Origin of the sequence: Nocardia vaccinii NBRC 15922 (genome assembly GCF_001613305.1) — a bacterium.
Classification (GTDB): Bacteria; Actinomycetota; Actinomycetes; order Mycobacteriales; family Mycobacteriaceae; genus Nocardia; species Nocardia vaccinii.
This window is the reverse complement of the sequence record NZ_BDCC01000006.1, coordinates 1-45,775: the sequence shown is the minus strand read 5'-3', so window position 1 is coordinate 45,775 and position 45,775 is coordinate 1. Positions and strand designations below refer to the sequence as shown.

The 45,775-nt window shown below is 67.1% G+C and carries 29 protein-coding genes; 7 read left to right on the top strand and 22 right to left on the bottom strand.

The window, feature by feature from the left end:
* On the top strand, nucleotides 1-1,325 hold a 1,325-nt coding region (locus NV1_RS02795), incomplete at its 5' end, for a glycosyltransferase family protein (protein ID WP_218026907.1).
* A 202-nt stretch (nucleotides 1,326-1,527) separates the two neighbouring features.
* On the opposite strand, the gene NV1_RS02790 is transcribed toward NV1_RS02795, so the two are convergent.
* Nucleotides 1,528-1,965: a DUF4189 domain-containing protein gene (locus tag NV1_RS02790; RefSeq protein ID WP_169813274.1), complete on the bottom strand. Its 438-nt coding sequence runs from the start codon at nucleotides 1,963-1,965 to the stop codon at nucleotides 1,528-1,530.
* 220 nt (nucleotides 1,966-2,185) lie between these two features.
* Between NV1_RS02790 and NV1_RS02785 the strand changes: the two genes are divergently transcribed.
* The gene (locus NV1_RS02785; protein ID WP_067885169.1) at nucleotides 2,186-5,479 is read left to right on the top strand and encodes an arabinosyltransferase domain-containing protein; all 3,294 of its coding nucleotides are present in this window, start codon (nucleotides 2,186-2,188) and stop codon (nucleotides 5,477-5,479) included.
* Between the two features lie 526 nt (nucleotides 5,480-6,005).
* On the top strand, nucleotides 6,006-9,428 hold the full coding sequence (locus NV1_RS02780) for an arabinosyltransferase domain-containing protein (RefSeq protein ID WP_067885167.1): 3,423 nt from the start codon (nucleotides 6,006-6,008) through the stop codon (nucleotides 9,426-9,428).
* Between the two features lie 52 nt (nucleotides 9,429-9,480).
* Here NV1_RS02780 and NV1_RS02775 read toward each other — a convergent pair whose 3' ends face one another.
* The 7 genes from NV1_RS02775 to NV1_RS02745 form a co-directional block, all read right to left on the bottom strand.
* A complete protein-coding gene (locus NV1_RS02775) occupies nucleotides 9,481-9,681 on the bottom strand; it encodes a DUF5988 family protein (RefSeq protein ID WP_067885166.1) in 201 nt (66 codons plus the stop codon).
* 85 nt (nucleotides 9,682-9,766) lie between these two features.
* The gene (locus NV1_RS02770; protein WP_067885164.1) at nucleotides 9,767-11,311 is read right to left on the bottom strand and encodes an acyl-CoA carboxylase subunit beta; all 1,545 of its coding nucleotides are present in this window, start codon (nucleotides 11,309-11,311) and stop codon (nucleotides 9,767-9,769) included.
* On the bottom strand, nucleotides 11,308-16,533 hold the full coding sequence (gene pks13 / locus NV1_RS02765) for a polyketide synthase Pks13 (RefSeq protein WP_084525012.1): 5,226 nt from the start codon (nucleotides 16,531-16,533) through the stop codon (nucleotides 11,308-11,310). The genes NV1_RS02770 and pks13 overlap by 4 nt, the downstream gene beginning before the upstream one ends.
* A gap of 67 nt (nucleotides 16,534-16,600) precedes the next feature.
* Complete coding sequence (fadD32, locus tag NV1_RS02760) at nucleotides 16,601-18,523, bottom strand: long-chain-fatty-acid--AMP ligase FadD32 (RefSeq protein ID WP_218026906.1); 1,923 nt, start codon at nucleotides 18,521-18,523, stop codon at nucleotides 16,601-16,603.
* Between the two features lie 718 nt (nucleotides 18,524-19,241).
* On the bottom strand, nucleotides 19,242-20,207 hold the full coding sequence (locus NV1_RS02755) for a cutinase family protein (RefSeq protein WP_067885161.1): 966 nt from the start codon (nucleotides 20,205-20,207) through the stop codon (nucleotides 19,242-19,244).
* Between the two features lie 29 nt (nucleotides 20,208-20,236).
* Nucleotides 20,237-20,770 carry a DUF732 domain-containing protein gene (locus NV1_RS02750; RefSeq protein WP_067885158.1) on the bottom strand — a complete coding sequence of 178 codons (534 nt, stop codon included), beginning with the start codon at nucleotides 20,768-20,770 and terminating at the stop codon, nucleotides 20,237-20,239.
* Between the two features lie 304 nt (nucleotides 20,771-21,074).
* Entirely contained in the window at nucleotides 21,075-22,718 is a 1,644-nt protein-coding gene (locus tag NV1_RS02745; RefSeq protein ID WP_157116450.1) for an alpha/beta hydrolase-fold protein, read from the bottom strand.
* On the opposite strand from NV1_RS02745, the gene NV1_RS43155 reads away from it, so the two are divergent.
* Nucleotides 22,711-22,875, top strand: coding sequence for a hypothetical protein (locus NV1_RS43155; RefSeq protein WP_157116448.1), 165 nt, complete (start codon nucleotides 22,711-22,713; stop codon nucleotides 22,873-22,875). The genes NV1_RS02745 and NV1_RS43155 overlap by 8 nt on opposite strands.
* A gap of 723 nt (nucleotides 22,876-23,598) precedes the next feature.
* Here the strand turns inward: NV1_RS43155 and NV1_RS02735 are convergent.
* The 3 genes from NV1_RS02735 to NV1_RS02725 all read right to left on the bottom strand — a co-directional run bounded on the left by NV1_RS02735 (nucleotide 23,599) and on the right by NV1_RS02725 (nucleotide 27,836).
* Nucleotides 23,599-24,660, bottom strand: a complete 1,062-nt coding sequence (locus NV1_RS02735; RefSeq protein WP_084525010.1) for an alpha/beta hydrolase — start codon at nucleotides 24,658-24,660, stop codon at nucleotides 23,599-23,601.
* 533 nt (nucleotides 24,661-25,193) lie between these two features.
* Nucleotides 25,194-26,315, bottom strand: coding sequence for an alpha/beta hydrolase (locus tag NV1_RS02730; protein ID WP_084525009.1), 1,122 nt, complete (start codon nucleotides 26,313-26,315; stop codon nucleotides 25,194-25,196).
* Nucleotides 26,316-26,936: 621 nt separating this feature from the next.
* A complete protein-coding gene (locus tag NV1_RS02725; protein WP_245713530.1) occupies nucleotides 26,937-27,836 on the bottom strand; it encodes an alpha/beta hydrolase in 900 nt (299 codons plus the stop codon).
* Between NV1_RS02725 and NV1_RS45430 the strand changes: the two genes are divergently transcribed.
* Complete coding sequence (locus NV1_RS45430) at nucleotides 27,835-27,993, top strand: hypothetical protein (protein ID WP_245713529.1); 159 nt, start codon at nucleotides 27,835-27,837, stop codon at nucleotides 27,991-27,993. The two genes, NV1_RS02725 and NV1_RS45430, sit on opposite strands and share 2 nt — an antisense overlap.
* A 386-nt stretch (nucleotides 27,994-28,379) precedes the next feature.
* Here NV1_RS45430 and NV1_RS02720 read toward each other — a convergent pair whose 3' ends face one another.
* From NV1_RS02720 to NV1_RS46305, 9 genes are all read right to left on the bottom strand, one after another.
* Nucleotides 28,380-30,386, bottom strand: a complete 2,007-nt coding sequence (locus NV1_RS02720; RefSeq protein ID WP_067885151.1) for an arabinofuranosyltransferase AftB family protein — start codon at nucleotides 30,384-30,386, stop codon at nucleotides 28,380-28,382.
* A 4-nt stretch (nucleotides 30,387-30,390) separates the two neighbouring features.
* Nucleotides 30,391-31,335, bottom strand: a complete 945-nt coding sequence (locus NV1_RS02715) for a decaprenyl-phosphate phosphoribosyltransferase (protein WP_067885150.1) — start codon at nucleotides 31,333-31,335, stop codon at nucleotides 30,391-30,393.
* 1 nt (nucleotide 31,336) lies between these two features.
* Nucleotides 31,337-31,936, bottom strand: a complete 600-nt coding sequence (locus tag NV1_RS02710) for a phosphatase PAP2 family protein (protein WP_084525007.1) — start codon at nucleotides 31,934-31,936, stop codon at nucleotides 31,337-31,339.
* The gene (locus NV1_RS02705; protein WP_067885148.1) at nucleotides 31,933-33,936 is read right to left on the bottom strand and encodes a glycosyltransferase; all 2,004 of its coding nucleotides are present in this window, start codon (nucleotides 33,934-33,936) and stop codon (nucleotides 31,933-31,935) included. Before NV1_RS02705 ends, NV1_RS02710 begins: the two co-directional genes overlap by 4 nt.
* A 33-nt stretch (nucleotides 33,937-33,969) precedes the next feature.
* Entirely contained in the window at nucleotides 33,970-35,169 is a 1,200-nt protein-coding gene (gene glf, locus NV1_RS02700; protein ID WP_067885146.1) for a UDP-galactopyranose mutase, read from the bottom strand.
* A gap of 166 nt (nucleotides 35,170-35,335) precedes the next feature.
* Entirely contained in the window at nucleotides 35,336-35,950 is a 615-nt protein-coding gene (locus tag NV1_RS02695; protein ID WP_084525006.1) for a DUF2076 domain-containing protein, read from the bottom strand.
* A gap of 204 nt (nucleotides 35,951-36,154) precedes the next feature.
* Nucleotides 36,155-36,952 carry a hypothetical protein gene (locus tag NV1_RS45000; protein ID WP_176580850.1) on the bottom strand — a complete coding sequence of 266 codons (798 nt, stop codon included), beginning with the start codon at nucleotides 36,950-36,952 and terminating at the stop codon, nucleotides 36,155-36,157.
* 285 nt (nucleotides 36,953-37,237) lie between these two features.
* Nucleotides 37,238-38,008, bottom strand: coding sequence for a MerR family transcriptional regulator (locus tag NV1_RS02685; RefSeq protein WP_174557397.1), 771 nt, complete (start codon nucleotides 38,006-38,008; stop codon nucleotides 37,238-37,240).
* A 308-nt stretch (nucleotides 38,009-38,316) separates the two neighbouring features.
* Nucleotides 38,317-40,215 carry a SpoIID/LytB domain-containing protein gene (locus tag NV1_RS46305; RefSeq protein ID WP_084525005.1) on the bottom strand — a complete coding sequence of 633 codons (1,899 nt, stop codon included), beginning with the start codon at nucleotides 40,213-40,215 and terminating at the stop codon, nucleotides 38,317-38,319.
* A gap of 221 nt (nucleotides 40,216-40,436) precedes the next feature.
* Here NV1_RS46305 and NV1_RS41755 point away from each other — a divergent pair, with 221 nt between their 5' ends.
* Entirely contained in the window at nucleotides 40,437-42,605 is a 2,169-nt protein-coding gene (locus NV1_RS41755) for a peptidoglycan recognition protein family protein (protein ID WP_245713528.1), read from the top strand.
* Between the two features lie 343 nt (nucleotides 42,606-42,948).
* On the opposite strand, the gene NV1_RS02670 is transcribed toward NV1_RS41755, so the two are convergent.
* Both NV1_RS02670 and NV1_RS02665 read right to left on the bottom strand, forming a co-directional pair.
* On the bottom strand, nucleotides 42,949-43,782 hold the full coding sequence (locus tag NV1_RS02670; protein ID WP_084525003.1) for a Cof-type HAD-IIB family hydrolase: 834 nt from the start codon (nucleotides 43,780-43,782) through the stop codon (nucleotides 42,949-42,951).
* 37 nt (nucleotides 43,783-43,819) lie between these two features.
* Entirely contained in the window at nucleotides 43,820-44,635 is an 816-nt protein-coding gene (locus NV1_RS02665; protein WP_067885137.1) for an MFS transporter, read from the bottom strand.
* Between the two features lie 155 nt (nucleotides 44,636-44,790).
* On the opposite strand from NV1_RS02665, the gene NV1_RS02660 reads away from it, so the two are divergent.
* A complete protein-coding gene (locus tag NV1_RS02660; RefSeq protein WP_067885135.1) occupies nucleotides 44,791-45,771 on the top strand; it encodes an ABC transporter permease in 981 nt (326 codons plus the stop codon).
* The last annotated feature ends 4 nt before the right edge of the window (nucleotides 45,772-45,775 follow it).

Sequence of the window (45,775 nt, the reverse complement as noted above, 5' to 3'; positions counted from 1 at the left end):
CCCGCCTCGCCGTTCGGACGCGTGACGGGTGCGAGGAACGAGTACCCGGCACGAGGCCGAACGGCGAGACCTCCAGGGCCGCGAACCCACCGCAGCGAAGCGGAGGCAAATCGAACACCGTGCTGTTGGCCGCACTGCTGACACTGCAGATCGCGCTGGGTGAGGAACCGCTGCTGATCTTCTCGCTCGCGTTCGGGGTTTTCGCGATCGTGTACTACCTGCATCGGCCGCGAGCCGGGCTGCGCGTGCTGCGGGTGCTCACGCCCACGGTGCTGGGTGCGGCCCTGATCACGGTGGCGCTCACCGCGATTCCGCTGTGGTGGCAGTTCTGCGGACCGCAGAGTTACAGCTCCATCGATCATGGACCGATGGGCAACGACGTGAAGACGCTGACGCAGTTTCCGTCCGAATCGCTGGGCGGGGAATTCGCACCGGGACAGAACGTCGCGATCAATCCCACCGAACAGAACGCGTATTTCGGCTGGCCGCTGCTGATTCTCGTGGCGGTGGCCGCGATACTGCTGTGGCGCAAGCGCATTCGTTCGGCCGATGAGCTTGCGGGTTATCGCGTGGTGCGCGCGTGTGCGGCGGTGATCCTCGGCTTCGGCGTGCTGTCCCTGGGCACGCCGGCGATGTTCGGCACGCATTCGACCGGGATCACCCTCCCGTGGCATTGGCTGGAGAATCTGCCCCTGCTGGACACCATGCTCGAGACGCGGTTCACCATGGCCGCCGTCCCGGCGATCGCGGTGATACTGGCGCTGGCAACCGAACGCGCGCTGGGCTATTGGCGAATTTCGCTGACCGAACCGCGACCGCTGATCTGGTTCGCCGCCCTGGCCCTGGCGCTGGTCCCGCTGGCCCCGACGATCCTGCCGGTCACCCACCGCCCGGACGTACCGTCCTTCTTCACCGACGGCACGGTCGAGCGGTACGTCAGCGGCGGCTCGGTGGTCATCGCGCCACCGCCGACCCGCCTGGACGCCCGCCCGCTGCGCTGGCAGTACGCCGCGAACTTCGACTTCCCCATCGCCGGAGGCTATTTCGTCGGCCCCATGGCCGACAAGAAGGGCGGCTACGGCCCCATCGACCGGCCCACCGCGGGTCTGCTGATGGATGTCGAACGCACCGGCCGCATTCCGCGCATCGACGCCACCACCCGCGATCGGGCCCGAAAAGACCTGCGCTATTGGAACGCCGACATCGTCGTCCTCCCACCCACCCGCAACGGCGACGCCCTGCGCACCGTCCTCGACCAATTACTCGACGTCCCTGGGCAATACGTCGATGGCGTACGGCTCTGGGACGTGCGCGGCCGGACCTGATCCGGCACCTCGGACGGACCGGCAGACATGCGAGAGCGAACCACGCCGCCTGCGAGCGTTTCGCGAGCTGACAACTTTCCGCGCCGTGCGCGATGAGGATGTCGAGCGGGATCTCTCGGAGACTTGTTGTGCCGGAAGCCGGTCGGCTGGAGAGCACAGGAGATGGGTGGGTGCCGTACCGGCAGCCCAGCCGCCGACCGATTCACCCGGCGTTGGCGGTGCACACAGTATCCACGACGAACGCCGGTCTGATGACCCGCAGGATCAGCGGCTCATCGAGTTGGTTGTCGGGGGAGGCTTTCGCCTTCCGCTCGGCGGCAGCGCGCGTCGGACCGTTTCCCGTGTAGTAGAGGGGCATGACGGCCGACAAAGTGATGGGCCCCAGAACGTTTTGTGCGTCCTTCTCGACCAGTGAGCCGCATTCGTTGCGCATCCGGGTCAGCACAACGCACGCGCGTTCGCCCCCGCCCACCCGACGGCACGCGGCCAGAGCGGCTTCATCCGCGGCAGACTGGTTCGGATAGTCGACCGCCGAGCCGGCATGGCCCATTCCGGTAGCGATCGCGCCGTACAAATCTCCTGCCGCGTTCGCGGTCCCGGCCGCGCGCACTCCCAACACCCCGGTGGCCACGATCACCATGGCCAGCAAGGATTTTCCCACCAACGACATATCATCAACCCCGGATCGGAAGAGCGGTACCCGGCGATCATGACGGTAGGGATTCAGGTTGTCCAGCCGGTATTCGTCGCGTCCCGGGCTGCGGCATCTCGCCTGATCCCCAGCGACGTGTGGCGGGGATCACGGCGAGGTGGAGCCCGCGAGGGGGAATCGAACGGGTGGATGGCTAGCATCGGGGATCGTGCGCGCTGACTCCCCCGGGTTCTCCCGTGTCCGGCTGGTTGCTCTCGTTTCGGGGGTGCTGGCAGTCCTGTTGGCGGTGATCACGCCACTGCTGCCGGTGCGGCAGGATCGGGCGACGCTGGACTGGCCGCAGCCGCAGTCGGTGGACGTCGACGCGCCGCTGGTGTCGTATACACCGCTCGAACTGCGTCTTTCGCTGCCGTGCACGGTTCTGCGAGAGCTGTCCAGCGGGACCGTGCTGTCCACCGTGCCGGCCGAGGCGTCGAAGGCCTCGGCCAGGGGGCTGCTCGTGCGGGTGAGCGACGAGCCGGGCGCCGGGCGCACGTTCTCGGTGTTGCAGCGCGAAATCCCGGTGCTGTCCGCGCCGGTCGCCGAGGTCGCCGGATGTGCCGAGTTCACCCTCGAATCCACGGTCGCCGCGACGACAGCCACCCTGACCGGCGTGCACCGCAAGGACGCCACGCCGTTCACCAATACCGTCGCCGGGGATGTGCGGCCACAGGTGGTGGGCGTCTTCACCGATCTGACCCGCGCCCAGCTCGGTGACGCGCATCTGCACGCCGACATCGACGCGCGGTTCTCCTCCTCGCCGAGCGTGCTGAAGACCGCGGCGACCGTGGGCGCGGTGCTGTTCACCGTCATCGCGCTGATCGCGCTGCATCTGATCGATACCGCCGACGGCCGCCGCCCGCGCCGGTTCCTGCCCGCGCGGTGGTGGCGGTTCACCCTCGCCGACGCGGTCGTGCTGGGCACGCTGGTGCTGTGGCACATCATCGGCGCGAATACCTCCGATGACGGCTACATCCTGAATATGGCTCGCACAGCCAGACATTCGGGCTATATGTCCAATTACTACCGCTGGTTCGGCGTGGCCGAGGCGCCTTTCGGCTGGCCGTACGAGGTGCTGTCCTGGATGACCCGGATCAGCGATTCGAGTCTCTGGATGCGCCTGCCCGCCCTGCTGGCCGGAATCCTGTGCTGGTTGGTGATCAGCCGGGAAGTGTTGCCGCGCTTGGGTGCTCGGGTGCGCCGGGACCGGGTGGCACTGTGGACCGGCGGGCTGATCTTCCTGGCCGCCTGGCTGCCCTACGACAACGGCCTGCGCCCGGAACCGCTGATCGCGTTGGGCGCGTTGCTGACCTGGGCGTCGATCGAGCGGGCGATCGCCACCGGCCGACTGCTGCCGGCCGCGATCGGCATGCTCATCGCGGCGTTCTCCCTCGCCGCCGGGCCGACCGGGCTGATCTGCATCGCCGCCATGATCGCCGGATCTCGTCCGGTGCTGCAGATCATCATCAAACGCGCGCGGCACGGTTCGGGCCGCGAGGTGCCGGGGGCGGCGCGGGGCGGAATCGGTTCGATCATCCTGCGTTACGGTTCGGTGCTGGCTCCCGGCGTGGCCGCGGGAACGCTTGTTCTGGTGGTGGTCTTCGCCGATCAGACACTGGCCGCGGTGCTGGAGGCGACCCGCGTCCGCACCATCATCGGTCCCAATGCCGCCTGGTTCGACGAACGCACCCGCTGGGATGCGTTGCTGTCGTTGTCTCCCGACGGGTCGCTCTCGCGCCGCTTCGGAATCCTGGGCCTGCTGCTGTGCCTGGCGGTATGTGTTCTGGTGATGTTGCGCAAGAACGGCCGAATTCCGGGGACCTCGCGCGGGCCGTCCGCGCGTATCCAGGGCGTCGTCTTCATGTCGCTGCTGCTGATGATGTTCACGCCGACCAAGTGGACGCACCACTTCGGCGTCTACGCGGGCCTGGCCGGATCGGTGGCCGCGCTGACCGCGGTCGCGGTGGGCACCAACGGAATTCGCGCACGATACAACCGATCGATATTCGCCGCCGGGGTGTTCTTCCTGTTGGCGGTGACGTTCACCGGATCCAACGGCTGGTGGTACGTGTCGAGTTACGGGGTGTCCTGGTACGACAAGGCCCCGCTGCTCCTCGGCAAGGGCTTCTCCACGGCGTTCCTGGGCCTGGCGGTGCTGTGCCTGCTGCTCGCGGCCTGGCAGTACTACCGGGAACCGTACCGGCACAAGGACGCTCCGGGTTCGCGTCGACGGTTCGACCGATTCGCCGTACAACCGCTGACCATCGCCGCCGCGGTCATGGTGCTGTTCGAGGTCGCCTCGCTGGGCAAAGCCGCGATCACCCAGTACCCGGCGTACTCGATCGCGAAGTCGAATCTGCGTGCGCTGGCCGGGAACACGTGCGCCCTCGCCGACGACGTTCTGGTGGAAACGAATACCGCGGATTCGCTGCTCACCCCGTATTCCGGTCCGGCCGCGAACGGCCTGTCCGCGGACAGCACCGGATTCACCCCGAACGGCGTCGCCGAGGATCTGACCGCCGACGCCGAGGAGACCTCGACCGGCGGCGCGAACTCGGTCAACCAGGATTCGCAGAACAAGACCACCCGCACCACCGCGGCCGGAACCGGGGGCGGCACGACCGACCGCCCCGGCGTCAACGGCAGTACGGTCGCCCTCCCGTTCGGCCTGGACCCGGCCCGCACGCCGGTGATGGGCAGTTACACCGCCGGCGACAAACAGCAGGCCCATCTGACCTCGCAGTGGTATCGACTGGATCTGGCACGGGCGCAAAGCGATCCGGCCTATCGGATGCTGGTGGTGACCGCGGCGGGCCGGATCAAGTCGGTCGACAAGGACGGCGTGGTCACCTACGGCCAGGATCTGAGCGTCGAATTCGCCCATCGCGCACCGGACGGCACGGAAGCCGCGCTCGGCTCGTTCGTCCCGCTGGATATCGGCGGCGCACCGTCCTGGCGGAACATGCGAATTCCGCTGGACCGAATTCCCGCACAGGCCAACGCCGTTCGCATCGTGGCGGTCGCGAACGACCTGACCGCCAAGCAGTGGCTCGCGGTCACCCCACCCCGCCTGCCCCGGCTGGAGACGTTGAATTCGGTAGTGGGAAAACATGATCCGGTCCTGGAGGACTGGCACGTCGGCCTGGCGTTCCCCTGCCAGCGCCCCTTCGACCACCGTGACGGCGTCGCCGAGGTCCCGAAGTGGCGTATCCTGCCCGACCGCACCGGCTCGGACGCCTCCAACGCCTGGCAGGACGATATCGGCGGCGGCCCGCTCGGCTGGACCGGCCTACTCCTGAAGGCCGAAACCGTCCCCGCCTACCTCGACAACGACTGGGGCCGAGACTGGGGCTCCCTGGTCCGCTTCACCCCCTACACCCCGCGATCCACCCCCGCCACCATCGACGTCACGGTGCAGAACACCTGGGGCTGGAAGAAGCAACCCCCGATCAAGGAGAAGTGAGCAACGCGCCAGGTCCGGTCCGACAAGAAACACCGACCCCAGTCTGCGCCGCAGCTCACCGTCGGAACCTGAAACCCGCCGAAGCGGGGCGAAAGACCAATGCGCCGAGCGGAGCGTTGCGTCCCGCCGGAAATCGCCCACGAGCACATGACCGAAGCCCGAGGCTCGACCACACAACGACAAACCTCGAACACCGAAAACCCGCCGAAGCCAAGCCAGGCAAAGGCCGACGCGCCCAGCGGCGAAGCGTCTCCGTCCCGCCGGAAATCGCCCGCGAAGCGATAGGTTCAACAACGCCAACGCCAAGGTTTTCGGCGCGGGCTCATCGTTCAACCCTCGAAGCGCATGGCCGAAGGCCGAGTCTCGTGGGCTGAACGACGAGCCTTATAGCGCCGAAAACCCCGCCGGAGCGAAGCGAAGGCCAAAAACACAGGGCTGAACGACGAGCCTTACAGCGCCGAAAACCCCGCCGCAGCGAAGCGGACGCCATAGACACAGAGGCCAAAAACACAGTTACGATCACCCGGTGCCCGACGCCGCTACTGCTGTCTTGACAGACCCGAACCCCGCCGCTACACGAGCGAGGTCCCGAGACTTCCGCACGGCCCGGCTGATCGCCCTGATCGCCGGGATCCTGGGCGCGCTGTTCGCGGTGGCGACCCCGTTCCTGCCGGTGAACCAGACCACCTCGGAGGTGAACTGGCCGCAGCACGGCACGCTCGGCAACGTCGAGGCGCCGCTGATGTCGCAGGTCCCGGTGGATCTGGAGGCGAACATTCCGTGTTCGGCGGTGACCAAGCTCCCGGCCGGCGCGATGGTGCTCAACACCGCACCGGCCCAGGGCGATCGAGCGGCACTCGAGGCGCTGTTCGTCCGCGTAACCCCGGACACCGTCGACGTGGTGAATCGCAATGCCATCGTGGCCTCGGCCAAACGCGCCGAACTGCGCGGTTGCGGCACGATCCACATCGTCTCGGATATCGGCCACACCTATGCCGCATTCGAGGGCCTGACCACACAGGTCGATCAGGCGGGCCCGGACGGCACGACCACCAAGGTGACCGTCCCGGTCGAGGGCACCCAGGTTGGTGATCTGCGGCCGCAGGTGGTGGGCGTGTTCTCCGACCTGAAGGGTGCGGTTCCGGCGGGACTGTCCTTCCACATGACGGTCGACTCGCGATTCACCTCCACCCCGACGATCACCAAACTGACGGCCTCGATCGCGGCGCTGCTGTGCACGCTGATCGCCCTGGGCGCGCTGGCCCGGCTGGACTCCGGTGACGAGCGTGGCCATCGCCGCATCTTCCCGCGGCATTGGCTGAAGCCGACCTGGGCCGACGGCGCGGTGATCGGCACGCTGGTGGTGTGGCATTTCATCGGGGCGAACACCTCCGACGACGGCTACATCCTGACCATGGTGCGCGTCGCACCGCACGCGGGCTATCTGGCGAACTATTTCCGCTGGTACGGAGTCCCGGAGGCGCCGTTCGGCTGGTATTACGACGTCATTCAGGCGTTCGCGCACATCTCCACGGCCAGCCCGTGGGTCCGCATCCCCGCGACGCTCTGCGCTATCGCGTGCTGGATGGTGATCAGCCGCGAGGTGGTGCCGCGACTGGGGCGAGGATTGCGGAGCAATCAACAGACACCAGGATTGCGGAGCAATCAAAACACACAGGTTCGCTTCGGCTCGGTCCCGCTGTGGACCGGCGGGCTGGTGTTCCTGGCCTTCTGGCTGCCCTACGACAACGGCCTGCGTTCGGAACCAATTGTCGCCCTGGGTGTCCTGCTGACCTGGGTGTCCATCGAACGCGCCATCGCGACCGGACGCCTGATGCCCGCCGCGATAGCGGTGCTGGCCGCCGCGTTCACCTTGGCCGCCGCGCCGACCGGATTGAACTGTATCGCCGCTCTGCTCGCCGGAATTCGCCCGCTGGTGCGAATCGTCGTGCGCCGCAGGCGTGTTCTGGCCGACTCGGGACGCAACCGTTGGGACCGATCGTTCCTGGGGTCGACACTGCCGCTGCTGGCTCCGATCGCCGCGGCCGGATTGCTGGTGCTGACCGTCGTCTACAACGATCAGACCTTCGCCGGAATTCAGGAGGCCGACCGGCTGCGGCAGCAGACCGGGCCGAATCTGGCCTGGTACGAGGATTACCTGCGGTACTACTACCTGTTCGTGGAGACCGTGGACGGCTCGGTGTCGCGCCGATTCGCCTTCCTGGTGATGATCCTGTGCCTGGTCACCACGATGCTGGTGCTGCTGCGGCGGCGCCGGGTTCCGGGTATCGCGAGCGCACCGACGTGGCGGCTGATCGGCGTGGTGTTCGGGACGATCTTCCTGATGATGTTCAATCCCACCAAGTGGACCCACCACTTCGGCGCGTATGCCGGTATCGCCGGGTCACTGGCGGCGGTGACCGCCGTGGCGGTCTCGGCGACGGCGCTGCGGTCACGCAAGAACCGCTCGATTTTCCTTGCGGCACTGCTGTTCACGCTGGCGGTGTCGTTCTCGGGCATCAACGGCTACTGGTACGTGTCGAGCTACGGCGTGCCGTGGTTCGACAAAATGGTCGTGCTGCACGGCATCAAGTCGAACACCGTGATCCTGGTGCTGTTCGGGCTGGCGCTGATCCTGGTGGGCTGGCAGGCCTTGCGCGAGGGTTACGCGAAACCGCCCGCGTCCGCGAAATCCGTGCGCGGCAGACGGATTCGCAAATTCGCCGCGATCCCGCTGACGGTCGTCGCGGCCGCGATGGTGCTGTTCGAAGTGCTCTCGCTGGCGAAGGGCGCGTACTCGCAATACCCGGCATTCTCACTGGGCCGCTCGAATATCGACGCCCTCGGCGGTAATTCCTGCGGCCTGGCCAATGACGTTCTGGTGGAACCGAATCCGAACGAGGGACGGTTGCAGCCGATCATCGATCGGGCGAATCCGCCCGCCAAGGGCGATCCGCTCGCGGGCGCCGATCCGTCCGGCTTCACCCCCAACGGCGTGCCCTCGGATCTGAAAGCCGATGCGGTCGAGGTGAAACCCGGGACCGGCAACACGTCGAGCCAGTCGGTCGGCGCGAACTTCGCCGAGGGCCAGAACGCCGGAACCGGCGGCGGTTCGATCCAGCATCCGGGCGTCAACGGCAGCACCGTCGCCCTGCCGTTCGGCCTGGATCCGGCGAAGACGCCGATCATGGGCAGCTATCAGGAGGGTCTGCAGACCCCGGCGCATCTGACCTCGAGCTGGTATCAGCTGCCCCCGCGTTCGGCGCAATCCCCGCTGGTGGTGGTGACCGCGGCCGGCCGGATCCTGTCCTACGACCAGACCGGCGCGATGCAGTACGGCCAGAATCTGGTGCTCGAGTACGGCAAGCGCCGCGCCGACGGAACCGTGCAGTCGGAGGGCAGTTACGTACCGCGCGACGTGGGCCCGGCGCCGTCCTGGCGTAATCTGCGCATCCCGCTGGACAAGCTCGCTCCCGACACCGACGTGGTGCGCATCGTCGCCGATCGCCGGGTCCTGATCGGCGATCAGTGGCTGGCCTTCACCCCGCCGCGCGTGCCGAAACTGCGGACGCTCAACACGTTCCTGGGATCGAAGCAGCCGGTGCTGGAGGACTGGGCGGTCGGCCTGCAGTTCCCCTGCCAGCAGCCGTTCCTGCACCGCTACGGCGTGGCCGATATGCCGAACTACCGCATCCTGCCGGACCGTCCCCTCGCGGTCAGCTCGACCGACACCTGGCAGGCCGAGGAATTCGGCGGCCCGCTCGGTTTCACCCAGATGCTGGCGAGTTCCACCACCATCCCCACCTACTTGAAGGACAACTGGGCCCGCGACTGGGGTTCGCTCGAGCGCTACGACCGCTACGTCCCCGAGGCCACCCCCGCGACCATCACCACCGGCACGGCGACCCGCTCGGGCCTGTGGTCCCCGGGCCGCATGCGCTCCTACTGAATCGAATCGGCAGGTGGCGCGGATCTTTCCGCGCCACCTGCCGATGCGTTGGCTAGGGCTCGATGCGATCGCACCATTCGTAGACCGGAAGGTTGCCTTCGGGGGTGTCCTGGTGCCGGGGGGTTACCTTGAAGCGCTCGTAGCCGCCATGGAACTGCACCCGTAATTCGATGCCGGGCGGGGTGATCGGGACGATGCGTTGCGGCAGGTCGGCGGGCCCGCCTTCTAGTACGGCCTTCGGTGCGCTACCCATAGCTGAAGGCTCTCACATGTGAGCGGCCCGCCCGGCTGAATCCGGGAAAGACACTCCGTTCATCTGTCGTTCAGATGCCGGACCCCTACAGCGGCAACAGGTGGTGCTTGCGCGGGTTGCGGATGAGCTTCTTCTCGCGCAGCAGGCGCATGGCCCGACGGATCTCGAGGCGCGTCGACGAAGGCTCGATGACCGCGTCGACGTATCCGCGTTCGGCCGCCACCCAGGGGGTCGCGACGGTCGCGTTGTAGAAGTCGATCATCTGCTTGCGGATGCCCTCGCGCTGCTCCTCCGGCGCGGCGGCGATCTGCCGTCCGCCGATCAGGCTGACCGCGCTCTCCGCACCCATGACCGCGATGCGGGCCGTGGGCCAGGCCAGATTGATATCCGCCCCGAGCTGCTTGGAACCCATCGCCGCGTAACCGCCGCCATAGGACTTGCGGATCACCACGGTCACCTTCGGCACCGTGGCCTCGACGAACGCGAACAGCAACCGCCCGCCGCGCTTGATGACGCCGATCTTCTCCTGCTCCACACCGGGCATGAACCCGGGCGTATCGACGACGTACACCAGCGGAATGTCGTACGCGTCGCACATCCGCACGAAGTGCGAGGCCTTGTCCGAGGCGCGCGCATCCAGCGAACCCGCGTACACCATCGGCTGATTCGCCACCACGCCCACGGCATGTCCGTCCACGCGGGCGAATCCGGTGATGATGTTCTTCGCCGCCGCCGCGCCGACCTCGTGGAAGTCACCGTCGTCGAAGATGCGCAGCAGGATCTCGTGCATGTCGTACCCGGCGTTGTCCGAGTCCGGCACGATCGAATCCAGTTCCCGATCGGCGTCGGTGACCTCCGGCTCGAGCCCCGGATTGATCACCGGCGGAACGTCCTGGCAGCTCGACGGCATGAAGCTCAGATAGTGCCGCACCCAGTCGAACGCCGCCTGCTCGTCCTTGGCGATATGGTGCACGTTGCCGTATTCGGCCTGGCTGTACGCACCGCCGAGTTCCTCGAGGCTGATGTCCTCACCGGTCACCTCGCGCAGCACCTTCGGACCGGTGACGAACATGTGCGCACTCTCGGTGGCGACCACCACATCGGTATTGATCGGCTGGTACACCGCACCACCGGCGCAGTTGCCCAGAATGATCGAGATCTGCGGGACCATGCCCGACAGCGGTTCGGTCAGCAGCGCGAGATTGGCGTACCAGGCCAGCGAGACCACGGCCTCCTGCACGCGAGCGCCGCCGGAGTCCTGAATGCCGATGATCGGGCAGCCGACCTTGGCCGCGTACTGCATGATCATGCCGACCTTGCGGCCGAACATCTCGCCGACCGACCCGCCGTAGACGGTCTGATCATGGGAGAACACCGCCACCGGACGTCCCTCGACCTTGCCGTGGCCGACCACCACACCGTCGCCGTAGAGCGAATCCTTGACGTTCGGGTTGCGCATCAGCGCGCCGATCTCGACGAAGGTACCGCGATCGAGGAACATCTCTATCCGCTCGCGGGCGGACGGAATCCCCTTCTTGGCGCGCTTGGCCACACCGGCTTCGCCTGCCGGTTCCTGGGCAAGTTCGAGCTTCTTGCGCAGATCGGCAAGTTTCTCCGCCGTGGTGTTCACTGGGCTCCCTTCGCAATTTCCGCGAGTTTCAGGGTGAGGTCTGCCCCGATCGTTGCGATACGTGGTTCGTCGATGATCTGGAGATGATCACCCGGGATGTGGATGATTTCCAGATTCGGGATGAAATCGTCCCAGCCGCCGTTGGGAAGCCGGTCGGCGTAGCGGGGTTCGATCTCGATGATGCCGTCGTGATAGCGATCGGCGAGGTACAGCACGGTGTCGCCATCGTAGTGCGACGGGCGGGTCTTCTCCAGATCGCGGCCGTCCAGCCACGAGGTGCGCTGATGTTCGATGACGCCGCCGGGAATCTTGACGTCGGCGAACTTCATCAGCTCCATGATGATCTGGTACTGCTCCTCGTCGGAGGCGTCCGCGAGTTCCTGCAGCATGTCGTCGTCCAGTTCGCCCTTGATGCCGTAGGTCTTCTGGGCGAACGCCTGGAAACGTTCGACGCGCGCGCGTCGGCCCTTCGGGCTGTTGTCCTCGGGCTCGACCGGAATCGCGAGGTCGATCAGGCCTACCAGACGCACGTCGTCACCGGCGGCGCGCATCACCTGGCCGACGCCGAGGGCGAACACCGCGCCCAGCGACCAGCCGTACAGCACATACGGCCCGCCCGGATGCAGTGCGCGGATCTTGTCCGCGTACTCCTGGGAGCGATCCTCGATCGACCCCTCGATGCGCTCGAAACCGTACATCGGGGTGTCCTCGGGCAGGCGCTTGAGCAGCGGCTCGTACACCAGGGTATTGCCGCCCGAGGGGTGGAAGACGAAGACCGGCAACGCATCCGAGCCCTCGACGGGTGCGCGCAGGGTGCGCACATAACCGTCGACGTCGCCTTCCTGATGTTCGCGCACGATGTTCGCGAGCTTTTCGATGGTGTCGCCGGCGCGCACGTCGGCCGCGGTGACCTCCGAGCCCACCCGCTCGGTGAGCCGTTCGGCCAGCCGCTGCGCGGTGGACTCGTCCAGCTGCGGCAGGGCGTCGAAGATGCCGCCCGCGGATTTGCCGGTGATGGTCGCCCAGGTGGCGTAGGCCAGGCGTTCGGCCGCGTCACGCGGCGGGACGTTCGCCTCGGCGGCCTCGACCACACCGGCTCCCGCCCGCTCGGGCGCGGTCGATTCGGCGGAGACGGAATCCGCGGCAGCGGACTCCGCCTCGGCGACCTTGGCCTGCACCGCGGCGGCCGGATCGTGACCGGCCTCCACCGCGGCACGGGCCGCGGCGACGAACTCGTCGTCCACGGTGAGCGTTCCGCCCTCGGTGGCCTGCTTCTCGGCCATGGCCACCATCTCGTCGCGGTGCTCGATGGCGTAGTGCAGCACCTTGCCGACCTCGTGCAGGCTGGCGTCCCGCACCGCGGCGATCTGCAACTGCGGAATATCGAATTCGTATTCGACGCGGTTCTTGATCCGCATGGCCATCAGCGAATCCAGACCCAGCTCCATCAGCGGGATCTCCATCGGCAGATCCTCCACGGCGTAACCCATGGATTCGGCGACGATGACGGCCAGGCGCTCCTCGACGGTCTCACTGCTGGCCGGATCCCAGCGCTCACCGAATTCGGCGAGCACGGCTGGGCCGTCCTCGGCGGTAACGGCCGGTGCCGCAACGGTTTCCGCCACGGCGGGAGCCGCGGCGATCGGGGCCGCACCCGACGAGGAGGTCACCACCGCCTCGAACAGCAGACGGAAAGCGTTGTCCTGCTTGGCATGCACCTGCACCGACGCACCGCCGGGATGCGGGGTCAGTGTGGTGGTCAACGTCCCCGAGGCGGGCACCGGCGAATGCGCCACGGCCGCACCGACCGTGACGTCGGCGAGCACCTGCGACGCGGCGGCGGCGACCAGTTCGGGCAGTCCGGCCACGGCCGCGGCCTGCACCTCCCACGCGTGCCGGCCGTCGGGCATCGCGACGTGCGCACCCGGCGCCCGGCCGCTGCCCGCCGCAGCGGATTCACGGTTCGCCGCGGTGGTGGCGATGCTGACCTTGGGCCAATATTCCTTGCGCAGGAAGGCCGTTCGCGGGATGTCGGCGTAGTCACCGGCACCGACCAGCGAGAACAGATCGACCTGATGTCCCTGCACGTACAATTGGGCGAGTGCGGAGATGATGCCCGCCGACTCGTCCTCCTTGCGCTTGAGCGTCGCGATCAACGCCGCGTTGTGCACTCCGGCGGCGAAGGTGGTGCCCAGAACCTGCATCAGCGCAATGGAATTCGGGGCGAGTTCGAGGAATGTGGTGATCCCGGCGTCCACGGCCTGACGCACCGCATTGGTGAAGTACACCGAGTGACGCATATTGGTCACCCAGTAGTCGACGTCGTGCACCGGATCCGAACCGGCGCGGTACACCACGCTCTTGTGCACGGTCGAATACAGATCGACCGTCGGCTTGGTCGGCTCGATCCCGGCCAGCTCGGCCGCCAGCTCGCCCAGCAGCGGATCCATCTGCGAGGTGTGGCCCGCGCCGCGGGTCTGCAGGACGCGGGCGAATTTCCCCTCGGCCTCGGCCCGCGCGACGATCGCGTGCACCTGGTCCGGCGGGCCGCCGATCACGGTGTTGGTGGGTGCGGCGTACACGGCCACCTCGATGTCCGGGAATTCCGGCAGCAGCGCGTCGATATCCTCGGCGCTGTACTCCAGCAGCGCCATATTGCGGATATCGGAGTCGGGCAACATCTCGTCGCCCTCCTTCATCAGCCGCGAACGCGCACAGATCACCCGGACCGCGTCCTCGAGCGGCAGACCGCCGGACAGATACGATCCGGCCGCCTCGCCCTGCGAATGTCCGACGATGGACGAGGGCTCGGCGCCGTGCGCACGCAGCAATGCGGCGATACCCAGCTGGATGGCGAACACGCCGACCTGTGAGGTACCGATATCCCAGTCCTGCGCGTCGTCGAGCATCATCTCGCGCACCGAGTATCCGGCCTCGTCCTGCACCAGTTCGTCGACCTCGTCGATGGTGCGGGCGAAGATCGAATTCTCCAGGTACAGCTGCTTACCCATCTTGCGGTGGTGCGAGCCGAAGCCCGACAGCACCCACATCGCACCCTTCGCGGCAGGCGCGTCGGCGGTGAACACACCCTGCCCGGGCTTACCGGCGGCCAGGGCGCGCAATCCGGCGACGGCCTCCGCACGAGTGGTCGCCACGACCACGCCGCGCGAGCGACCGTGATTGCGCTTGGCCAGCGAACGCGCCACATCCGCGAGCGGAACATCCTGCGCCGCATCGGATTCCAGCCAATCGGCCAGCTTCTGCGCGGCATGGCGGCGGCGCGAGGGCAGATAGGCCGAGACCGGCAGGATCACCGGCAGCGGTTCGGTGCGCTCCGAAGTCCATTCCGGCACAACGGTTTCGGCGCTCTCGTCGGACCGGTCGAGGATGGCCTCGGCATCGGCGACGACATCGGTGGTCTCGTCGTCCAGACCCGCCGCGGCGGCGGTCTCCGGAGCTTCCGGCGCGGCGGGGACGTATTCCTGGATCACGACGTGCGCGTTGGTACCGCCGAATCCGAAACCGGACACGCCGATCGTGGCCCTACCGCTGTAGCGGGGGAATTCGGTCGGGGTGTCGACGATCTTCAGATGCGCCTCGTCGAACTGGATGTACGGGTTCGGGCCCGCGAACCGGATGTTCGGCGGAATGACGTTGTGCCGCAGCGACATGACCACCTTGGCCAGGCTCGCGGCGCCCGCGCCGGACTCCAGGTGACCGAAGTTGGTCTTGGCCGAACCGAGCAGCGCGGGCTTGTCCTCGTCCCGCCCGCGGCCCACGATGCGGCCCAGCGCGCCGGCCTCGATCGGATCACCGATCAGGGTTCCGGTACCGTGCGCCTCGATGTAATCGACTGTGGAGGGCGCGATTCCGGCGTCGCGGTAGGCGCGGCGCAGCACATCGGCCTGCGCCTCGGGGTTGGGCGCGAGCAGGCCGTTGGACCGGCCGTCGTTGTTGATCGCGGTGCCCTTGATCACGGCGTGGATCGTGTCACCGTCGCGTTCGGCGTCCGCGAGACGTTTGAGCACCACCAGACCGGCCCCCTCGGACCGGATCATGCCGTCCGCATCGGCGGAGAACGCCTTGATGTGCCCGTCCTTGGCGAATGCCCCGATGGCGTCGAAACCCAGTGAACCGGCGGGCGCGAGCAGCATGTTCACCCCGCCCGCGAGCGCGAGATCCGCATCCCCCGACCGCAGGTCGCGCACGGCCTGATGCACCGCTACCAGCGTCGAGGAGCAGGCCGTGTCGACCGCGACCGACGGGCCGCGGAAATCGTAGAAGTAGGACACGCGGTTGGAGATGATCGCCGAGGAGCTGCCCGTGATCGCGTAGGCATCGGCCGAGGCGGGTGCGTCCGGATCGGATCTGCCCGCACCCAGCACGGCGAGCAGCTGGAAGTCGTTGGTCGAGCTGCCGACGTACACGCCGACCGACTCGCCCTTCAGCCCGCTCGCGGGAATCCTGGCGTGCTCCAACGCTTCCCAGGTCAATTCCAGCATCAGCCGCTGCTGCGGATCCACCCGCGCCACCTCGACCGGCGACATCGCGAAGAATTCGGCGTCGAAGCCCTTCACGACGTCCTGGTCCAGATAACCGCCCAAGGTGTTGGCCGAGGCGACGGCCTCGGCGATCTCCGGATCGGCGGTGAACTCCGACCAGCGTCCCGGCGGCAGATCCCGGATGGCATCGCCGCCGCCGATCAGGAATTCCCACGTCGACTCGGGCGTATCGCCCGCACCCGGCAACCGGGTGGACAGCCCGACGATCGCGATGTCGTGCGCCTCGCCCGGCCGGTATCCGGCGGTGTAGAAGGAGTCGTCGGTGGTCTCCTCGGGAAGTTCGGGCTCCCCGTTGATGATTCGCTCCGCCAGCGAGGCGATGGTCGGATGCTGATACACGATCGTCGCGTTCAACATCACGCCGGTGAGTTCCTCGACGTCGCCGCCGAGCGCGATGGCATCGCGCGAGGCCAGGCCGAACTCCTCCATCGGCCGGTCCACGGTGATGCTCTCGATCGGCTGGCCGGTCGCGTCGGCGACCCAGCGCTGCAACCACTCGCGCAGTTCGGCCACCGACATCTCGGCGCCCGCCGCAGGCTGCGAATCGTCCGTCTTCGCCGCTGCCACAGTCGATTCCGCGGCGGCGGTGGATTCCGCGGCGGTGCCGTCACCCGATTCGGCGGCGGTCTCGGTCGTCTGGGTGCCCTCGTTGTCAGCCATCAATCCTCAAGCTACCTGTGTCCGGGTGGTGCGCGGGCAGGGAACGACGGCCGATATCGCCGTCACGTCACTCTTCATCGGGTGCATCGGGGAACGCCTGCTGCGTGTAACCGCCACGCAGCGTGCCTTCCAGATACGCGGCCTTGCAGGCGCGGCGGGCGATCTTGCCGCTCGAAGTGCGGGGAATCGAGCCCGCCGGGACCAACAGTACGTCGCGAACGGTAACACCGTGGCGCTGCGAGATCGCGCCGCGTACCGCGTCGGCGATGGGCAGCGGGTCGGCCTTGCCCGCACCCGGTCCGCGCTCGGCCACGATCACCAACTGTTCGGAGGCGTCCTCGGCGTCGAACTTCAGACCGGAATGGCTGTCCGCCTCGAACACCTCGGCGGGCAGCTGATTCGCGGGCACCGAGAAGGCGGCGATGAAACCGGGACGCAGCGCGGTGCTGGCCTGCTGCGCCGAGTATTCGAGATCCTGCGGGTAGTGGTTACGGCCGTCGACGATCACCAGATCCTTCACCCGGCCGGTGATGTACAGCTCGCCGTCGACGTACACGCCGTAGTCGCCGGTGCGCAGCCAGATCGCGTCCTGCGCGGTGCCCTCGGCGTGCGAGCCCTCGGGCTGCCGATGGGTGAGCTGGTTCTTGAAGGTCTTGCGAGTCTCCTCGTCGCGACCCCAGTACCCGATGCCGATGTTGTTGCCGTGCAGCCAGATCTCACCGACCCGGCCCTCGGGCAGCTCGCGCGTGCCATCGGGGCTGTCGATGGAGTCGCCGTCGACGATGGCCGCCCACTGCGACAGCGCGATGTAGCCGCAGCTGACCTGCGGGATGGCATTGGCCGCGTTCTGGTCGACCTTGACCACGCGACCGGCGTTCAGCTCGTCACGGTCGACGTAGATGACCTTCGCCTCGTCCTCGTGCCGCGTCGCGGAGACGAACAGCGTGGCCTCGGCCATGCCGTAGCACGGCTTGATCGCGGTCTTGGGCAGGCCGTACGGCGCGAACGCGGCGTTGAACTTCTTCATCGAGGAGGTCGTCACCGGCTCACTACCGTTGATCAGCCCGATGACGTTCGACAGATCCAGCGTCTCGCCGTTGCGCGGCAGACCACGCGCGGCGGCGTGCTCGAAGGCGAAGTTCGGTGCGGCGGCGAAGGTGCCGGCGCCGTCGGAGACCGCGGCCAGCTCCTTGATCCAGCGGTACGGGCGCCGCACGAAGGCGCTCGGAGACATGATGGTGATGTACTTGCCGCCGATCGCGGGCAGGATCACGCACAGCAGACCCATGTCGTGGAACAGCGGCAGCCAGGTGACACCGCGCGAATTCCAGTCCAGATTGATCGCGTTGACCATCTGCAGCAGGTTGGTGCCCACCGCGCGGTGGGTGATCTCCACACCTGCCGGCGTGCGCGTCGATCCCGAGGTGTACTGCAGGTACGCGATATCGTCGACGTCGATCTGGGGTACCACCCACTTGTCGCCCAGGGCATCGGGCACCGCGTCCACGGCGATGATGCGCGGGCGCTGGGCGGCGGGCAGGGCGCGGAAGAGCTGGCGGACCCCGGCGGCGGAGGAGCTCGCCGTCAGGATCGCCGAAGGCTCGCTGTCGGCCAGCACCGCATGCAACCGGTCGGTGTGACCGGGCTCGTCCGGATCGAACAGGGGCACCGAGATGCAGCCCGCGTAAATCGCGGCGAAGAAGGAGATCACGTAGTCCAGACCCTGCGGCGCCAGAATCGCCACCCGATCGCCCGGCTTGCTCACCTGCTGCAGGCGCGCGGCCACCGCGCGCAGCCGGACACCGAATTCCTTCCAGGTCAGGTCCTGGTACTCACCGTCGCGCTCACGTGAGTAGTCGATGTATCGATAGGCAAGGGTGTTCGCGTCATTGCGGGTGTGCTTCTCGACGTAGTCGACCAGGGTACGACCCTCGGGAATTTTGATGTTCCCGGTTTCGTCCAGGTAGTCGTCGAAAGTCTCGTCCGTCATTCCTTCTCCTCCGAGGCACACGCAGCACGGCGCCATGGCCGCTGATACCTGTGAGGCCCCGACTCTCTTACGCCTGCGGCCGCTCTTCGTGCAAGAGCTCGCCTGCAGCTTTGTCGGCGGTCTGCGCGGTGACCGCCTATCGGCTAGATGTATTCAAAACCAGAGACATGGTACAGAGCGGGCACCGCGACAGTCTGCCCAGCGGACCCAACCTGTTCCGGACCACATCCGGCGGCCCGGTTCGCTTGGGTTGTCACGGTGTCGCCACCCCGTGACGACGGAATCTCCGGCAGGAAAACATCCGTCCGAGTCGGAAACGCACCACTATGAAACATCGACCCGAGCCGGTCCATGTTACGGATATCTCCGCTGGCCGCGCCGGATGTGCCGATCACCACAATCGGCGAGGGGCGCCGCGGGGCGCGTCCGGTGGGCGTACCCACATCGACCCGATGCTTGTTGCCCTCGCCTGCCGTCGCGGGGCGGAGCCCTCCCGGCGGCGCGCCCGGCGCGGTCGTACGACCGGCCGGTGCAGCGGCTTGTGTCATGAACCCATGCTCCTGACCCGTGCGGAAATCGGTGCGACGCCGGGCGGTCCCGATGGACCGGCTCCGGCGTCGCGATCAAAGGTGCACTTTACAGCCTGTGCGGCGATCCGAGGCGTTCTCATCGAGTCCTGGCCAACGAGGACTCCCGGCGAGGGCCTCACGAACGCTCGTCACGAGTGCCTCGGATGCGGCGCACCGTTGACCAGGCCCTCGACCCAGCCCGTTGTCCACTCCGTCGCGGTGCTGCGGTTGTCCGCATCGACCACGAACGAGTTGTACAGGCTGTGCACCGGATTCCCGGCCGCGTGGACCAGGGTCAGCAGACTCGGGAACATATTGACCGGGGTCAGCGCCTGAGTCGGCGCATCACAGATCAGATCGCCCTTCGCGCAGATGGTGTAGGTGCGACCGGCCAGTGCCCCGAATCCCGAACGCGGCCCGGTCATGGTGATGCCCGGCACGCTCAGCCCCCTCAGGGTGACCTCCGCGCCCTCACCCGGCGGCGTGGGGCCGACCTCGATCGCCTGCCCCGGCCCCGGCTCGCGGCGTCCGTCGGCGATGAGCATCACACCGAGCACCTGATCGGCCGGGACCGGCCCTTTGGCCGCGCCGATATCGGTGGCGATATCACCGGCGATCACCGCGCCCTGCGAGAAACCGGCGATCACGTAGGTGGTCAGCGGGCAGTTCTTGTACATCGTGGTCAGCTCGGCAATCGCGCGGGAGGCGCCCTCCGACCGGCTGACGTTGTACGAGGCCTGGCCGTCCGGCGGGATGGCGATCGGATTGGAGAACTGCGCGACGTACGGGACCGTGTAGACGTCCAGACGACTGTTCGAGAACTGCTGCCGCACCGGTTTGGTGACGTTCAGCATCAGCGACGCCGGATTCGCGGTCGGATTGTGCGGGTCGTCGTTGCTGTTGGACTCCCAGGTGCCCGGGATCGCCAGCAGTTGCACGTCCGGACAGGAAGCCGATTGCGAGGTCGGTTTCTTGGCCGTCCCGGGCGGCCTCGGCACGGGCACATGCGAGCAGCCGGCCAGCATGTACCACAGCGATATCACCACGACGACGAACACCGCGAGGGCCGCGAGAATCGTCAGGCATCCAACCCCCCGGCGGCGCGGTCCGCGCACACCTCTGCCGTACCCCGAACGTCGCGCGCTCACTTGTTGCAGTACGTCTGGTTGGCTACATCGACATAGACCTGGCCGAGCTGGGCGATCGGCATCTTGTTCGGGTCATAGGAGGGGTCCTGACCGGCCATCGCGTTCACGTAGGTCTGGATCTCCTGCTGCGAGACGTTGCTCTTCCTGGCCTGGCAGATGTAGTTCGCCACGGCCAGCGGGATGTCCGGGGACGACACCGAGACGCCGCGCGCCTTCAGCGCGTCCAGGAATGCCTGGTCCTTCGCGGTGATCTTCGGCGTGGACAGGGTGGGCGTCACGGCCGGTTGCGGCTGCTCGCTCGTGGTGGTCTCGGGGGCCGCCTTGGTGGTGCTCTCGGCGGTGGCCGGCGCGGACGTCGTGGTCGTCGGCGCCGCGGTGGTGGTCGAGGTCTTCAGCGTGGGCGTGCTCGATGCGGTCGAGTCGTTACCCCCGCAGCCGGTGAGCAACAGGACGGAGGCGATCGTAACGGCCGCACCCGCGGCCACACCGCGTCCGGCGAGGCCGGCCGCCTTTCCACTGGTCCGAAGCATGAATTCGTATCCTCGATCTGGGTCAGGGCAGAAGGTCGCCGTCCAGGCTAGCCGCATCGACGAAGAAGCCACACAGTTCAAGGCCCCGTCGTCACGAACAGGCCGACGACACGACCTCACACACCCCGCTCATCCCGGACAACGCCTCGGCCCTGCTCGCGACCCGGTAGAACCGGTCATCACCCAGGCCGACGACGAACCCGTACACCTGGTTCCGCCATCCTGGGTCGACGCCAACCTTGTTCGGGACCCCAGGGCCGCGAACCCGCCGGAGCGAAGCGGAGGCAATTGAACACAGCGAAAATTACAGCCCGTGGATTTCGGGCTTTCCGTTGTGGATGACGACGAAGCCGGTCTGGAAATTCTGCTGCACACCGCCGGGGACCGGGAACTCGTCGCTGATCGGATAGCCGAGTTTGCCGTGTTCGAAGCCCTGGTGCGCCCAGGCGTCCATGATCGGTCCGGTACGCACCGCCCACGCGCCCGACAGCGGACTCCAATAGATGTTGCCGCCCTCGAACCGGCTGATCCGACCGGCGTTGACCAGCGGCTGCTCCCCGGCGACCGGGAAACCCAGGAAGCTGTTCTCGAAGCCGAGCTGCGCGTACTTGCCCAGGATCAGCCCGGCCACCCGATGAGCTCCGGACTTGGCGCTGAAGTACATCGGACCGTTCTGGAACCCCTGCACCACGCCGTCCCGGTTCGGCGTCCTGGTCTCCGGTCCAGTCGGATATCCGGCCGGGCCGCGCTCGAATCCCTGCTTACCCCACGCCTCCAGAATCGCCCCGCGCACCACCTGCGCGCCGGTCTGCGGAGTCCAATAGATGACGCCATTGCGGAAACTCTGCAGACGTCCGTGGCCGTCGGGCAGCGGACGTTCGTCGCCGACCGGAAATCCCAGTAGCCCAGCGGGTCCCGCGGTCGCCTGGTAGGTACCACCGATCGCACCGGACACCGGATGGGCGCCGGTCGACGGGGACCAGAACACCTGGCCGCCGTGGAAGTCCTGGGCGCTGCCGCCGGCCACCCGGTATTCGCCTGTGGTGCACGGGCCGAGCCAGCGGCCGACCTTCGCCACACCCGCGATCGCGCCGCCGGAATTGCAAGCGGGGGCGTCGGCTTGCACACCGAGTGCCTGCGCGGCCTGCGGCCAGGACTGCCGCATCTCGAAATCCCAGTACGGCCACGAATGCGTGCCCGAGGGCCGGTATTCCGCGGTCACCGGGATCGCCAGCTTGTTCAGCTTGCTGACGAAGTTCTGAGTGGTCAGGCGGGACAGGATCTCGAGGCCCATACCGGCCATATTCGTACTGGCCCCCGGCGCGACACCCGATGGTGGATCGAAGGCGCCCGCGGTGCCCGCGCCCGCCGAAACGTACAGGCTGATCCCCTTCAGCTTCTCGGCGAGACCGGCGGGATCGTGCGCGGCCCATTCCGAGCTGGTCGGCGGACCCCACATATCGTTCGCGTCGAATCCGCCCGCGTCCCGCATCGCGAACATGATCGCCTGCGGCATGCCCAGCGTCGTGGTGGTGAGGAAGCCCGAATACGAGGCGGCGTACTTCACCCAGTTCGGATTGCGTCCGGCCAAGAACATCGCCGCCGTGCCACCCATCGACAGGCCCTCGATTCCGCGTGCGGCCGTGGCCCGCCACTGGCTCTCCAGCACCGGGGACAGCTCCCTGGTCAGGAAGGTCTCCCACTGATAGTTCTTGCCGTTGTCGGCGCGGGCCCAGTCTGAGTAGAAGCTGGACTGCCCGCCGATCGGCAGCACGACCAGCGCGTCCTTGTCGGCATAGAAGTCGACCGCACCTGCGTCGTGCGTCCAGCCGCTGTAGTCGTCGGTCGCGCGCAGCCCGTCGAGCATGATCAGTTGCGGGAACCGCATATCCGGACGCGTATACCAATCGCGCGGCAACAACAACTGCACCTGAATCGGTGTGCCCATCGACGGCGAATTGATCCACAAGGACACCCACCGGCTCGTCAACCACACCACCTTCTGCACACTCGCCCCGCCCGGCAGCGGAGCCGGTGCGGGAGCGGGAGCGGGCTTGACCGGCGCGGGAGCCGGTTGCGCCGCCTGTGGTGCGGGAGCGGCCTGAGGTGCGGGAGCCGGAGCGGCAGGCTGCGGCGCGGGCCGAGGAGCCGCAGGTTGCGGCGCGGCCGGAGCGGGAGGCTGCGCTCCCGCCGCCGGTGTCACCCCAGGAGCAGCCGGAGCGGGAGCAGCCGCCCCAGGAGCGACCGGAGCGGGAGCCGGTCCCGGAGCGCGAGCCGGAGCAGCCGGCGCGGGAGCACGAGCCGGAGCCGGAGCAGCCGGCGCGGGAGCACGAGCCGGAGCCGGAGCAGCGGGTCCCGGAGCGCGAGCCGGAGCGGGGCCCGGGGGCGGGGCAGCCGGTGCGGGAGCTGCCGGTGGTGCGGCGGCCGGGGCTACGCGGGCCGGGGCAGCGGGAGCCGGATGCGGGGCTGGGGGAGTGTGGGTTCGGGAGGTGGGATGTTGTGGCGCCGGGGCCGGGGCGGTTGGTGGCTGGGCGATAGCTGAGGTGCCCGTGGAATAGCCCACGGCGAGCGGTAGGACGACAGCGGCGGATAGCGCCGCGAGCCTGAACCGGCGCGCACGGGCGCGTTTGCCACTCCCTCTGCTCTCATACGCCACACCTGCCACAGGGATTTTTCTACCGCGCAAATCAGGTTTGAACGTGCCGACGCGCGGATAAGACTATGAGTTGTCCGTTCAACAGCCGTGGATCCGCGGACAAACCGGCCGCAAACGACAACCGGCGCCGTGCACGAGGCACGGCGCCGGTCGGGGGAGAGCCGGTTACTTATCAGGCATGCAGTGCGGCCAGGATGCCCGGACGGGCCTTGGCCAGCTCGTCCTGCCAGTTCCGCCAGATGTGGGTACCCGTGGCCGGGAAGTCGTAGGTGGCCGGGATGCCCAGCGACTGCAGGCGCGCCTGGAAGGTGTAGGTGCTGACCATCGCGATGGCCTCGAGCGCCATGGCGTTACCCGTATTGAACAGGCCCACAGCCGAATTCATGTGGTCGCGCTGATCCGGAATACCACTACCGGAGGAGATGAACATCGGCAGGCCACGCAGCTGCGGCGCGAAGACCATCGGGTCCGAACGCAGCCACTGCGGGCTCCACGGCGCGGCCATCGAGTCGGCATTGAACCGGCCGGCGTCGAGCATCATGACGCGGATCGCCTCGCGCATACCCGGCGCGTTCCAGTTCAGCGGGCCCGAGAACGAGGCCGCGTACTTGAACTGGTTCCGGTGGAACGCCGCCAGGCGCAGCGCCGCCGGGCCGCTCATCGACAGACCCGCGACCGCCCAGTTGCTGCGCGAGACGTTGTAGTTCGCCAGGAAGTTGGGCAGTTCCTTGGTCAGGAACGTCTCCCACATGTAGGTGAACTTCTGGCCGTTGGTGTTACTCGGCGACTGCCAGTCGGCGTACCAGCTGGACTGGCCGCCCACCGGCATGACCAGCGTGACGTTGTCGTTACCGAACATCTGCTGCGCGTTGGTCTCGAACGACCACGCGTTGCGATCGTCGCGAGCGCGCAGACCGTCGAGCAGCAGCAGCGCGGCATTACCGCCGTGCCTGGCCCACTGCACCTGGACCTTGACCGGGCCCATGGAGGAGGGAACCATCAGCTCCTGGTAGCCACCGGCCGGGGTGCGATGCACCGGATGACCGACGATCGGGGACGCCGTGGCGACCGACGGGACTGCTGCTGCCGTCGCCAGCGGGAGCGCCAGTGCAGCGGCGCCGACGGTGAGAAGTCGCGCGCGCCAACCGAACCGAGCAATTCGCCGCCCTTGGGGGACTCCCGCCGAGGCGGGCGCCGAATCCGACGCCGGCGCTGCGGACCTGCCGAAACGCATGGATACTGCTCACTTTCTGCTGCTGTAGTCTGCTGTTGTAGGCGTACCGCGCAACCGCAGTCGAGCTGCTGTCGGCGGCACGGTACACACTCGTCTCGGATCCCGATCTCCGAAGCGAGCAACGCCGCGTCTACGAGTGGTCACACTTGCGCTCGCTGGACCATATTCGACCGATCAGCGGTTAGCAAGATGAGGGCGCACCCGTGTCCGAAATCCGCCCGAGACCTTTCGTAATCGTGCAGTGACCTTATCGCGTTCCCCCGGTTATGTCGCGGGAACCCTTCCCGGATCCAGGAATTCGTGGTAACTGCGAATCCGCTCGAACCGCCGCGGCCTCGCCAATTCACCGATGCGAACGACCGGTTCAACGACGCGTTCACAGACGCCACACAGTGCGGTCACTAGTTTCCGGGGTGTTCACATATCCGAATAGGTACGCGGCACAACGCAATCCGCGCGCCCGCCGATCTCGCCGCGACGGGAACGACATTCGGCCCGGGACCACGGGTCCCGGGCCGGACGAAACCTGGCGATCAGCCGATATTGCGCGACATGTCCGGAATCATCCGGTACGCCTCGTTACTCCAGTTGATCCAGTCGTGGATGCCGTAATTGGGGAACGAGTACACCACGTTGCGCGCGCCGAGAGTCTGCATTCGAACCTGGAACGCCCGGGTGTTCAACAGCGCCAGGAATTCCAGTGGCATACCGCGGACCACGCGATCGGCCGCGGCGCCGACCGGCGGAGCCAGATCCGCCTGATCGGGGATGGAACTGCCCGCGGCGATCCATAGCCTCGTATTGTTCGCCACCAGCCGCGGCGCGAACACGAACGGATCCATGGCCAGCCACTTCGGACCCCACGGCGGCGCCATCGAATCCACGTTGTATCCGCCCGCATCGACCATCGCGGTCCGGATCGCCTCGCGCATACCCGGCGCGGAAACGTTCAGATATCCGGAGTACGACCCGGCATAACTGAACTGGTCGGGGTGATACGCCGCCAGCATCAGCGCCGCGCTGCCGCCCATGGACAGGCCGAATGCGCCGTTGCGCGTGGCCCGGAAACCGAGCCGGTCGTGCAGCGCGTTGCGCAGATCCCGGGTCAGGAACGTCTCCCAGTCGTAGCGATAGGCCTTACCCGGCCCGGACATGAACGTCTCGGTCGCACCCGATCCGGTGGCGGAGCCGGAATTGGTCGGCGGCAGGCCGAAGAACGAACTCGGCGCATTCCAGTCCGCGTAGAAGCTGGACTGGCCGCCGACCGGCATCACCACATTGATATTCCAATTGGCCAGCACCTCGGCCACATTGGTCTCGATCTCCCAGCCGTTGAGATCCTGCCGGGCACGCATACCGTCCAGGGCGTAGACGACGCGATCGGTATTACCGTCGCGCGCGCGCAGGACCCGGGTCTTCACCGGTCCCATCGCCGCATTGTCAACCCAGAAGTCGAAGGCATGCGGATCGAATGCCGCCGCGGCTTTCGGCGCCTCGCCCTGCACCGCCGGCCCGATCGGCATCGCCACGGCCAACGCCGCCACCAATGCCGTGCGGCCCAACCACTTCCGCGCCGAACGGGTGAACCCGCCGTCCGTGGACGATAGTCGGGCGCGGGGTGCACCGAAGCCTGGCTTCCGGGGCGCAAATCGCATCGCGTCTCGCCTTTCGCTCGGGCATCGGTCTCCGCACACCCGCTCGCGGCCCGGCACCCCATCTATTCGGACAACACAGACGAACTCCTCGGCGCATACGGTGCGCCTCCGTACAGCACTGAATGGTCGATACAGAACGAGTATCGACTACCGCTGTGTTATTTGGCCTCCGCTGCGCTTCGGCGTGTTCGCGGCCCCCGGAGCCGCACCGCTCGGCCCGTGTCGGGCACTCTTGCCCGCGCCCGTGGCCCCCGGTCCGCTTCGGCGTGTTGTAGGCGCGGTCCGAGGTGAGCCGGCCAGGGTGACCGTCAGCGGGACTTCACGACACCATCGCCACGCGTCCGAACGGAAAGACAGCCCTCGAACCTGCGAGGTCGATGTCGTGGGTGAGCGAGCTCGGGTGACATTCGGCGGAACCTCTCGACACCGATCGCCACACGTCCGAAGGGCGGGACGGGTCGCGAACCTCGGGTCGGCGTGTGCGACGGGCCGCGAACCCGGAGTTGGCGTCGGCCGGGGATCGGAATCCGATGGGCGGGCCAGCCGTGTGTCGGACGGCAGCCGAAAAGGGAAAGGCCGTGGGCGGAGAGAACTCCGTCCACGGCCTCGTCTTCCGGTTGGTCAGCCGATATTGGCGGACATGTCCGGGATCATCTTGTAGACCTCGGCTTCCCAGTTGTGCCAGTTGTGCACGCCGAAGGCCGGAAAATCGTAGGTGACGTTCTGCGCGCCCAGGCTCAGCATGCGAATCTGGAAGGCCCGGGTATTGGCCAAGGCCAGCGCCTCGAGCGGGGAACCCTGGATGACGTCCATCACGTTGGACACATCGCCGGCCCCCGGAACGCCGCTGGCCGCGGCGATCCACAGCCTGGTGTTGTTGGCCTTGAGCTGCGGAGCGAAGACGAACGGATCCATGTAGAACCACTTCGGGCTCCACGGCGGCGCCATCGAGTCGATGTTGTAGCCACCGGCGTCGATCATCGCCGCGCGCAACGCCTCCCGCATACCGGGCGCGGAAATGTTCAGATAACCCGAATACGCACCCGCGTAATGGAACATGTCCGGGTGGTGCGCGGCCAGCGTCAGCGCCGCACTGCCGCCCATCGACAGGCCGAACACACCGTTGCGCGTGGTCCGGAAGCCGAGCCGGTCGCGCAGCGCGTTGCGCAGGTCGCGGGTGACGAAGGTTTCCCAGTCGTAGCGGTAGCTCTTACCCGGACCCTGCCCGAAAATCTGCAGCCCGCCCGAACCGGACGAGGAGCCCGAGGACGAACCCGACGAACCGGCCTGCGGTGGAATGCCCAGGAACGAACTGGGCGAATTCCAGTCCATATAGAAGCTGGACTGGCCGCCCACCGGCATCACCACGTTGATATTCGCGCGGGTGAGCGCATTGGCGACGTTGGTGTCGATTTCCCAGCCGGACAGATCCAGACCGGCGCGTTCACCGTCGAGCGCGTACACCACGCGATCGGTGTTGCCGTCGGCGGCGCGGAAGATCCGCGATTTGATCGGACCCATGATCGACGAATTGACCCAGAAGTCGAATCCGGTCGGGTTGTACGCCGCGGACGCGGTACCCGCTTCCGCCGCGGACATTCCGATCGGCAACAGCGTAGCCAACGCCAATCCGAGCGCCGAGCGCCTCATCCAGCCGGACCGTCGCCGCGAATCCTGATCGAGCGACCGTCTCCGACGTCTTTCCTGCGCCCAACGCACAGTCACGCCTCGCATATCCTGTTCGGCCTTTCCTTTGTGCGGCCGGGCTCGGCCGCTTCGTGCGGGCCCGCCCACCAGCGCAAGCAGGCCTGCACCGCCGGGCGGAAGTACTCGGTGAGCTTATCGTGCGAACCATGTCGCAGTGTTATCAAAATGATACGAAGTGGTGGAAAACGCAGTTTAGAAGTGGTCGTCACGGTCCAGCGGCGAGCGGTCCCGGACTCGTCGAGATGATCACCCGCAGCTGCCATGACCTGGATATTCGCCCGTCCGACCCGACCACGAACCGGGCCGGGCCACACCTGCAAACACACAGTCATTTCACAGCTACCGAAAGGTCGGGGTCTACTTCGGCGGTGTTAGCACCGGCGGGGGCGGCGTCGGAGCCGGGTCGACCAGATGACAACGCTCGATCTCGTACTTGGGCACCCGATCGATCCGGTACTTGGAGAACGACCACGCCTGGATCAGGTTGTGCTTGAACCGCGACAGCGTCAGCGGGGCCCGCGAAGAGGCCAGCAGATCCTGGGTGGCCGGGCAGGACAGCGCGGTGTGCGCCCGCATCGTCCACTTCTCGTCCATGTACCAGGGCATCCACGGATGCCGGTCGACCATGCCGGTATCGACCACCGCCCAGTCCGCGTAGAGGTTCTTGTCGTGTCCGATGCGACCATCGGTGAGCCGGTCCGAATGCGCGGCCAGCGGATAGGCCAGGCCCTCCTGATCGATGACGCGCACGTTCAGCGGAACGTTCATGCTGGTCATGCCGAGATTCAGGAAATAGACGGTATGGCCGGCCCCGCCCGGCGGGATCGGCAGCGGCGGCGGCGCGACGTACCACATCATGAACGACGGCGAGTTCAGCAGCAGGCCGCCGTTGGGGGTGTTGTCGATGTCGTCGACCATTGCCCGCATGCGCGGATAGTCCAGATAGTCCTCGGCCAGCACCGGATGGTCGTGACCGCTGTTGAGCACGTAGTAGATTCGCTCGTCGACGATGCCGTCCGCACTGATGCTCGCGCCGGACTTGTTACCGGTGGTGTTCGAGGCGAACAGCGCCCAGGCGATCATAGCCACCCAGACCACCGGCAACGCGAACGCCCAATTCCGGTGCAGCGCACCGCGCGCGGCCGCGCCGAACCGCCACACCGGCAGTACCGACACCGGCAGCAGCAGAGTGAACAACTGCGGCAGCAACATTCGTCCATGCATGAAATCGCCGCCGACGCGCAGTTCGAAAACGATCAGCAGCAGTGCGCCGACCAGGATCAGCGTGACCACCGCACGCCGGGTCCGCAACCGCTGCCGGACACCTTCGACCCGGCCGAGCAGACCCGAGCGTCCCCGCGCCACAGCCGATTCCGCATCCGATTCCGCATCGGCCTCGGCCGATCCGGCGCGAGTCCGGCGCGTGCGCAGGATCACCACCGCGACGATCGCCAGCACCAGCATCGGCGCCCACAGGAAGTACGGCCCGCTCAGATCCCACAGATATTTGAGGCCCTGACCCCACTTCGCGCCGCCCGCCTCCTTGGCGATCGCGGTATTGGGTACCGGAAGTCCGTAGTACCCCATTCGCCAGATCTGATATCCCACCGGAACCAGACCGCCGATCACGACTATGCAGGCGCGCAGGAGAATCGGGCGCACCCGCGCGGCGGGCATCGGCGCGCAGAACACCATGACCAGGGTCAGGCCGCCGAGAATGGTCATCTCCGGACGCACCACCCAGCACAACCCGGCCCAGAACACCAGGCCGAAAAGGCTTGGCAGCCGGACTCGTTCGGCCTGGGACCAGCGCATCAGCAGATACCACAGCACGCCCAGCCAGAAGATGACCAGGCAGTTCTCCAAGCCGGAGGTGGCGTAGTCGCGGGCCGGCGGCACCGCGATGTAGACCACGGCGCCGGCCGGAAGCAGCAATTGCGTTGCCGCGCCGCCCCACAGCCGCGCCGCGCCCAGCATCGCGAAGGTCACCGCGAGCAGCGAAAGGGTCAGTGCGGTGAACAGACTCACGTATTCCAGGCGGGCGTGGGTGATCCAGCTGAAGAACCAGATCACATAGGTCCACGCGGCACTGGTGTTGGTCTCCACGCGGTCGCCCGCGTTGAAGACCGGGCCGTTACCGGCCATCAGGTTGCGCACGGTGCGCAGGACGATCAGGCCGTCGTCCGCGATCCAGCGACGCGCCCAAGCGCCGCAGGCGAAGACGACCACGGTGGTGACCACCCCACCGACGAATGCCAGGCGAGCGAACAGCGCGAAACGCCGTGCGGGATCACGTAGCCGGACACGGTCGAGCGATTGGCTCGAACCGTCCGTCCCCTCCCGCTCTTCCCCGTCTGCCAGCATCTCGTCAGGTGAGATAGACAGCGACACCTACCGCTCCGATCCAGGCGATGGCGAGGAACTGCAGGATGCGGTCCCCCAGCGCGATCTCTTCGGGTTCCCCGGCCTCGCCACCGTCGACGTCGACCGAATAACGCAGGACTGCGATCGTAAACGGAATCATCGAGATCGCGAACCACTGGGTGTGCTTGTGGTCGGTCTCGAAGGCCCACAGGCCGTAGAACACGACCAGCGCCGTCGCCGACAACGTCCAGATGAACCGCAGGTAAGTGGGGGTGTAGTACTGCAACGACTTACGGATCTTCGCCCCGGTGTCGAGTGCGATCTTCAACTCCGCGTAGCGCTTTCCGGCCGCCATGAACAGCGAACCGAACGCCATGATCAGCAGGAACCACTGCGACAGCCGGATGTCCGCCGCCGCGCCGCCGGCCACCGCGCGCAGCAGGAAGCCCGAGGACACGATGCAGATATCCAGTACCGCTTGGTGTTTGAGCCCGAAGCAGTACCCCAGCTGAATGCCGATGTAGACCGCCATCGTGACCGCCAGCTGCCAGGCGGCCAGGAAGGAGATCGCCAGCGATCCGGCCAGGAAGACGACCGAGAGCAGGTAGGCCAGGTTGATCGGCACCACACCGGCGGCGATCGGCCGGAAACGCTTGGTCGGGTGGGCCCGGTCGGCCTCCACGTCCATCGCGTCGTTGATCAGATAGATGCCCGAGGCCGCCATGCAGAAGACCACGAACGCGATGCCGATATGCCAGTCCCTGGTCACATCGGCGATCGCATAATTGCCGTCCGGCAGTTTGCCCGCCGCGAGCGGTGCGGCCAGCACCAGGACGTTCTTGACCCACTGGCGCGGGCGCACGGCCTTGACGAGCCCTCCGGCCAGGGTCTTGGGCGGACCCTTCAGCACGGCTTCGTCGAGGTCGGTGCCGGTCGGCTCTTCACTCATTTCAGCGAGGGCTCTTTCCTGTGCGGTCACTGGCAAATCTCTTTTCGGCGGCTAGCACGGCGGCAGCCGACGCGGCGCCCAGCGCGGAACCGGCGAGCACGTCGGACGGATAGTGCACTCCCAGAACCATCCGGGAAAGCAGCATCGGGGGCACGAGCACCGCAGGCAAGGGTAGCCCGGTCAACCGTCCGAGCAACACCGCAGCTGCCGTGGTGGAGGTCGCGTGCGAGGACGGGAAACTCAACTTGCTCGGCGTCGACACGTTGACCTGCACCGACGGATCGTGCGGCCGCTTGCGCCGGACGATCCGCTTGATGACGACCGAGGCCGCGTGCGAACCGAACGCGCCGACCGCGACACCCGCCCACTGCCGCCGGCGCGGCTTGTCCACGAGTGCGCCGAGCGCCCCGATCGCCATCCAGCCCAGCGCGTGCTCGCCGAAGTGGGACATTCCGCGCGCGGCGGAAATCACGGCCGGGCTGGATCCGACGGTGCCCTGCACGGCGTTGAGGATCTTGACCTCACCCGATCGCGTCTGCGGATCGGGAACGACGTGCAGCTCCGGCGCCCTGCCGCCCAGATCGGAGGCTTCTGCGGTCATTTCGGATTCTTCTCCTGTGTGCTCGCGGCCGGGCCGATGCCGAAGGCGTCCTCCCAAGCCGCGGTGCTGGTCAGCTTCGCGTGCGCCGCACGATACTGGTTGCGCACCTCGGGGAAGCGCTCGGCCAGCTCCCGGCGCAGCCGCATGGCCTCCTTGAACAGCTCGAGCGCCTTGCGCGGATCGCGCTTGCGGTACACCACGCCGCGGCCGTCGGCGGTGGTGACGGTGACGCCGTCCACCTGGGAGAGCAAGAACCAGCGCGCGTCGAGCGTCGGGACGTTCAGCTGCGGGGTGTCGTGGTGCTTCGGGTTGGCCTTGCGGACGTTGTGCAGCAGGCCCTTACCGAGCCGGGCCACCTTGGCGATCGGATTGCCCGGCTCGCCGACCGCGCCGACCTCGGCATGCGAGGCCAGCGGCAGTTCTGTCGACGACGGCAGAACCACCGCGTCGGGATACTCCTTGCGCACGGCGTGCACCTTGCCCAGAGCGGTGGGCAGCAGGCCGAACAGCTTGTCAGGTCCGGCGAGGTAGTCGCGGATCGCCTCGTTCTGGATGGCGACCGTCGAATACTCCAAGCACAGCAGATGTTTCAGCGTCGCCTTGATGGTGTTGACCACCATCGGGCGCCCGTCGTTCGGCAGATGCAGCGAGGCGACGACCAAGCGGTTGCGCAGATGGAAGTACGCCTGCCAGTCGATCGCGTCGTCCTTGTCGGACCAGGCCATATGCCAGACCGCCGCACCCGGCAGGGTGACCGTCGGATAGCCGTGTTCGCGTGCGCGCAGACCGTATTCGACGTCGTCCCACTTCAGGAACAGCGGCAGCGGCTGGCCCAGTTCCTCGGCCACCTTGCGCGGGATGACGCAGGTCCACCAGCCGTTGAAGTCCACGTCGATACGGCGGTGCAACAACTTGGAGTTGTCGCGGTCGCGCAGCGGATTCTTGGAGAAGTCGTGGTCGTACTCCACGTTCGGGGCCGCGGTCCACATGAAGATGGAGCGGTCCACCACCTCGCCCATGGTGTGCAGGTGCGAGCGTTCCTGCAGGTTGAGCATCTGGCCGCCGGTCAGGATGGGCGAGCGGGCGAAACGGGAGAAGGCCAGGGCGCGCAGGATGCAGTCCGGCTCGATCTCGATGTCGTCGTCCATGTAGACGATGTATTCGGCATGCTTCGGATCTCCCGGGGCGGGCTTCAACGCCTCGTACATGACCCGGCTGTATCCGCCGGATCCGCCCAGGTTGGGCTGGTTGTGGAAGGTCAGCCGATCACCCAGCGGCACAGCGGCTTCGGCGAATCCGGGTTCGTCGACGACCTTGCGGGTGCCCTGGTCCGGAATGATGACCGCGCGGATCTTCTCCAGCACCAGCGGGTCCGAGCCCAGCGCCGCAATGGTTTTCACCGCGTCGCCCGGACGGTTGAAGGTGGGCATGCCGACCGCGATGGTGCCCGCACCGGGCGCCTCGATCGGCGCGTACCAACCGCCGCTGCGCAATTCGACCGCAGAATCGGTGGTGATGTCGAACCAGATCCAGCCGCCGTCCTCGAACGGCGCCAGCTCGACCTCGAATTCCACCGATTCCGTGGCGATTCCGGCCGCCTGTCCGCCCTCGCCGCTGTGCGCCGGGTCGGCAGGCATCGTGCCGAATTCGTTGCCCTGCACGTGAATTCGCGAACCGTCCGCCTTGGACCGGTACACGTCCACCCGGCCGTGGCCGGACAGCTCCAGCCGCAGCACCACCGAGCTCAGCACACTCCAGCGCCGCCAGTAACTGGCCGGAACCGCGTTGAAGTAGGTGCAGAAGGAGACCTCGGATTCGGCGCCGATCGACAGCGAGGTGCGCGAGATCGCGTGCGCACGACGGGCGTTGGTCTCCGATTCCTCGAGGTACAGGGTGCGCACGTCGAGCGGTTCGCCCGGGCGCGGCAGGATGACGCGCTGCAACAGCGAGATTGCGCGGGTGTGGGTGGGCATCTGTTCCAGGGTCGCTTGTGCGGTCATGTCACTTCCTGCAGAGGGCGGCTCGGGCGCGGGTCACCGGTCGTCCTGCGCGACCAGAGGTGCGCCGGATTCCAGGTGCGGGCGCAGAACGTTGTCGAACATGCTCAGCGCGCTGCCGATCGCCATATGCATGTCCAGATACTGGTAGGTGCCCAGACGTCCACCGAAAAGGACCTTGGCCGTAGCGGTTTCGTCCTTGGCCAGCTCCCGGTAGGTGACCAGCTTCGCGCGGTTCTCGGCGCTGTTGATCGGGTAATACGGCTCGTCGCCGGTCTGCGCGAAGCGCGAGAACTCGCGCTGGATGACCGTCTTGTCCGTGGGGTAGTCGCGTTCGGGGTGGAAGTGGCGCGGCTCGATGATGCGAGTGAACGGCACGTCGCCGTCGTTGTAGTTCATCACCGAAGTTCCCTGGAAGTCACCGGTGTTCAACACCTCGGTCTCCAGATCGATGGTGCGCCAGCCCAATTCGCCCGCGCTGTAGTCGAAGTAGCGATCCAGCGGACCGGTGTAGACGACCGGGGCGTCCGGGCTCTGCGCGCGGATCTCCTCGCGCACCTCGAACCAGTCGGTGTTCAGCCGGACCTCGATGAGCTCGGATTCGGCCATCTTCTCCAGCCACGCGGTGTAGCCATCGCGCGGCAGACCCTCGTAGGTGTCGTTGAAGTAGCGGTTGTCGAAGGTGTAGCGGACCGGCAGGCGCGTGATGATGCCCTCGGACAGCTCCTTCGGATCGGTCTGCCACTGCTTGGCGGTGTAGTCGCGGATGAACGCCTCGTACAGCGGGCGGCCGATCAGCGAGACGGCCTTCTCCTCGAGGTTGGACACGTCCGCGGCGTTCACCTCGGCGGACTGCTCCGCGATCAGCGCGCGCGCCTCGTCGGGGGTGAAATAACGGCCGAAGAATTGCGAGAGCAGGCCCAGCCCCATCGGGAACTGGTAGGCCTGCCCCTTGTGCATGGCGAAGACGCGGTGCTGGTAGCCGGTGAATTCGGTGAACTGGTTGACGTAATCCCACACCCGCTTGTTCGAGGTGTGGAACAGGTGCGCACCGTATTTGTGCACCTCGATACCGGTTTCGGGATCCGCCTCGGAATATGCGTTGCCGCCCAGGTGGTAGCGGCGTTCGACGACCAGCACCCGCTTACCTAATTGGGTGGCGGCACGTTCGGCGATGGTCAGCCCGAAGAATCCGGAGCCGACGATGATCAGATCGAAGGGCGTTGCGGCGGTCACGGGTGCCCAGCGTATCGGAAGTCCGCGAAGACGCCCGGTGGAGTAGCAGACTGCCTCCTATCGACCCGCACGACCGGCAGATTTCCGGCGCCCAACAGGCCGAGGAGGATCGCCGCGACGCCCGCGATCGATGCGGTCGCCGCGCGGCTCGGCGCGACCTGTCCCATCAGTAGGGCGGGTATTGCTGCGGGCCATACATCGGTGCGGGCTGCCGGTACTGACCCAGGGGGGTCGGCGCGGCCGTACGTGCCTCGATCCAGCGCCGGGTCGGGCTCACCGCCGCCAAGCACAGAGTGGAGAACTCGATGACGAACACGATCAGTATCGATATGAGCAGACCGATCACGTCCCCCTGCGTGAGGGGGTTCACCACCAGGGAATAGATCATTCCGCCGATACCACCGACCAAGGTCAGCCCGCTCGTCCCGATGATCATGTATCGACCTGCGCGTCTGCGGAAGAAGAACAGTATCGCCGCGGTGAGATACAGACCCGTGTAGGTCGCCACGACGATCAATGCGACAACATCACCGCTGCTGTTGTCGTAGCCTTCGTGCCGATCCGCACGGGTTCCGATGGTGCCCACGACCGTCACCACCAAACCCAGTGCCCCCTGGATGGTGGCCAACACTCCAGCGGTGATCGCGGTGCCGCCACCGGGCTTTCGCACCGGTCCGACCGGCTGTGGATAACCCGGTTGTGGATAACCTGGCTGTGCGTATCCAGGCTGTGGATAAGGTCCGTAGCCCGAATTTCCGGGCTGCCCGTATGGATATCCCATGGTCTCCCCCCTTTCTCGCCTTCGAATGCGAACTGTACGCGCCGATCACACCACACCGGCCGCCGAATCGATGCCGTCGAAGCATATTCCGCAGCACCGACACTGCGACTGCGGATCGGGCCGCGCCGCGATACCGCCACCGGACGCAAATCGGGCACAGGATCGAAATCCTGTGCCCGAGTGGGCAATTCGCTGCCCTGTCAATCAGTAGCGAGGGTACTGGGGCTGCGCGTAATTGATCTGCGGGGCCTGGGGCGGGGTCACGCCACACCAGCGCTTGGTGGCGGAGGACAGGGTCGAGAACAGCATTACGGCAACGATCAGCAGGCCGGGGATGGAGAAGACCGCCGAGGCCGGGACGCCCGAGGCGAAGCCGACGATCATGCCGATCAGACCGCCGACCGCACCGAGGCAGGACAGGGTGATCAGCAGGATCCGGCCGCCGTTCTTGTGGTTGAGCAGCAAAAATCCGCCGAGGAGGTACAGCACGGCGACGACCGCCTCGAGGACCATGCCGAAGTAGTAACCGCCCCCGTCGAAATCGTGGTGCGAGGCCGAGATGCTGGTCCCGTATTGGCTGTTCATCGAATCGACCGTGCTGTTGAGGTTGTCGATGGCCTCCTTGGCGACGCTCATGGCGTGCACGGTGTAGACGATGCCGCCGATGGCCAGCAGCGCGAGCACGATCGCCAGCACACCCGCGGTGATCGCCGTACCGCCGCCGGTGGACGGCTGTGCATTACCGAACTGTTGGGCATTACTGAACTGTTGGGGATTACCGATCTGCTGTGGAAAACCCGGCGGCTGAGGCATACCCGGCTGCTGGGGATAACCCGGCTGCTGCGGATACGCAGCTTGTTGCGGATAGCCCTGCTGTGGATAGCCTTGCTGCTGTGAATATCCGGGCTGTTGCGGATATCCCGGCTGCTGACCATAAGGCTGCTGGCCGTAGGGCTGAGGCTGACCGCCGCCGTAACCAGCCTGGCCGTATGGGTAGCTCATCGGGTTTTCCTTTCCTCCCCTGATCTGGGCGCGAACTCTACCCCGCACGTCCGTCCCCGGGCGACCCGAAAACTTCCCACGCAGCCGCAGCGTAGGCCGCGGAAGCTTCCTCCAGGCAAGCTCGAACCGGATGCTGCCACGAAGAGTCGGCCACCACCCGCGCAGCGCGAAACCCTTTGTCGTTCAGAAGGTTCGGATTTGTGATGACCGAAGACGCACGGTCGAGCCACCCGGAGGTGTCCGGGTGACTCGACAGCTCCGCACTGCTGTCGAAGGCCGAATCCCCTACCGCAGATGGGATTCGGCGTAGACGTACATCGCGTTCCGGACGAATTCGGTCGTCCCCTCGCCGTACTTGTCGTAGTTCGCGGCGAAACGCGGGTCCGCGACGTACATATCGCCGAGGCCGGTGAAGGCGCAGGCATCCGGTTGCCTGCCTCCCCAACCGATCGCGATCCAGTCGTAATGACGTCGCGCGATCGCCTGTACCTGCGCACTGTCCGGTGCCAGACCAGCCGCATGCGCCCGGCCGTAATCGGCGGCGATGTCGAGGTGGGTCTGCCCGAACGCCTTTCGATCCGCCTCGCTCATCGAACGCCACCAGGCGTCGCTGCGCTCGTACGCCTCCTTACCCCAGCGTTCGACCACCTCGTCCTTGTACCGGGTGTGGTCGAATCCATCGAATGTCTCCTCCGCCATGAGCGGTTCACCTGCTTCCGTCTTGCGCAATGTTGTGTGCACCGACGCGATCTGCCGGGCGATCCGGTCCTGCTGCTGACGCAGCAGTTCCAGATGCGTTCGCAATGCGGCCGCCGTATCCTGTTCCCCCGCAAGCACTTCGGCGATGACCGGCAGGCCGAGGCCGAGCTCGCGCAACAACAGGATGCGCTGCAACCGAATCAGGGAATCCTGGTCGTAATACCGGTAACCATTGGCCCCGACCCGGCTGGGCGGCAACAATCCGAGCTGCCCGTAATGCCGCAGCGTCCGGCTGGTGGTCCCCGCCGCCCGAGCCAACTCCTGAATGGACCACTCACCCACGCCCGCACCTCCCATTTCCCCTGATCGCATCGACACGCCCAGCATGCAAGTTGACGCTACGTCAAGGTCAAGGCTCTTTCCGCAAGCCCACCGAACTCCCGCGCGGGGCGGTCTCATTCGACTCGAAACCCACCCCGATCCGAAACCTACCGAGGTTCCGACGCCCAGGAAATCGCTGATCGAGGTGACCGAGCCCATGTGGATGCCGCGGCCGACGCCGCATCCGCGACTCGCGCGATCGGAGCTGGAACTCGCGATCGGAGCTGGGACCACTGCCGAGACGGAGTACCGACGTCCGCACCGGCTGTGCTGGATGCCGAGTGCTACGGAGACGGAGTTCGCGTGGTCTGTTCCGGAGTTGCGGGATTGTCCGGTGTCGGAGTCGGGGCCGCCGAAGGCGGAGTAGCGGCGGAGGTCGGAGCGGCGGGGGTCGCCGGACCCGCTGTTGCGGCCGAAGCCGGTGCCGCTGCGCTCGGGGCCGGCGCGGCGGCGGAGGCCGGAGCCGATGCCGCATCCGGTGCGGCTGCCGGGGGTGCGGCATCCGGGGCGAGGGCCGGTGGGGCTGGATTGGGCGCGGGTTGGTTCGGGGCCGGTGCTGGTTGTGGGGCTCGGGGCGTCTGGGCCGACTGATTGGTCCCGCTGAGCGCAGGCGGGGGTGTGGGACCGCCGGGCGCGGAGGCGTTCGGGTTGGTCGGGCTGCCCGGGATGGCCGGAACGCCCGGGACAGCGGGAACACCCGGCGTGGCCGGAACGCCCGGGACAGCGGGAACACCCGGCGTGGCGGGCAAGCCCGGGGTGGCGGGCAAGCCCGAGTTCGCGGAAGGGCCGGGGTTGTTGGGAGCGCCCGAGTCGACGGAAGCGCCCGGAGTGGCCGAGTTCGCGGAAGGGACCGGGGCAGCCGGGGTGCGCGGGTTCGCGGAAACGCCCGAGTCGGCGGAGGTGTCCGGGTTGGCCGGAGCGCCCGAGTTGGCAGCGACGCCCGGGGTGGCGACACCGGGGGCCAGTTGTAGGAGGGTGGTGAAATCGATGACCTTGGTGCCCAGGGCCGGGGTGGCGATGATGACGCCGTTGCGGAACAGCCGGTATGTGCCGCCGTGGTCGGGGAGGAGCGATTCCGGGCCCAGCGCTGCTCCCAAAGTTCCTGTGGGACCGCCGGTTCGGGCATATTTGGTGTCGATGGCGGTCGGGGCGGGCGCGGGTTGGGGGGCGGCGGGAGGATCGGCGGGGGCGAGTGGAGCGGCGGGAGTCAATTCGGCCGGGGTGGGGCCGATTTCGAACATGCCGGCGTCCATGGGGTGCACACCGTTTGGGGCCGAGGAGTATTCGCTGCGCAGCAAGTGGCCATCGCGTAGCAGTACCTGGCCCGCCGTCGCTCGGACGTCCGCATCCGTGCGCGGATCTTCCCGGCTGGTTCCCGAATACGCTTGGCAGTCCTGGGTGTCGCAGGTCTGCGCGTACGGATAGCGGGTCTCGGCGAGGGCATAGGAACGAGCGGCGATCGCCTGGGCGCGCAGCGCCTCGCCGCCGCCCTGATCGGCCCAGTCCGCGGACATCTCGGTCGGCACGACGCCGCGCAGATAGTCCTCGGTGTCGACGCGATCGACCGTACGGATCTCCTGGCCGTCCAGCGCGACGCCCAGCGCACCCCGATATCCGCCCGAACCGCAGATCTCGAGCTGTTCGGCCGCCGGACGGTTGCCACCGGGCGCGATCGGATAGGCCCAGGGATCGGAGGTCGCCCCCTGCCACAACACGTCCCCGCCACAGCCGGACAGGATGGTGACATCGGCGCCGCCGGACGTGGGCGTCAGATGGGCGACCTGCCCGGGCAGCACGTGCCGGCCGGCGACACTCAGCCCGGAATCGGAGTAGACGTCCAGCGGCTTGTTGTCCTGTCCCATCAACCGCACCCGGACCGTGGTCGGCGCGATCGTGGCCAGCTGAGCGCCCGGATAGTAGCGCTGCAGAATGCCGATCGCATTCGTCCCGGATTTGGCCTGGTCGAACGCGCCGAACTGGCTCATTCCACGGCCATGTCCCTCGTCCACGCCCGCGGTCGTGCGGTACGGCGGCGCATCGGGCCACGCCCAGTAGAGAACGCCGGAACCCGCGGTCAGCGCGGCGACCATCCCACCCGCCATCGCGACACGCCGACGACGGCGTCTGCGCGACAGAGTGCCACGGCGGATGGGCACGATCCTCGGACGTTTCGAGCTGGTCATCACGCACTCCCACGGATTCCGCGAACAGGCCGGCCGGGGCGTTCCCCGCCTGCCTACCCGCTGGATTTCTATCGGAAAGCTACATTCAAGCTATTGCTATCTAATCCTCTACCAAAGGTTTAGATTTGCAACAGTTGGGACCAGTGTGACGCTTGATCCGTCAGGAATCAACCATGACCTCCCGACTGACGGTCGCCGGTTCTACCTGAATGGAGCAGCTCGTGCCGTATCACAGACCCAAGAGGTCATATGTTCTTCCCGTCGTCGCCACGCTCGCGGTCATCGCACCGCTGTCCGCGATCGCACTACAGAGCTCGCCGGACTATCGAAATGCAGGTAACAGCGACTTCTCCGCTATCCCAGCGCGCTTCGCCGAGGTCGTGCTGTCCTCGGCCCCCGACGCCGTCCTGCCGCTGCACGAACTCAGCGGCCTGAACCTCCCCGACCTGCACCTTTCCGACCTACGCCGCCTCCCGCTCCCCAGCTCTGTGCCGATACCGCCGAACCTGCCCCTCCCCCCGGGCCTCCAACTCCCCGCCGAAATCCCTCTTCCCCAACTCGGTGATCCGCAGACCACCTCCACAGCACCACAAGCCCGATCGGCCGCACCGACACCCCAACCCGGCGTCCAGGCGCCGCTCTCCCCGCAAGTCCCCGACACTCAGCCCACGTCGACCACGGCGCCACTCCCCTACACCCCGCAGGTCCCCTCGGGACCTCAGGCGCAGGCCCCGGCGACGCCGGCGCAGCCTGCACCTCCGCCTCCGGCCGAACCAGCGACACCGCAGGCCCCAGCCGCTTTCCGCGTCCCGACCCCGCCACGAGCCGAATCCCCCTCCACCGGTGACGAATCCGCCGCCATCACGCGGTTCACCCGGCCATCGGCCGGTGCGGCACGGGTCGTACCCGGACCCGCGCCGGTCCGAGTTCCGACGGCATCGCGATCCGCGGCGACGCAATACATTTCGTCGGATTCGAGGAAGAACTTCGCGAGCAGCGCACCCGCCGGGGCCGTGCGGTCCGGCGCGGGACATGTGGTCGTGCCGGTCGACTACCCGACGTCGCCGGCCGCGCCGGAACCCTCCCCGACCTCCGCTGCGCCGAGGGCATCGGCGAATCCGGATGCGGCCACGAGTGATCCGGCGTTGGTGCCGGGGGCCGACCCCGCCGCACCGGCGCTCGCGCCCGGGGCGGTCTCGCCGGAGGTGGCGGCACAGGTGGGCGCACAGGTCAAGGAGGTCACGCGGGATACGCCGTTCAGCATGGTGGCGCTCACCGCGAAGGATCTGGACGGGACGACGGCGATGATCCGGGCGCGCGGTGCCGACGGCGCTTGGGGCGCTTGGTATTCGGCGGATCCGATCGAAACCGGGCCCACCGACGCGACCACGGCCGATCGCGCCGGCACCGAGCCGATCTATGTCGGCAGGACCAAGGATGTGCAGGTCCTGCTCACGCACAAGGCCGATGCGGCGGACCACACCGAGGGCGCGACCGACCTGTCCGCCGTGCTGATCGACCCTGGTCACGGCCCGTCCGACGCGGCGCTGTCCGCCATCGCCGCACCGCTGGCCAACGGCGGTCCCAAGGTGATCACCCGCGCACAGTGGGGCGCGGACCCCTCGCTGCTGTGCGACAAGCCGACCGTCGACGACGGCCTGAGCGGAATCGCCGTGCACCACACGGCAGGTCGCAACGATTACACCGCGGCCGAATCGCCGGGCATCGTCCGCGCGATCTACACCTATCACGCGAAAACGCTGGGCTGGTGCGATATCGGCTACAACGCCCTGGTCGACAAGTACGGCCAGATCTTCGAGGGCCGCGCCGGCGGCCTGGACAAACCCGTGCAGGGCGCACACGCGGGCGGCTTCAACGAGCACACCGCCGGGGTCGCGCTGATGGGCGATTTCCAGTCCCAGCCGCCGACCGACGCGGCGATCCAGGCCGCGGGACGTTTCATCGGCTGGCGCGCCGGGATGGCCGGGCTGAACCCGCTGAGCAACACCACCCTGTACTCCCAGGGCACCGGCTACACCAAGTACAAGAAGGGCGCGGCGGTGAAGCTCCCGACGATCTTCGCCCACCGCGACGTCGGGAAGACCACCTGCCCAGGCAACGCCGCCTATGCCCGGATGGACCGCATCCGCAGAATAGCCGCGCAGACCGCTTCCTCGGCCGGATCCGCCAAACCGGCGAATAATGCCGTGTCACAGGATAATTCCGAGCAATCCGCGAATAGCGGCGCCGCACCGTCCAATTCCGACCCGAACGCCGCGGTATCGACTCCGGATTCCGAGCCATCGACAAGTCCCGAACCCACACGCGATACGACATCCCCCATGCCGACACTCGCTCCCGCATCACCACATTCGGACGCGCAGCGATAGCTTGTCGCACAGAGAATTCGACGAGTCCGCCCTGGGTGCACGCCCGTCACATTCGCGTCGGCCGGTTCGTCCGGGCGACGCGAACCGGCCCCATCGAGACGGAATCCGGCTCCCGGACGGAGCGGATCGGCCCTCTTCAGCAAGGAAATCCAGCAGGTCGGCCTATTCGAGAACGCCGGACGCGGTCACGAATCCGGGCCACCCATAGGCCCTCGGCGACGCGGAACACGATCACCGGTCGGCGGCTCGATCACCCGCAACGTGGCGTGACCACTCCGCAGCAGACCACGCGGCGACGCGAATGCGTTCCGGCCGGTGCGGATTCGATCCGGGCAACGCGAATTCAGCTGGCCCACCAGCGTTCCAGGACGTGCGCGACGCCATCCTCGGAATTGGTGCCGGTGATCTCGTCGGCGGCGGCGATGGCTTCGGGGTGGGCGTTGCCCATGGCTACGCCGTGACCTGCGAGGCGCAGCATCGGGACGTCGTTGGGCATATCGCCGAAGGCGATGATGTCGCGGTGTTCGACCCCCAGGCGTTCGGCGACGATGGTCAGGCCCGATGCCTTGGTGACGCCCGGCGCGGACAATTCGATCAGGCCCTTGTCGGTCGAATAGGTGAGGTCGGCGCGGTTGTCGAGATGCGGCTCCAACGCGGCACGCATATCGGCGCTGGTCGCACCGGGCAGCCGGATCAGCATCTTGATCGCGGGCGCGGCGATCACCTCGCGCCGCGCGACCTGCGTATCGTCCGGATTGAGCCAGGCGTGCTGATATTCGGGCGAACTCACGAACTGCGGAGTCGCCGCATCGTGCGCGGTCTCGCCGACGCGCTCGGCCGCCAGACCGCAACCGGGCAGGACGCGTTCGGCGAGTCCGGCGAGCCAGGCCAGCGTGTCCACATCCAGCGAATTGCTGTACAAGATCCGGTCGGTGGCGCTGTCGTAGACGACCGCACCGTTCCCGCAGACGCACAGCGGCGGGTATCCGAGACCGTCCACGACCGGATCGATCCAACGCGGCGGCCGCCCGGTGGCGAGGATGAAATGCACACCGTCGTCGATGAGCGCCTTGACCACGGCCCGGGTTCGCGGACTCACCTGCTCGGCCCGATCGATCAACGTGCCGTCGACATCGGTGGCCACCAGTCTGGGCTTGGGCGAGTTCAGGCGAGTCACCTATTCCATCCTGCCCGAAATGCTCGTGCCGAAGTAATCAGTTTCCCGGACGCCGCCACGATTCCTCGGCCGCGCCGAGCGGCGGCACCTCGGGGAACGGGGTCGGCTCGTTCGAATACGGCATCGCTCCGGGAGGCGGAGACTGCGGCGCCGGGCCGGGCCCACCGACCGGCGTGCCGGGCCCGCTCTGCCCCACGTACGGCGCTCCGGGGCCGGGCTGTCCCGGATATGGCGTGCCGGACTGCCCCGGATAGGGCGCGGGACCCGGCCGGAACGGATCAACGTACGGCACGCCCGGCGCCGGGTACCCCGGGGGTACCTGTCCCGGGTACGGTGCGGGGTATCCCGTCGCCTGCCCGGGAACGTGGGTGAGCCAGCGCCCGGTCGCGGGCACCAAGGCCAGGATCGCGGTGGTGACGGGAAACACCTGCCCGATCACTCCGCCGAATCCGCCCATCAGCCCGACCGAACCGTGATCTCCGGCATACAGCACGACGTACGAGGCCACACCGGCGACGATCGTGGCCACACATCCGGCGACGATGAGAATCCGCCCGAGCGGCCTGCGCCGGAACATCAGCACCGCACCCGCTGTGAGCAAACCTCCGGTGACCAGACCGACCACCCCGAGGACGATCAGGAAGCCCGCGAACCAGGAGTTGAGCGCCACGGTGGAGTCGCCGAAATCGGGCAGGGCGCTGGCCAATACGATGTCCAGCACCCCGCCGAGAATTTGCCCGACCGCGCCGAGCGCGGCAAGCACACCGGCGGCCATCGCCGTCCCGCCACTCGGTTCCATGCTCCGGCCCTGTGGGTACGGTTGATAGCCGCCCGGATACTGGGGATAACTCACGACCCGCCCCCTGTCTTCGACGCCGGACCACCCGACGGCGTTGAAACCTTCTCTGCACGATATCTCGCGAGAGAAAGTGAGGTCGTCGTGCGTAACGCGCTCGCCGGAATATCTATCCCTATGATCAGGGGCTAGTAACCGACCCGAGGGGACCGATGACCGGCTTTCTGCTACGACGTGCGCTCAACTATGTCGTGCTGTTGGTGCTCGCTTCGTTCCTGACCTTCGCACTGGCGTCGCTGACGTTCCACCCGCTGGACAGTCTCGAGCAGCGCAATCCCCGCCCGCCGCAATCGGTGATCGACGCCAAGGCGGCCGAACTGCATCTCAACGAGCCGATCCTGCCGCGATACGGCACCTGGGTGAAAGACGTGGTGGTGCACGGCGACTTCGGTCAGACCCTCACGGGCCAGCCGGTGAGCCAGGAGCTCGGCCGCCGGATCGGGGTGAGTCTGCGGCTGCTGGTGATCGGCTCGGTGATCGGCACCGTGCTGGGCGTGCTGATCGGTGCGGCAGGAGCGATCCGGCAGTACAGATTCAGCGACTATTTCACCACGATCATCTCGCTGCTGGTGCTCAGCACACCGATCTTCCTGTTGGCGACGCTACTGAAGTACGGTGCGCTGGAACTCAATACGGCAACCGGTCAGCAGATCTTCCTCTATACCGGCGAGACCTCGGCCACCGCCGTGGACGGGCTGTGGAATCAGATCGTCGACCGGCTGCAGCATATGGTCGTGCCCACGCTCGGCCTGGCCCTGGGCTCGATGGCCGCCTACAGCCGCTACCAGCGCAACGCCATGCTCGACGTCCTGCAGAGCGATTTCATCCGCACCGCCCGCGCCAAGGGGCTCACCCGAAAACGCGCGCTGTACAAACACGGCCTGCGCACGGCCCTGATCCCGATGGCGACGCTGTTCGCCTACGGTCTGGGCGGTCTGATCACCGGCGCGGTGTTCACCGAGAAGATCTTCGGCTGGCACGGCGTCGGCGAATGGCTGGTCGACGCGATCAACAGGCAGGACCTGTACATCGTGGTCACCGTGACGACCTTCGCCGGACTGGTGATCCTGGTGTCCGGCCTGCTCTCGGACATCGTCTACGCCATGCTCGATCCCAGGGTGCGTGTTTCGTGACCGA

Coding starts and splice junctions, on each gene's coding strand:
- NV1_RS02790 (WP_169813274.1), bottom strand. CDS start 1,965: ATGGTGATCGTGGCCACCGGGGTGTTGGGAGTGCGCGCGGCCGGGACC.
- NV1_RS02775 (WP_067885166.1), bottom strand. CDS start 9,681: ATGGGTAGCGCACCGAAGGCCGTACTAGAAGGCGGGCCCGCCGACCTG.
- pks13 (WP_084525012.1), bottom strand. CDS start 16,533: ATGGCTGACAACGAGGGCACCCAGACGACCGAGACCGCCGCCGAATCG.
- fadD32 (WP_218026906.1), bottom strand. CDS start 18,523: ATGACGGACGAGACTTTCGACGACTACCTGGACGAAACCGGGAACATC.
- NV1_RS02750 (WP_067885158.1), bottom strand. CDS start 20,770: ATGCTTCGGACCAGTGGAAAGGCGGCCGGCCTCGCCGGACGCGGTGTG.
- NV1_RS02745 (WP_157116450.1), bottom strand. CDS start 22,718: ATGGGCACACCGATTCAGGTGCAGTTGTTGTTGCCGCGCGATTGGTAT.
- NV1_RS02735 (WP_084525010.1), bottom strand. CDS start 24,660: ATGCGTTTCGGCAGGTCCGCAGCGCCGGCGTCGGATTCGGCGCCCGCC.
- NV1_RS02730 (WP_084525009.1), bottom strand. CDS start 26,315: ATGCGATTTGCGCCCCGGAAGCCAGGCTTCGGTGCACCCCGCGCCCGA.
- NV1_RS45430 (WP_245713529.1), top strand. CDS start 27,835: ATGATCGACGAATTGACCCAGAAGTCGAATCCGGTCGGGTTGTACGCC.
- NV1_RS02725 (WP_245713530.1), bottom strand. CDS start 27,836: ATGGGTCCGATCAAATCGCGGATCTTCCGCGCCGCCGACGGCAACACC.
- NV1_RS02720 (WP_067885151.1), bottom strand. CDS start 30,386: ATGCTGGCAGACGGGGAAGAGCGGGAGGGGACGGACGGTTCGAGCCAA.
- NV1_RS02715 (WP_067885150.1), bottom strand. CDS start 31,335: ATGAGTGAAGAGCCGACCGGCACCGACCTCGACGAAGCCGTGCTGAAG.
- NV1_RS02710 (WP_084525007.1), bottom strand. CDS start 31,936: ATGACCGCAGAAGCCTCCGATCTGGGCGGCAGGGCGCCGGAGCTGCAC.
- NV1_RS02705 (WP_067885148.1), bottom strand. CDS start 33,936: ATGACCGCACAAGCGACCCTGGAACAGATGCCCACCCACACCCGCGCA.
- NV1_RS02695 (WP_084525006.1), bottom strand. CDS start 35,950: ATGGGATATCCATACGGGCAGCCCGGAAATTCGGGCTACGGACCTTAT.
- NV1_RS45000 (WP_176580850.1), bottom strand. CDS start 36,952: ATGAGCTACCCATACGGCCAGGCTGGTTACGGCGGCGGTCAGCCTCAG.
- NV1_RS02685 (WP_174557397.1), bottom strand. CDS start 38,008: ATGGGAGGTGCGGGCGTGGGTGAGTGGTCCATTCAGGAGTTGGCTCGG.
- NV1_RS46305 (WP_084525005.1), bottom strand. CDS start 40,215: ATGACCAGCTCGAAACGTCCGAGGATCGTGCCCATCCGCCGTGGCACT.
- NV1_RS02660 (WP_067885135.1), top strand. CDS start 44,791: ATGACCGGCTTTCTGCTACGACGTGCGCTCAACTATGTCGTGCTGTTG.